Source organism: Bacillus sp. COPE52 (genome assembly GCF_003355115.1).
Classification (GTDB): Bacteria; Bacillota; Bacilli; order Bacillales; family Bacillaceae_G; genus Bacillus_A; species Bacillus_A toyonensis.
Genome location: NZ_CP031292.1, coordinates 4214115 through 4271785, shown reverse-complemented (window position 1 = coordinate 4271785; position 57671 = coordinate 4214115). Strand labels below are relative to the sequence as shown.

The 57671-nt window shown below is 36.2% G+C and carries 59 protein-coding genes, 1 tRNA gene and 2 riboswitches (2 of these 62 cut by a window edge); of the genes, 11 read left to right on the top strand and 49 right to left on the bottom strand.

Annotated features, from left to right (window positions below):
- Positions 1-1513, bottom strand: the 5' portion of a protein-coding gene (locus DPQ31_RS21460; protein WP_000770362.1) for a bifunctional homocysteine S-methyltransferase/methylenetetrahydrofolate reductase. 320 nt of this gene lie to the left of the window's left edge; the window shows 1513 of its 1833 coding nt (coding positions 1-1513); its start codon is at positions 1511-1513; its stop codon lies beyond the left edge, outside the window.
- Between the two features lie 70 nt (positions 1514-1583).
- Positions 1584-1693: riboswitch (SAM riboswitch) on the bottom strand.
- A 202-nt stretch (positions 1694-1895) separates the two neighbouring features.
- Positions 1896-2005, top strand: a riboswitch (SAM riboswitch).
- A gap of 94 nt (positions 2006-2099) precedes the next feature.
- Between DPQ31_RS21460 and metI the strand changes: the two genes are divergently transcribed.
- Complete coding sequence (metI, locus tag DPQ31_RS21455; RefSeq protein WP_208730966.1) at positions 2100-3212, top strand: cystathionine gamma-synthase/O-acetylhomoserine thiolyase; 1113 nt, start codon at positions 2100-2102, stop codon at positions 3210-3212.
- Entirely contained in the window at positions 3209-4372 is a 1164-nt protein-coding gene (metC, locus tag DPQ31_RS21450) for a cystathionine beta-lyase (protein WP_000122267.1), read from the top strand. Before metI ends, metC begins: the two co-directional genes overlap by 4 nt.
- 345 nt (positions 4373-4717) lie before the next feature.
- Here the strand turns inward: metC and DPQ31_RS21445 are convergent, their stop codons facing one another.
- A complete protein-coding gene (locus DPQ31_RS21445; RefSeq protein WP_000521653.1) occupies positions 4718-4867 on the bottom strand; it encodes a hypothetical protein in 150 nt (49 codons plus the stop codon).
- 540 nt (positions 4868-5407) lie between these two features.
- Between DPQ31_RS21445 and DPQ31_RS21440 the strand changes: the two genes are divergently transcribed.
- Together DPQ31_RS21440 and DPQ31_RS21435 are read left to right on the top strand one after the other, a co-directional pair.
- On the top strand, positions 5408-5920 hold the full coding sequence (locus tag DPQ31_RS21440) for a cysteine hydrolase family protein (RefSeq protein WP_098821449.1): 513 nt from the start codon (positions 5408-5410) through the stop codon (positions 5918-5920).
- Between the two features lie 428 nt (positions 5921-6348).
- Positions 6349-6639, top strand: coding sequence for an ArsR/SmtB family transcription factor (locus DPQ31_RS21435; protein ID WP_000894375.1), 291 nt, complete (start codon positions 6349-6351; stop codon positions 6637-6639).
- A gap of 143 nt (positions 6640-6782) precedes the next feature.
- Here DPQ31_RS21435 and DPQ31_RS21430 read toward each other — a convergent pair whose 3' ends face one another.
- Positions 6783-7895, bottom strand: coding sequence for a class I SAM-dependent methyltransferase (locus DPQ31_RS21430; protein WP_070173777.1), 1113 nt, complete (start codon positions 7893-7895; stop codon positions 6783-6785).
- Positions 7896-7904: 9 nt separating this feature from the next.
- Complete coding sequence (locus DPQ31_RS21425) at positions 7905-8534, bottom strand: MBL fold metallo-hydrolase (RefSeq protein ID WP_000872319.1); 630 nt, start codon at positions 8532-8534, stop codon at positions 7905-7907.
- Positions 8535-8704: 170 nt separating this feature from the next.
- On the opposite strand from DPQ31_RS21425, the gene DPQ31_RS21420 reads away from it, so the two are divergent.
- Positions 8705-8878, top strand: coding sequence for a DUF2759 domain-containing protein (locus DPQ31_RS21420; protein WP_000524850.1), 174 nt, complete (start codon positions 8705-8707; stop codon positions 8876-8878).
- An 81-nt stretch (positions 8879-8959) separates the two neighbouring features.
- Here the strand turns inward: DPQ31_RS21420 and glcK are convergent, their stop codons facing one another.
- The 14 genes from glcK to DPQ31_RS21350 all read right to left on the bottom strand — a co-directional run bounded on the left by glcK (position 8960) and on the right by DPQ31_RS21350 (position 23221).
- Positions 8960-9943: a glucokinase gene (glcK, locus tag DPQ31_RS21415; RefSeq protein ID WP_000391710.1), complete on the bottom strand. Its 984-nt coding sequence runs from the start codon at positions 9941-9943 to the stop codon at positions 8960-8962.
- Positions 9944-9962: 19 nt separating this feature from the next.
- On the bottom strand, positions 9963-10163 hold the full coding sequence (locus DPQ31_RS21410; protein WP_000253699.1) for a YqgQ family protein: 201 nt from the start codon (positions 10161-10163) through the stop codon (positions 9963-9965).
- Between the two features lie 103 nt (positions 10164-10266).
- On the bottom strand, positions 10267-10845 hold the full coding sequence (locus DPQ31_RS21405; RefSeq protein ID WP_000656839.1) for a 5-formyltetrahydrofolate cyclo-ligase: 579 nt from the start codon (positions 10843-10845) through the stop codon (positions 10267-10269).
- A 105-nt stretch (positions 10846-10950) separates the two neighbouring features.
- Positions 10951-11100, bottom strand: coding sequence for a 50S ribosomal protein L33 (rpmG, locus tag DPQ31_RS21400; RefSeq protein ID WP_001265616.1), 150 nt, complete (start codon positions 11098-11100; stop codon positions 10951-10953).
- A gap of 69 nt (positions 11101-11169) precedes the next feature.
- A complete protein-coding gene (locus tag DPQ31_RS21395; protein ID WP_199631969.1) occupies positions 11170-13524 on the bottom strand; it encodes a sugar phosphate nucleotidyltransferase in 2355 nt (784 codons plus the stop codon).
- A gap of 370 nt (positions 13525-13894) precedes the next feature.
- Positions 13895-14551: a phosphate signaling complex protein PhoU gene (gene phoU / locus DPQ31_RS21390; protein ID WP_033657342.1), complete on the bottom strand. Its 657-nt coding sequence runs from the start codon at positions 14549-14551 to the stop codon at positions 13895-13897.
- Positions 14552-14722: 171 nt separating this feature from the next.
- Positions 14723-15538 carry a phosphate ABC transporter ATP-binding protein gene (gene pstB / locus DPQ31_RS21385; RefSeq protein ID WP_000226691.1) on the bottom strand — a complete coding sequence of 272 codons (816 nt, stop codon included), beginning with the start codon at positions 15536-15538 and terminating at the stop codon, positions 14723-14725.
- A gap of 28 nt (positions 15539-15566) precedes the next feature.
- The gene (gene pstA, locus DPQ31_RS21380) at positions 15567-16433 is read right to left on the bottom strand and encodes a phosphate ABC transporter permease PstA (protein ID WP_001242538.1); all 867 of its coding nucleotides are present in this window, start codon (positions 16431-16433) and stop codon (positions 15567-15569) included.
- A 1-nt stretch (position 16434) separates the two neighbouring features.
- On the bottom strand, positions 16435-17385 hold the full coding sequence (gene pstC / locus DPQ31_RS21375) for a phosphate ABC transporter permease subunit PstC (RefSeq protein ID WP_208730965.1): 951 nt from the start codon (positions 17383-17385) through the stop codon (positions 16435-16437).
- A gap of 27 nt (positions 17386-17412) precedes the next feature.
- The gene (locus DPQ31_RS21370; protein ID WP_097958083.1) at positions 17413-18330 is read right to left on the bottom strand and encodes a PstS family phosphate ABC transporter substrate-binding protein; all 918 of its coding nucleotides are present in this window, start codon (positions 18328-18330) and stop codon (positions 17413-17415) included.
- A 338-nt stretch (positions 18331-18668) separates the two neighbouring features.
- On the bottom strand, positions 18669-20807 hold the full coding sequence (locus tag DPQ31_RS21365; RefSeq protein WP_000038999.1) for a peptidoglycan D,D-transpeptidase FtsI family protein: 2139 nt from the start codon (positions 20805-20807) through the stop codon (positions 18669-18671).
- A 109-nt stretch (positions 20808-20916) separates the two neighbouring features.
- Complete coding sequence (locus DPQ31_RS21360; protein ID WP_097958085.1) at positions 20917-22194, bottom strand: MFS transporter; 1278 nt, start codon at positions 22192-22194, stop codon at positions 20917-20919.
- Between the two features lie 117 nt (positions 22195-22311).
- A complete protein-coding gene (gene sodA / locus DPQ31_RS21355; protein ID WP_001052031.1) occupies positions 22312-22923 on the bottom strand; it encodes a superoxide dismutase [Mn] in 612 nt (203 codons plus the stop codon).
- A gap of 224 nt (positions 22924-23147) precedes the next feature.
- Positions 23148-23221: transfer RNA gene (locus DPQ31_RS21350), tRNA-Ile, on the bottom strand.
- A gap of 242 nt (positions 23222-23463) precedes the next feature.
- Here DPQ31_RS21350 and yqgB point away from each other — a divergent pair.
- The 3 genes from yqgB to ispG all read left to right on the top strand — a co-directional run bounded on the left by yqgB (position 23464) and on the right by ispG (position 25923).
- Positions 23464-24222, top strand: a complete 759-nt coding sequence (gene yqgB / locus DPQ31_RS21345; RefSeq protein WP_000021677.1) for a protein YqgB — start codon at positions 23464-23466, stop codon at positions 24220-24222.
- A gap of 73 nt (positions 24223-24295) precedes the next feature.
- The gene (locus DPQ31_RS21340) at positions 24296-24649 is read left to right on the top strand and encodes a hypothetical protein (protein WP_208730964.1); all 354 of its coding nucleotides are present in this window, start codon (positions 24296-24298) and stop codon (positions 24647-24649) included.
- Positions 24650-24813: 164 nt separating this feature from the next.
- Positions 24814-25923: a flavodoxin-dependent (E)-4-hydroxy-3-methylbut-2-enyl-diphosphate synthase gene (gene ispG, locus DPQ31_RS21335; RefSeq protein WP_176521069.1), complete on the top strand. Its 1110-nt coding sequence runs from the start codon at positions 24814-24816 to the stop codon at positions 25921-25923.
- 80 nt (positions 25924-26003) lie between these two features.
- Here the strand turns inward: ispG and DPQ31_RS21330 are convergent, their stop codons facing one another.
- The 4 genes from DPQ31_RS21330 to DPQ31_RS21315 all read right to left on the bottom strand — a co-directional run bounded on the left by DPQ31_RS21330 (position 26004) and on the right by DPQ31_RS21315 (position 29092).
- Entirely contained in the window at positions 26004-26417 is a 414-nt protein-coding gene (locus DPQ31_RS21330) for a Fur family transcriptional regulator (protein WP_001054515.1), read from the bottom strand.
- A gap of 13 nt (positions 26418-26430) precedes the next feature.
- Complete coding sequence (locus DPQ31_RS21325; RefSeq protein WP_000613814.1) at positions 26431-27264, bottom strand: metal ABC transporter permease; 834 nt, start codon at positions 27262-27264, stop codon at positions 26431-26433.
- Positions 27264-28034: a metal ABC transporter ATP-binding protein gene (locus DPQ31_RS21320; RefSeq protein WP_001059665.1), complete on the bottom strand. Its 771-nt coding sequence runs from the start codon at positions 28032-28034 to the stop codon at positions 27264-27266. The genes DPQ31_RS21325 and DPQ31_RS21320 overlap by 1 nt, the downstream gene beginning before the upstream one ends.
- 179 nt (positions 28035-28213) lie before the next feature.
- A complete protein-coding gene (locus DPQ31_RS21315) occupies positions 28214-29092 on the bottom strand; it encodes a YitT family protein (RefSeq protein ID WP_000435959.1) in 879 nt (292 codons plus the stop codon).
- A 148-nt stretch (positions 29093-29240) separates the two neighbouring features.
- On the opposite strand from DPQ31_RS21315, the gene DPQ31_RS21310 reads away from it, so the two are divergent.
- Positions 29241-29495 carry a DUF2624 domain-containing protein gene (locus DPQ31_RS21310; protein WP_001048958.1) on the top strand — a complete coding sequence of 85 codons (255 nt, stop codon included), beginning with the start codon at positions 29241-29243 and terminating at the stop codon, positions 29493-29495.
- A 19-nt stretch (positions 29496-29514) separates the two neighbouring features.
- Here the strand turns inward: DPQ31_RS21310 and DPQ31_RS21305 are convergent, their stop codons facing one another.
- Both DPQ31_RS21305 and DPQ31_RS21300 read right to left on the bottom strand, forming a co-directional pair.
- The gene (locus DPQ31_RS21305; protein WP_208730963.1) at positions 29515-30411 is read right to left on the bottom strand and encodes a deoxyribonuclease IV; all 897 of its coding nucleotides are present in this window, start codon (positions 30409-30411) and stop codon (positions 29515-29517) included.
- Positions 30412-30643: 232 nt separating this feature from the next.
- Positions 30644-31954, bottom strand: coding sequence for a DEAD/DEAH box helicase (locus DPQ31_RS21300; protein WP_000194009.1), 1311 nt, complete (start codon positions 31952-31954; stop codon positions 30644-30646).
- A gap of 180 nt (positions 31955-32134) precedes the next feature.
- On the opposite strand from DPQ31_RS21300, the gene vrrA reads away from it, so the two are divergent.
- Together vrrA and DPQ31_RS21290 are read left to right on the top strand one after the other, a co-directional pair.
- The gene (gene vrrA, locus DPQ31_RS21295) at positions 32135-32911 is read left to right on the top strand and encodes a VrrA/YqfQ family protein (RefSeq protein WP_208730962.1); all 777 of its coding nucleotides are present in this window, start codon (positions 32135-32137) and stop codon (positions 32909-32911) included.
- Between the two features lie 89 nt (positions 32912-33000).
- The gene (locus DPQ31_RS21290; RefSeq protein ID WP_000706652.1) at positions 33001-33951 is read left to right on the top strand and encodes a 4-hydroxy-3-methylbut-2-enyl diphosphate reductase; all 951 of its coding nucleotides are present in this window, start codon (positions 33001-33003) and stop codon (positions 33949-33951) included.
- Between the two features lie 40 nt (positions 33952-33991).
- On the opposite strand, the gene DPQ31_RS21285 is transcribed toward DPQ31_RS21290, so the two are convergent.
- The 25 genes from DPQ31_RS21285 to dnaK all read right to left on the bottom strand — a co-directional run.
- The gene (locus DPQ31_RS21285) at positions 33992-35113 is read right to left on the bottom strand and encodes a Nif3-like dinuclear metal center hexameric protein (RefSeq protein WP_087970628.1); all 1122 of its coding nucleotides are present in this window, start codon (positions 35111-35113) and stop codon (positions 33992-33994) included.
- Positions 35110-35817, bottom strand: coding sequence for a tRNA (adenine(22)-N(1))-methyltransferase (locus tag DPQ31_RS21280; RefSeq protein WP_085450590.1), 708 nt, complete (start codon positions 35815-35817; stop codon positions 35110-35112). Before DPQ31_RS21280 ends, DPQ31_RS21285 begins: the two co-directional genes overlap by 4 nt.
- 165 nt (positions 35818-35982) lie before the next feature.
- Positions 35983-36339: a cytochrome c550 gene (cccA, locus tag DPQ31_RS21275; RefSeq protein WP_000828151.1), complete on the bottom strand. Its 357-nt coding sequence runs from the start codon at positions 36337-36339 to the stop codon at positions 35983-35985.
- A 385-nt stretch (positions 36340-36724) separates the two neighbouring features.
- A complete protein-coding gene (gene rpoD, locus DPQ31_RS21270; RefSeq protein WP_000764067.1) occupies positions 36725-37852 on the bottom strand; it encodes an RNA polymerase sigma factor RpoD in 1128 nt (375 codons plus the stop codon).
- Positions 37853-37911: 59 nt separating this feature from the next.
- Positions 37912-39708 (bottom strand): DNA primase, encoded by a 1797-nt coding sequence (gene dnaG / locus DPQ31_RS21265; protein ID WP_000528230.1) that lies wholly within the window; start codon positions 39706-39708, stop codon positions 37912-37914.
- A 253-nt stretch (positions 39709-39961) separates the two neighbouring features.
- Complete coding sequence (locus tag DPQ31_RS21260) at positions 39962-40201, bottom strand: DUF188 domain-containing protein (protein WP_002044942.1); 240 nt, start codon at positions 40199-40201, stop codon at positions 39962-39964.
- A 368-nt stretch (positions 40202-40569) separates the two neighbouring features.
- Positions 40570-41382: a pyruvate, water dikinase regulatory protein gene (locus DPQ31_RS21255; RefSeq protein WP_000368950.1), complete on the bottom strand. Its 813-nt coding sequence runs from the start codon at positions 41380-41382 to the stop codon at positions 40570-40572.
- 29 nt (positions 41383-41411) lie between these two features.
- Complete coding sequence (locus DPQ31_RS21250) at positions 41412-42044, bottom strand: transcriptional regulator CcpN (RefSeq protein ID WP_000583755.1); 633 nt, start codon at positions 42042-42044, stop codon at positions 41412-41414.
- Positions 42045-42151: 107 nt separating this feature from the next.
- The gene (gene recO / locus DPQ31_RS21245; protein ID WP_000487005.1) at positions 42152-42898 is read right to left on the bottom strand and encodes a DNA repair protein RecO; all 747 of its coding nucleotides are present in this window, start codon (positions 42896-42898) and stop codon (positions 42152-42154) included.
- Positions 42899-42931: 33 nt separating this feature from the next.
- Positions 42932-43075: a YqzL family protein gene (locus DPQ31_RS21240; protein WP_000883923.1), complete on the bottom strand. Its 144-nt coding sequence runs from the start codon at positions 43073-43075 to the stop codon at positions 42932-42934.
- 172 nt (positions 43076-43247) lie between these two features.
- Positions 43248-44153, bottom strand: a complete 906-nt coding sequence (gene era / locus DPQ31_RS21235) for a GTPase Era (RefSeq protein WP_001080234.1) — start codon at positions 44151-44153, stop codon at positions 43248-43250.
- Positions 44146-44544: a cytidine deaminase gene (locus DPQ31_RS21230; RefSeq protein WP_001086291.1), complete on the bottom strand. Its 399-nt coding sequence runs from the start codon at positions 44542-44544 to the stop codon at positions 44146-44148. Before DPQ31_RS21230 ends, era begins: the two co-directional genes overlap by 8 nt.
- A gap of 98 nt (positions 44545-44642) precedes the next feature.
- Positions 44643-44996 carry a diacylglycerol kinase family protein gene (locus DPQ31_RS21225; RefSeq protein WP_000715513.1) on the bottom strand — a complete coding sequence of 118 codons (354 nt, stop codon included), beginning with the start codon at positions 44994-44996 and terminating at the stop codon, positions 44643-44645.
- Positions 44993-45463 carry an rRNA maturation RNase YbeY gene (gene ybeY, locus DPQ31_RS21220; protein ID WP_000054674.1) on the bottom strand — a complete coding sequence of 157 codons (471 nt, stop codon included), beginning with the start codon at positions 45461-45463 and terminating at the stop codon, positions 44993-44995. Before ybeY ends, DPQ31_RS21225 begins: the two co-directional genes overlap by 4 nt.
- On the bottom strand, positions 45460-47604 hold the full coding sequence (locus DPQ31_RS21215) for an HD family phosphohydrolase (RefSeq protein ID WP_000091505.1): 2145 nt from the start codon (positions 47602-47604) through the stop codon (positions 45460-45462). The genes ybeY and DPQ31_RS21215 overlap by 4 nt, the downstream gene beginning before the upstream one ends.
- 182 nt (positions 47605-47786) lie before the next feature.
- On the bottom strand, positions 47787-48746 hold the full coding sequence (locus DPQ31_RS21210) for a PhoH family protein (protein WP_000840526.1): 960 nt from the start codon (positions 48744-48746) through the stop codon (positions 47787-47789).
- 3 nt (positions 48747-48749) lie between these two features.
- Positions 48750-49949 carry a sporulation protein YqfD gene (gene yqfD, locus DPQ31_RS21205; RefSeq protein ID WP_097958092.1) on the bottom strand — a complete coding sequence of 400 codons (1200 nt, stop codon included), beginning with the start codon at positions 49947-49949 and terminating at the stop codon, positions 48750-48752.
- 176 nt (positions 49950-50125) lie between these two features.
- Positions 50126-50419 (bottom strand): sporulation protein YqfC, encoded by a 294-nt coding sequence (gene yqfC / locus DPQ31_RS21200; RefSeq protein ID WP_097958094.1) that lies wholly within the window; start codon positions 50417-50419, stop codon positions 50126-50128.
- Positions 50420-50527: 108 nt separating this feature from the next.
- Positions 50528-50971 (bottom strand): GatB/YqeY domain-containing protein, encoded by a 444-nt coding sequence (locus tag DPQ31_RS21195; RefSeq protein ID WP_000054576.1) that lies wholly within the window; start codon positions 50969-50971, stop codon positions 50528-50530.
- Positions 50972-50986: 15 nt separating this feature from the next.
- On the bottom strand, positions 50987-51160 hold the full coding sequence (gene rpsU / locus DPQ31_RS21190) for a 30S ribosomal protein S21 (protein WP_000048061.1): 174 nt from the start codon (positions 51158-51160) through the stop codon (positions 50987-50989).
- A 286-nt stretch (positions 51161-51446) separates the two neighbouring features.
- A complete protein-coding gene (gene mtaB / locus DPQ31_RS21185; protein WP_000108698.1) occupies positions 51447-52799 on the bottom strand; it encodes a tRNA (N(6)-L-threonylcarbamoyladenosine(37)-C(2))-methylthiotransferase MtaB in 1353 nt (450 codons plus the stop codon).
- 6 nt (positions 52800-52805) lie between these two features.
- Positions 52806-53555, bottom strand: a complete 750-nt coding sequence (locus DPQ31_RS21180; protein ID WP_001190139.1) for a 16S rRNA (uracil(1498)-N(3))-methyltransferase — start codon at positions 53553-53555, stop codon at positions 52806-52808.
- Between the two features lie 144 nt (positions 53556-53699).
- Positions 53700-54638: a 50S ribosomal protein L11 methyltransferase gene (gene prmA, locus DPQ31_RS21175; protein WP_000872123.1), complete on the bottom strand. Its 939-nt coding sequence runs from the start codon at positions 54636-54638 to the stop codon at positions 53700-53702.
- A gap of 28 nt (positions 54639-54666) precedes the next feature.
- Positions 54667-55776: a molecular chaperone DnaJ gene (gene dnaJ, locus DPQ31_RS21170; protein ID WP_000043955.1), complete on the bottom strand. Its 1110-nt coding sequence runs from the start codon at positions 55774-55776 to the stop codon at positions 54667-54669.
- A 204-nt stretch (positions 55777-55980) separates the two neighbouring features.
- Positions 55981-57671: the 3' portion of a chaperone protein DnaK gene (gene dnaK / locus DPQ31_RS21165; RefSeq protein WP_199631972.1), read on the bottom strand. 136 nt of this gene lie beyond the right edge of the window; the window shows 1691 of its 1827 coding nt (coding positions 137-1827); its start codon lies off the right edge, out of view; the stop codon is at positions 55981-55983.

The window sequence follows — 57671 nt, the reverse complement described above, 5'->3', positions numbered from 1 at the left end:
CTTCTTCTATTAAAGCAACATCATATATCGGCTGTGTTAAGAAATATTCAGCCCCAGCATCTATTTTTCGTTCCATTCGCTTTACCGCTGCTTTTAAATGCCTTACGTGAGGATTAAAAGCACCTCCGACTGAAAACCTTGTTGCCGGTCCAATGGATTTCCCTAAAATGGAACGTCCATCGTTCATTTCTTTAATCATTTTAATTAACTCTATAGAGGACAGATCATATACAGAAGTTGCTCCCGGAAAATCACCAACGCGCGCTGGATCACCAGTTAAAGCTAATACTTCCTCCATACCTAACGCTGATAAACCTAGTAAATGAGATTGTAGTCCAATGACGTTATGGTCTCTACACGTTAAATGTGTCAATACTGGAATATCGTGCTTCGTTAATAATGCGCCCATTGCCATATTCGAAACACGAGGCGATGCTAATGAATTATCTGCTAGAGTAATAGCGTCTGCTCCCGCTCTTTTTAACGCTCTTGCTCCTTCAAAAAACCGCTGTGTATCTAACGTTTTCGGCGGATCTAATTCCACTACAACTGTCGTTTGTTTTTTTGCCTTTTCCGCAAGAGTAACCTGTGCCTTCGAACGCTTCTCGTGTGTATGAACTACTTTCGGTCTTTGAATCGTGTCTTTTTCTATTACAGGTGTAACATTCGCAACAGCGCGCTTCATACTTTGAATATGTTCTGGAGTCGTACCACAACAACCACCCAATAACCGAATACCTTGCTCAATAAATTTCGGTGTCATCGCTTCGAAATAAGCTGGGCTTCCCTCATATACGTAACGTCCCTCCACATAATTTGGGAGACCTGCATTTGGGTATGCTGATAAATAGCCATTCTGCGGAATCGATATCATTTTGAAAGCTTCCGTCATATGAAGTGGTCCTAGTTGACAGTTCAATCCAACAACATTTGCACCGTAATCTATAAGCTGCTTTAATATTTCATTGACATCATTTCCATTTTGAGTCGTACCTGCTTCATGTAACGCTACTTGAGCAACAATCGGAATATTCGTTTGCTTACGCAATACTTTAACGGCATGAAGTAATTCAAATTCATCGTAAAAAGTTTCTAATAGTAATCCATCAACCTGTTCTTCTAGTAAAGCACCTGCCTGTTCAAGTAGCATAAATTCTCGCTCCATATCAGTCGTTGTGACAGCTCCGATATGTTTCATACCACCGATTGTTCCTAAAATTGCATTTCTGTTTGTAACAGATGCTTTCGCAAGCTTCACTGCCGCTTTATTAATTTGAACAACTTGATTTTCTAAGCCATACATACGTAATTTCGCCTCATTTGCTCCATACGTATTTGTTTGAATCACATCTGCACCAGCAGCTACATATTGTTTATGAATCGATATAATTAGGTCTGGATCAGATACATTCAATTCTTCAAAACTACTTTGCAAACCATGTGAATGTAATAACGTTCCAACCGCACCATCACCTATTACAATTCCTTTTGATAATAAATCTAGTAATTTCACGAATCTCCCTCATTTCTATCAATATAAAAACCCCCTCTTCACTTTGAAGAGGGGGACATAATTGTTCCGCCTCTTATTATGCAAAACATGCGTTTTGCAGGTATTAGCACCGTTTCAAACATTTCGTTTGAAGGTTGCCGGGTTTCACAGGGCCTTTCCCTCCACCGCTCTCAATAAGAGTTGTCTTTATTATTTTATTTATGTAGCTAAAAGGAAATGCGTTCCCCTTTTAACAATGTTTGTTAATTTTTTATAAATTTAGCATGCACAAATATAAAAGTCAATGACACTTGCGGAAAAATAAAAATTATTTAAAATAAAGTTGCAATTCAATTAACTTTTGTTGTAAAGTTAAAAACATAATAAAAATTTCATACGAACATTCTTATCTAGAGAGGTAGAGGGACTGGCCCTATGACGCCTCAGCAACCATTAACATTTGTTAATAAGGTGCTAATTCCAGCAAATTGTGAAAGATTTGACAGATGAGAAGAAGACTCTATTCAATCCGAAAGCCTTCTTCTTAGAAGGCTTTTTTTATTTTATATTCAACTACTGGTTCAATTTAAAAAGGAGGAATTTTTACATGTCAACTATCGAAACAAAACTAGCACAAATCGGAAATCGTAGCGAAACTACAACAGGAACTGTTAATCCACCCGTTTATTTCTCAACCGCTTATCGTCACGAAGGACTTGGTAAATCTACCGGCTTTGACTATTCACGAACTGGAAATCCAACTCGTGGTCTTTTAGAACAGGCAATCGCAGACTTAGAATATGGCCAACAAGGTTATGCCTGTAGTTCAGGTATGGCAGCTGTTCTCCTCGTCCTTTCATTATTCCGTTCTGGAGATGAACTTATTGTATCCGAAGATTTATACGGGGGAACGTATCGCTTATTTTCCGAACACGAAAAAAAGTGGAATGTTCGATGTAGATACGTAAATACACAATCTATTAAACAAATTGAGCAAGCTATCACAACTGAAACGAAGGCTATTTTCATAGAAACTCCGACTAATCCATTAATGCAAGTTACTGATCTTGCCGCTGTCGCAACTGTAGCGAAAAGACACAGACTACTTCTTATCGTAGACAATACATTCTACACGCCTTATATACAGCAGCCATTAACAGAAGGTGCTGACATCGTACTTCATAGTGCAACGAAATATTTAGGTGGGCATAATGATGTATTAAGCGGACTTGTCGTTGCAAAAGGAAAGGAACTTTGTGAGGAAATCGCTCATTATCATAATGCCTCCGGTGCTGTCTTAAGCCCATTTGACTCATGGCTATTAATTCGTGGTATGAAAACTTTAGCGCTTCGCATGAAACAACATGAAGAAAATGCGAAAGCAGTTGTTGCTTATTTAAATGATGAGGATGGTGTGACAGATGTCTTTTATCCAGGGAGAGGCGGTATGATTTCATTCCGACTTAAAGATGAAGCTTGGATTAATCCATTCTTACAATCTTTATCCTTAATCACATTTGCCGAAAGTCTTGGTGGTGTAGAAAGTTTAATGACTTATCCAGCAACGCAAACACATGCTGATATTCCAGAAGAAATCAGAACGGCGAACGGTGTATGTAATCGTCTTCTTCGATTCTCCGTCGGCATTGAAAACAGTAATGATTTAATTCAAGACTTAAATCAAGCCATTAAACTTGTAAAAGAAGGTGTGAGAATATGAGTTATTCTATAGATACACTCTTACTACACAACCAATATAAACACGATGCACAAACAGGAGCTGTTAACGTTCCCATTTATAACACATCAACATTTCACCAGTTTGATGTAGATACTTTTGGCAAATACGACTATAGCCGATCTGGAAATCCAACTCGTGAAGCTCTGGAAGATATCATTGCTTTATTAGAAGGCGGAACAAAAGGATTCGCCTTTGCCTCAGGCATTGCAGCGATTTCTACTGCTTTTCTCCTTCTTTCACAAGGCGATCACGTTCTCATTTCAGAAGACGTATACGGAGGCACTTATCGAATTATAACTGAAGTACTCTCCCGTTACGGTGTTTCACATACATTTGTTGATATGACCAATTTAGAAGAAATAAAGCAAAATATTAAATCGAATACGAAACTCTTTTATGTAGAAACACCATCTAACCCACTTTTAAAAGTAACAGATATTCGCGAGGTTTCTAAACTCGCAAAATCTATTGGTGCTCTTACATTTGTTGATAATACTTTTTTGACACCATTATTCCAGAAGCCACTTGATCTTGGCGCCGATGTCGTTCTTCATAGTGCTACAAAATTTATTGCTGGTCACAGTGATGTTACTGCCGGATTAGCGGTCGTAAAAGATGCCGAACTCGCTCAAAAGCTTGGATTTTTACAAAATGCATTTGGCGCTATTTTAGGACCTCAAGATTGTTCTCTCGTACTTCGCGGTCTAAAAACATTACATGTACGTCTTGAGCACTCAGCTGCAAATGCCAATAAAATTGCACACTATTTACAAGAGCATGCTAAAGTACAAAATGTCTATTATCCGGGATTACAAACACATCTGGGATTTAATATTCAACAATCTCAAGCAACGTCAGCTGGAGCGGTCTTATCATTTACTTTGCAGTCAGAAGATGCACTCCGCCAATTTTTATCAAAAGTAAAATTACCTGTTTTTGCAGTGAGTTTAGGAGCTGTCGAATCGATTCTTTCCTACCCAGCTAAAATGTCCCACGCCGCACTGTCGCAAAAAGCTCGTGATGAAAGAGGTATCTCTAATTCATTACTTCGCTTATCAGTCGGTCTTGAAAATGTTAACGATTTAATATCCGATTTTGAAAATGCCCTCTCTTATGTAGAAGAACCTGTAAATGCGTAGAGAGAAAAGAAGATATGAGATTAAGTTTTCATATCTTCTTTTTAGTGTTTTTTCTTTTTGTACTCAAATTTTTTGTCTTCTTCAACCATCCTCCTCGTTAGTCTAATGAGGGGTAGCGTCAGGAAAATGCGGATTTACAACGCTAAGGAAATATCACTTATTAAAAAAAGCCGATTCCCCTCTCAAGGAATCGACTTTTTTATTTATTCTTAATGAACTAACGCATGCGTTAGTTCATTAAGAAAGATGTTTGAAAAAATAGCCTGTATATATTTGAACGATGAATAACTTACCTATTTCCTTTTGTTTACACCGAATACAAAACAATCAGACAAACAAAACATATTATTTATCTGTTTGTTTTTGCTTCTTTTTCAAATACTCCGCACGCAATTTTTCAAGTTGCTGCTTTTTATCAAATTTGGCAGGCGTCTGTTTTTCATGAAACTTTGCCACAGCTACCTGACTTTTGTAATCCAATTGATATTTGCCCACTTTGTTCACCTACTTTTCTTGTCTTTACAGAGAATCTATTCAACAAATATAATATACCTTATTTTACTGAAGCAAATTTTATTACTTTAGTAGTTTTTCTACTTACATCTATCTTAATCCAAATATCCCTTTATCTAACTAACCTGCCCCGTTAGTTTAAGTAGGAAACTTCACAATCTCAATAGAGTAAAACCTATCGGTACATAATCCAATCACCTTTCAATTAGACCTCATAATGTCTCATAAGACTTGTATCAAAATACTTATCGTTGTAAATGCGTATTTTCTTGACTCTACCCCAATTATAATAAAACAACTTTATTGTTTTTTAAAGAATTTTATTGTAAATGAAACTACTTTATTATCTCTGTACAAAAATTTAATCATTGGGGGTTTTGTTCATTCCCACTCATTATTAGCCTTCACCAATCGGGCGTTTACGGGCAGCCCGCCTCCCACAAATAGTGGGATAAAAGCACATCACTTATTTACAAATAATGGTTTTATCGATATATTAAGAAATAAAAGGAGGTAAAAATAATGGATACTTGTTCTGATATTTTAATCGTTATCGATTTACAAAATGGGGTATGTTATAGCGGAGAGCATTTATTTGATTTAAAAAACTTGCTTACAAAAGTAAATAAAAGAATTTCTTCATACAGAAAATCAAATAAACCAATCATTTTTGTTCAACATTGTGATGATGATTTAGTACCCGAAAAAGAACTTTGGGCTATTCATACTGATCTAGATGTTCAAGACCAAGATTTCTTTGTGAGAAAAACACATGCAAATTCATTTTATAAAACAAACTTAAAAGAAATTTTAGATCAATTATCTGTACATCGTATTGAATTTTGTGGCGCCCAAACAGAGTACTGTATGGATGCTACGATTAAATTTGCTCACGGACTAGGGTACGAAAACTTTATGGCACCTAAAATAACTTCTACATTAAACAATCCATTTATGTCCGCAAAAGAGACAATTGACTTTTATGAGAATATATGGAATCACAGATTTTTAAAGTTGCTAAAAGATGAGCTCTAGCATAAATGACGAATGACTTGATCATTCTAAGATTAATCAGCTACACTCAAGTGTCTCATTATCCTCATAAAAAAGCTGATTACATCGGGCTTCTTTTAACCTGTTTTATATTCTATATATAGCATTATAATTCCTTTGTCATATTATTTTAAAAATTTTGTATATTCATTTGAAAGAATAAGAAAATCATGATAAAATTGTGTTACAAATATATCTATATCTTTCAATTTTTAAAACGCATCAAAATTTTCGCCCAAAAGCGTCATTTTACAAAACTGTGCTAATTTATCCATTTTATTTACATCAGGGTCTCTTTTCTTACAATTTCTTTACTTTAGGAAATTTTTTCTGCAACAACTGTTTTCTTTTCTTTAATTTTTTGGTATGTATAGTATGGTATAACAGCTCACACGGAGGTGGAAAAGAACATGTTAGAAACCTTTCAAAAAGAAATAGAACTTTATGAAAGCAATGCAGAATTATTGAAAGTACTTGCTCACCCAGTTCGTTTATGTATCGTAAAAGGATTAATCGAGCGTGGTCCAAGCAACGTTTCTACAATGTACACTGGCTTAAACATGCCACAGTCTACAATTTCACAGCATTTAGCAAAATTAAAAAGTGCTAAAATCGTTTCTAGTGAAAGAAAAGGATTAGAAATTTACTACAAAGTAGAAAACGAAACAATTATTCAACTCGTTCGCGTATTATTAGGTTAGGGACTAATAAACAGAGAAAAAGAACGTATTCTATATTTTTCATCTCATATCTTTAATATAAATATATATCATGAGAGGAAATATATAATACTACATACGTCGTATTAAAAAACAAGACACAGAAATATGCTGTGTCTTGTTTTTTATATTGTTAAATACCGATTCAGATGTAAATTCTGTATGTCTTTCGTATGTATAACAACATCAAAGGCATTCCCTAATCCTCCGTTCAAAATCATAGAACGAATTGCTCGATTTTGTTTTTGAGTTTCAGAAAAAGGATTCGTATCTTGATGACTCGTAAGCTGTTCTAATATTCCTGCAGCTAACAAAAACTCAGATTGCTTCTTATGCCATACTGCACTCATTCCCTGAAGGTTAAAAATCTCCTTTAACTCATCCCAATGAATATGAGTAGTAAGATCCATTTCCCCTGGATACGCTAAAGGATTACGTATTAACTTATGCTTATAATACCCACGTAAACTTCCTTCTCGATGCGCAGGGTACGTCCATTCTGCTTTTGTGTATCCATAGTCAACTGTAATACATATACCTTTTTGAAACCATTTTGCAATTCCTTTTATATAATCTTCCATCGCAATTGGCACCTCAAAACGCTGCCCTTCTGCAATATGAATGTTATATTTCAGTAAGTAGCGACCGATTCTTTTATCTAACGGTCTACATACTTCAGCAAGGTTCCCTTCCTCTGTATACGTAATACGTACTTCATACAACATTCCATTTCTCTTCTCAATTACTTCAACAGGAAATGCATCAAATAACTCATTCGAAAAAAGAATTCCTTCGAATGACTCTCCCATTTTACTATAAGATGTATAATACGATACATTAGAAAATGAGCACAGATTCTCTTGTTGTAATTTTCTATGAAAAGGGCTCACTTCAATCATTGAATAGTTTAAATCAATAAAGGTTTCCGGAGATAATTGCTTCCATTCTTGTAAAACATCATAGGCAAACTTTCCTGTTCCCCCGCCAATCTCACAAATATTTGGAGCGACTTCATCATTCTCAACAAGACGAATAAAAAACTTAGCAAATGTTTTTGCAAAAGCAGAGGATACATTGCTACTTGTAAAAAAATCGCCTTGTCTTCCAATCTTTTCACGGTCCTTCATATAATAGCCATGCCCTTCCGCATACAATACGAGGTTCATATACGTACTATATGAAATCGAATAATCTTTCTCTTTCCCCATCCATTCTCTTAAAATGAGCTCCATCCCCATAATGACTCCTTATTGTAAAAATGGATTATTTTCTTTTTCAAAACCGATACTTGTTTCTGGACCATGTCCACATAGCACCGCTGTTTCATCTGGCAATACGAATAATTTCTCTTCAATACTTCCAATTAATTCAGCAAAACTTCCACCAGGTAAATCAGTTCTTCCAATACTCATTTGGAATAATACATCTCCTGAGAACACTGCATTCGCCTCTTTACTATAATAAGAAATACTTCCTGGAGAGTGTCCTGGCGTCTCAAAAATTTCAAAATTAAATGAACCGACTGTTAATGTACCTTCTGCATCAATAATATGATCCGCTGGCTTAGCTGTAATACTACGGTTCATCATAAAAATTTGAGAGCCATTTACAGTTCCATCTCCTAACCAATCTGCTTCTTCTTTATGTACGTATACAGGAATATGGAAAGCGTCTCTTACCGCATCAACAGCACCAATATGATCAAAGTGGGCATGCGTTAATAAAACCGCCAGTGGTTTTAATTGTTCTTCTTGTAAATATGTAACGAGCTTCTCTCCTTCATGACCAGGATCAAAGATAATACACTCATTTTGATCATTCGTTAAAATATAAGCATTTGTTTGTAATGGTCCTAACGGCATTTGTGTCCATTTCATATGAAAATCTCCTCCAGTTATTAAACTTACTTTTAATGATACAACATTTCTTTCTCTTAGGAAAAGAAAGGATGCTATCTCGACAATCATTTTTAAAACATGTACAATGTAAAAGAGTAAATATTCTAAAAACTCATATTTAAGAATAGGTAGACAGAGGAGGATATTGTATGGGCCTTGTTATTATTTTTACGCTTGTCACTCTGTTAGCTGTTTTTGCTACGCTTAGAACACTTCGCGAAAAGAACTTTTTCGCAGGCGGCTTTGCAATTGCGACTGTACTCGTTTTCGGATGGTTTACGATCATGACTGTTCTATATAACGGGTATCCGCCAGCAGCTTAATTCACTTACATGTTATTCTTCATCAAGATTTTACGCAAAAAGAGGAAGGGTTTCCCCCTTCCTCTTTTCACATTTCACAACTTATATCATCTTCGCTTCGTATTTGTGCTTTTTTACAAGCCAAGCTCCTCCAATAACACCTGCATCATTACCAAGTGTTGCAATGGCTAACTTCGTACTCTTTACAGCACGTGAGAAAGCATATTGCTCGAAATAACTTTGAATTGGTTCTAATAGTGCATCTCCAGCTTTAGACACGCCTCCACCAATAACAATTTTCTCTGGGTTCAACGTACTAGAAAGATTCGCTACAGCTAATCCTAAATAAGAAGCTACTTTTTCTACTACTTCATTTGCTAGTTCATCACCTTGTCCGTGCGCTTCAAAAACATCTTTTGATGTAATACGTCCTTCTTCTGCTAACATAGAACGTAACATGCTTTCTTTATCAGTCTCTTGTATTTTCTGCATAGCAACACGCACAATACCCGTTGCAGAAGCTACTGTTTCTAAACAACCAGATTTTCCGCAATTACATGGGAAAGCATTTTCTGTAACGACTGTAATATGTCCAATCTCACCAGCAGCACCACTTACACCGTGTACAATCTCACCATTGGCGATTACACCACCACCGACACCAGTGCCAAGCGTCATACAAATTAAATCTTTTGCTCCTTCGCCAGCACCTTTCCACATTTCGCCAAGCGCTGCTAAGTTTGCATCGTTATCAATTACAACAGGTAACCCTGTTTCTACTTCTAGTAAATCTTTTAATGGATAGTTTTTCCACCCTAAATTAACCGCTTCATAAATCATTCCAGATGCTACATGCACAGGACCAGGAGCTCCCATACCAATACCAATTAACTTGCTTTTTAATTCGCCTAACTCTTCTAATTTTTTATCAATTGCCTTCGCTACGTCAAGTGTAATATGTTTTCCTTGCTCATTTGTATTCGTAGGGATTTCCCACTTATGTAAAATTTCACCGTATACATTAATAAATGCTAATTTAATCGTTGTACCACCAAGGTCAACACCAACTAACCATTTCTCTTCCATGTTGCTTACCTACCTTTATCTAATTCTTATTTAGCTCTTTTTGAATTTCTTGCTTCAATAAAAATAAAGCTGTTTGATAGTCTTGTGGATCGATTAGCTGTGACTGATTTAATTCACGTAGCTCATCTTGCATTAATTGCAAATCTGCAATTCGATCACCCGTATAAATAATCGTACCAAATTTCTTTAGCAATTGCTGAATATCATAAATAGATACCATTTCATCACCCTCTATGCTCACTTACTATAAAAAATTATAATAAGAAAACGTTCACATATTTTATTATAATCAAGAAGAAAAAGTCTCGTCAATTTTTATTTGTCTATACAAGCCCATTTATAACCATTGTTCCTTTTTCTGTAATAATTTTTTCTACATTTTTATCAAATGGTTCCACTGGAATTTGTTTTACCATTTGAAAATCATAAGCTAATGATAGCGTTTTCCCTTTATAATGCACGAGATAACGATCATAATAGCCCCCACCGTATCCAATCCGTTCTCCTCGCTCTGTATAAGCTACGCCTGGTACGATTTGAAGGTTAATTTCATCCGCATTCACTTCTTCAGTAAGCGATGGAATCGGTTCACGCAAATGCATATACACTGTTTCTAATTGATCAAAATTACTAATTTGCCGGAAGGACATTGTTCTTGTTCCTTTATTACACTTCGGAACTACAACTTTCTTTCCTTCTTCCCAAGCTTTTTCGATAATAGGATATGTATTCACTTCATTTTCCATTGAAAGAGTGATTCCAATTGTTTCAGCTTCAACCCACTCTTTTTGCGCATACAACGAAACTGCGATTTGCTCTGATAAAGTTGTATACTGTTCTTCCGATAAAGAATTCATGTGTTCTATTATTTTTTTACGTAAACGTATTTTCTCTTCTTTCACACATCTTCCCCCCCTACAGTGACACTTTACTCTATGATGATAGTGTATCACTTTTAATATAGGAATCGAATAAAAAAAGAAACAGTAGGAAAATATTCCTACTGCTTACTTTGTTTCACGGTGTAACGTAGACTTCTTGTCACGCTTGCAATACTTTTTAAGCTCGATACGCTCAGCGTTGTTACGTTTATTTTTCTTTGAGATATAGTTACGATCTCCGCATTCTGTACATGCTAGAGTAATATTCACACGCATTCTTATTTCCCTCCAGTACTAATAACTTAAATCAGACTATACCATAATACCACTTTTAAAATAAAAATTCTACACCTTTTGATATTGTCTAATTTTTTCTATAAGATTTTTCATATTTTCCCTTGCTATCACTGGATTTCTAGCATGTGAATACACCAAAAATTTTGGTTGTTTTGTATCAGAAACGATATAAGACCACTCTTTTTCGGTATATTTGAACTGCACTCCTTCAAATATACCTTCTTCCTTTCTTTCCATATCGGCCAATAATTTCCTCATCACTTTCCCTTTTTCGTTCCATGAACACACAACTTCATCATAAAGTAAATAAAGCGGCGGTGATTGCTCTACTATGCTAAGAAACGCCTTTTCTTGCAGTGCTATTAACTCGAATAACTTTCCAATTCGATATAAAATATCTCGTTTCCACTTTACTTGAAACGCCTTTTTTTCATCATGTATATAAAATAGAAGGTAACATTCTCCTAATTTCAAAGACATTGGGTAAATATTCCCTTTTGATTCCAGTAATAAGTCAGGAAGATCTATTTCTTCAAAATCTGTACCTTGGTAAATATTACTATGATTATCATATAACTCGAAATAATTTCCTTGCTCAGAAAACATAAGCGCCATATTCGCTTTACTTGATTTCATCAAAGCTTTCACATGATCTTTTTGTTCGCCCGCATAAATCCATGTAACTGTGCACCCAAGCCTTTGAAGAAAGAGCATAAGTAAATGTTGTAACATATCATTTCTCTTATTAATAAGAAGATGAAACTTTTGTTTTTGTATTTGTTCAATATCAATGCATTCTAATACAGCTTCTATATAGTCATTTAAAGAAACGTGGACTGGCGTATTTTGTCCCATTTCTTTCTCACATACGTAATAAAACGACTCGGACATATATACTTGTTCTATTGCTTTTTGCTGCTTATACGTTAACAGCATCCCATCCTTACCATACAGCTTTATAACAACTTCTTTTTCATTTTCCACTTGAACGAAAACCCCACCTGCACATTGCAAATTATGAATGCTATACTGAAAAAGTGACTCGTTCATCTCTTTACATTCCATCGTATGAATCCCGATACCATGAATAGCATGTAAAAATAAATTTTTATAAGAAGTTGTTTCTATATGTTCTTGACTCCCAATTAGTATGCTTTCCCCTTTTCCGAAAAGAGATCCATACGCCATCGCCACTTTTACAATAAATTGCGGAGTAATCTCAACATTCCCTCTCCCTACAATACGGCTTTTTTGTAACCAGCCAGCGCTTTTTTCACTTTCTTGAACACCAGCCGATCCTACTATCGAATGACTATCAATGGCCTTATAAGGCCATAATTTTCCTTTTTGCTTAATGACCGTACTCTTCCCTATATGACAATGATCCGCTACAATACTTTTTTGAAACAACGTAACGTCATCTTCAACCATTGTATGCTCTCCTATTGTCGTTTCTAATAGCTCACAATACTCCCCAATGTGAGCATTTGCAAAAACAATACTTTTTTGAAGATGAGAGTAACTTGAAACAATACTATTTTTCCCGATAATAGAGTACGGCTCAATTACAGCCCCCGCACCAATCTTTGCTCCTTCTCCAATAAAAGATGGGCCATGAATTTTCGTCCCTTTTCCAATCGTCACACCTTCTCCCATCCATACCATCGGTAACACTTCCGTATAAGGAATAGGTACTTGCAATTTTTTCGTTAACAAATCAAATTGTGCTTGTCGATATTGATCAAATGTACCGATATCTAACCAATAACCTTCTGACAAATATGCAAATAACGCGTTCTTATTTGCTAATAATGGAAACACATCTTGACTGAAATCAAAAAATTCTCGGGGTGGTATGTAAGAAAAGATTTCTGGCTCCATAATATAAATCCCTGTATTCACAATATTGGAGATTACCTCATTCCAGCTTGGTTTTTCTATATATCGTGTAACCTCTTGCTCTTTGTTCATTACAACCAAACCGAATGAGAGTGGGTTTTCTACTTCCTTTACAAACATAGTTACCATTCTTTTCTTTTGTTCATGAAACGCAATTCCTTCTGATAATTGAAAATCAGTTAATGCATCTCCACTTATAACAACAAATGTTTCATCTAAAAAGTTTTCCGCTTGTTTAATACTTCCTGCCGTTCCAAGTGGAGGGGAGTCTTCAAAATAGTACAAGTTAACTCCCCATTTACTACCATCGCCAAAATATTGCTTAATGGCCGCACTCATATATTGAACTGTAATTGCAATTTCACGAATACCATGCTGACGTAACAATTCAATATTGTATTCCAAAACTGGTTTTTCTAATAATGGCAACATCGGCTTTGGAGTATTACATGTTAATGGTCTAAGGCGTCTTCCTTTTCCTCCAGCTAAAATAACCCCCTTCATATACTTCAGCCTCCACTTATATAATGTTCAATAAATCCATACACCATATGTATATTCTCTATCCCACATGAACTAGCAATATAAGCTTGATTGTTTCAACAAATCATTGTGCTATGGAAAATCTCTTCTTATAATCTTCTTCCATATAAAATGAAACTTTAATAAGAAGGGTTATTTTTATCACCCTCAAACAACAAAGAAAGCGCTTACTATTAACTTAGTAAAAAAGCACTGAATAAAAACCAATAATACTAATTTTCCCATTATATTATGATACATCTTATCATCATAAACTAAAGGAAACAATGAGCTTTTTTTGTCATGTTTTGACTAAAAAAAGCAGGTGATTTCTCATCACCTACTTTCCTTCCTATTCATTCAATAAATAATGCTTTCCTTTTACTAAATAAAATACATTCTCAGCAATATTTGTAACATGATCTGCTACACGCTCAATATATCTTGCAACAAAGGATAATTGTGTAATTTGTGTAATAGCCTCTGGTTGTTCAGGGATCGAGGATATAAATTCACGAATTGCCTTCCCATATATTTCATCAACTGAATCATCCATCTCAGCAATTTGTTTAGCAAAAGTTAAATTTTCTTGTTCGTATGCTTCCAATGCTAAATTTAGCATCTTATGAGCAATCGCAAACATTTCATCAAGATTTTGCAAACTAACTGTTACTTCTTTTTCTCCAAGACGAATTGTGGATTTCGCAATATTAACAGCATGGTCTGCAATACGCTCTAAATCTGTCGCTGTTTTAATTGAAATAAAAATTCTTCTTAAATCACTTGCTACAGGCTGTTGCTTCGTAATAAGCATAAGAGCAAGATCGTTTATTTCCTCTTCTAAATTATCCATGCGGTAATCACCATCAATGACCTCTAACGCTTTCTCTACATCTCTTGTATGCAGACCTTCCATAGCAATTAATAAAGCTTCCTTTGCTAATTCACCAAGCTCAATTACCTTTTGCTGTAACGTTTTTAAATCACACTGAAACTGTTCTCTTACCATCGTTTCTTCCCCCTCAATATTATGTGCCATTTTATATAAATCTCCTATCTAACCTCTTATACTTGCCATAAGCAGTAAGATAGGAGAAGTTTTAATTCTCTATTAAAATGAGGTAAAAATAAGAAATGCCCTCTGTTAAGAGGGCATTTTCTCTTAGCCTTGCTAGCGATATCAACCGAATCGTCCTGTGATATAGTCTTCTGTACGCTTATCTGAAGGGGTTGTGAATAATTTATTTGTATCTGTATACTCCACAACTTCCCCACTTAAGAAGAAAGCTGTTTTATCTGAAATACGCGCTGCTTGTTGCATGTTATGCGTTACAATTACAATACTAAAGTCTTTCTTTAACTCTTGAATTAATTCTTCTACTTTTAACGTCGAAATTGGATCTAACGCCGATGTTGGTTCATCCATTAAAATAACGTCTGGTTCAATCGCTAAGCAACGTGCAATACATAAGCGTTGTTGCTGTCCACCAGATAAACCGTATGCGTTATCATGCAAACGATCTTTTAATTCATCCCAAATTGCTGCCCCGCGTAAACTTTTTTCAACAATTTCGTCCAACGTTTTTTTATCACGAACACCGTGGATTTTCGGTCCATATGCTACATTTTCATAAATAGATTTTGGAAATGGATTTGGCTTTTGGAACACCATTCCTACATGTGTGCGTAATTCTTCAACTGGATACGATTTATCAAATATATTACGTTCTCTATATTCAATCACGCCTGTAGTTCGAACGATCGGTACTAACTCTACCATACGATTTAATGTTTTTAAGTACGTTGATTTACCGCAACCACTTGGTCCAATAATTGCTGTAACTTCATTCTCATGAATACTTAAGTTAATATCCTTTAAAGCATGGTCTTCTCCATACCATAAATTTAGGTTTTTCGTATCAAATACTACTTTTTTTGGAGCAGTCTGGATTTTCTCTTCGTTTTTCACCTGTACATTTACTACTGTTGCTACCATTTGAATTCCCCTTTCATCCACTTCCAACTTATTTTCGATTCCGTAACCATAAGACAAATATATTGATAAAGAGTAACAGACCTAGCAAAACAATCATCCCAGCTGCTGCTACATACTGAAATTCTTCTTGTGGTCTACTCATCCAATTAAAAATTTGAATTGGTAAAACTGTAAATCTATCAAACATACTAAATGGAACATAATTTGCAAACGCTAATGCTCCGATTACTAACAACGGTGCCGCTTCTCCAATTGCTCTTGATACCGCTAACGTACAACCCGTTATAATTCCTGGGAAAGCTACCGGCAATACAATTTGATACATCGTTTGCCACTTCGTAGCACCTAATCCGTAAGAAGCCTCTAATAATGAACTTGGTACAGATCGTATCGCTTCTTGACTAGCTACAACAACTGTCGGTAAGACGAGCAAACTCATCGTCAGCGCCGCTGCAACAATACTCTCGCCTAAATGAAGAGCATATACAAAAATAGTTAAGCCAAGTAATCCAAATACAACGGAAGGTACTCCTGCTAACGTTTGATTATTAATTTCTATTACCTTTTTAAATATAGATTCCTTCGCATATTGCTCTAAATAAAGGGCAGTCCCGACTCCAAATATAAACGAGACCGGTATAACAATACTCATAAATAATATTGTCCCCGACAAAGCTGCAGCAATCCCGGCTTCTTTCGGATTACGTGAAGCGAAGTTTGTAAAGAAATCTATTGAAAGATAGCTTAACCCTTTTTCAAAAATTTGAAAAAGCAAAATAAGCAAAATTACGATTGAAAACAAAATTGCTATATAAAATAACAATTTGTAAATTCGATCTTTAAAAAAACGTGATGCCATATTTTCTTGTATTTTTTTATGATTCAACATTCGCATATTATGTCACCCTCCTAAAACGGCGCACAATATACTGCGAAATGATGTTCATTATAAAAGTAAACAAGAATAACGTTGCGCCTACGGCATACATACTGTAATAAGCAATCGTTCCATGCGGAGCATCGCCTAAACTCACTTGCACAATATAGGCTGTTAACGTTTGAATAGAGTGCGTCGGATCCAGCGATACATTCGGTGTGGATCCCGCTGCAATTACAACTATCATTGTTTCACCGATTGCCCTAGAAGCCGCTAATATAATCGCTGCCATAATTCCTGTAAAAGCTGCGGGAAACACTACTTGTTTTACCATCTCAAACCGAGTCGCACCGAGCGCTAACGAGGCTTCTTTCGTTCCTTTCGCCACAGCTCTCATCGAGTCTTCAGATAAAGATGCAACTGTAGGTATCATCATAAATCCAATCACGATTCCTGGACTAATTGCATTAAAAAACTGTAAATCCGGTATCATTCGTTGTAAAAGTGGCGTGACAACTGTTAATGCAAAAAAACCATATACAATTGTCGGGATACCTGCTAATAGTTCTAACATCGGCTTTAATATTTTTCGCGCACCGTTTGAAGCGTATTCGCTCAAAAATACAGCACACGCTAAACCGATAGGAATTGCTACAAACATGGCGATTGCTGTTACAAGGACTGTTCCACATATAAGTGGTAATATACCGAATTTAGGATCTTCAAAAAACGGTAACCATTCTTTCTCCGTCAAAAAGGAGTATAATGATATTTTTTGAAAAAACATCATTGTTTCATTTGCCAACGTAAAAACAATTCCAATTGTCGTCACAATAGACACACTAGCAATTATTTTTAATAATAATGGAACTATTTGATTGATTCGCTGCGTTTTTTTTCTTTGTTTTGTATTTCTTTCAATCAAATGTTGTACAGAAAATGTAATTTGACTTTTGTCATTATGAGCCAAAGATGAAAACCCCTTTCCACCCTGACATTACCTTTTGATTTCTGTTAACATTCGCAGCTGTTCATTATATTTTTCTTTTCGTAATTTTACATATCCAACCTCTTCAGCGAGGTTACCAACATGTTTGATTATAAACTCAACATAATTTGCTACATTTATTTTTTGTCGGATAGATGCATCATTCACATAAGTAAATAACGATCTAGATAACGGCTTATAATCACCTGATTGAATAGTCTCTTTCGTCGGAAATACACCGTTCACTTTTATCGCTTTCACCCTATCTCGATTGGCCATATAATAAGCATATCCTACAAAAGCAATGGCATTTTTATCATGCATTACTCCTTGCATAATAACTTGATCATCTTCAGACAAAGAGACTTTTTTTACAATGCGACGATTTTGTAAGATGACATTTTGAAAATAATCATAAGTACCAGAGTCTACACCTGGTGCATAAAACTTCACTTGTGCACGTGGCCATGTTGAATGAACTTGCGACCATCGCTTCTCTCTTCCATCTTCACTCCATAAGAGACGTAACTCGTCTACTGTCATATTGTCTACCCAAGTATTGTGACGATTTACAACAATCGTAAGACCGTCATAAGCAACCTCAAAGGGTGTAAACTGAATGGAGTTATTCTTCATTTCATTTTCTTCCACTTGTTTCATTACTCTCGAAGCATTATTTATATCCACTTCTCCTTTACTGAAACGATTAAATCCTCCTCCAGTTCCAGAAACACTAATAGAAATTTTCACGTTTGGATGCTCCTTTGTATATTCCTCCGCTACTGCTTCTATAATAGGAAAAACCGTTGAGGATCCATCAACTCTCACTTCTCCCATTTCGTTCACAGCAAATGCAGTAGATATGCCAAAACAAAGGAACCATGTCGATAATATAAAAACTTTAATCGATGCACTCATCCATTTCACGTGTTCTTCCTCCTAGAAGTAACCGGAAATAACAGGATTACAGATATAAGAATACTGCTAAACTATTAATTCGGTTTTAATTGTTTGTAAAAGTTTTGTAAAGTTCCACAGGAATCAACATAAGATAAAACTTTAATCAGTAGCCGCTATTCATTTCCACTGATAATTAATTAGTCCATAAGACAGTTATCCCCCTATACACAATATAAAATTATCATTTGTGAGACCGCGTGCTTTTTCCAATATTTTATACTTGTCCACATTTATTACACGATATGCATAAACCATAAAAAAAAGCACACTATCTTTTCAGATAGTGTGCTTTTTTTACAACTTTTTTATTCCTCATCTTGATCTTCTTTTTCATTTTTATTATCTTTTGCATCTTTTGGAGCTTCACCATTTATTTCTTGGTTTTTCAAATCAAAGTAAGCATCCATAATTTCACGACTAATATATCCATTAATACCAGTCTTATCATCATGTACCCACGGAACAACAACAGAAAATGCTACTTCAGGGTCTTCAAGTGGCGCATAACCTACTAATGTTAAGTTATAAACTTGAACACGCTCACCTTTTGCATTTCTACCAATCTCTTTATCTCCGCCATACACAGTTTGGGCTGTACCGGTTTTCCCTGCAGCTTTATATTTTGCACCTGTAAAGTATTTTGTAGCTGTACCACCCGAATCGTTAAATACTTGTCTAAATCCTTCTTGAACACGTTTAATTTGTGATTCAGGCATATCAATACGATTTAGCACTTTCGGTTCCATCGAATGAACAACTTTTCCAACTTCCTCCGGTTTCACTGCCGGTTGACGAATCTCTTTCACAACTTGCGGCTGCATACGATATCCACCATTGGCAATTGTTGAAATATACTGAGCTAATTGAAGTGGTGTATACGTATCATATTGACCGATTGCATAATCAAGTAAAAACCCTGGGATATTGTCTGTTCTACCCATCTGACCAGCAGATTCATTCGGTAAATCAATTCCTGTTTTTACACCTAATCCAAACTGCCCGAAATAGTAACGCATCGTATCAAATGATTTTTGTTTTATATCTAACGTACCACCTCTCACATATGGAACATTAGCAATATTCATCGCTGTTTTAAACATATATACGTTAGAAGACATTTTTAACGCTGTAAGATCATTAATATATCCCATTGTTTTCCAAGATGATTTCGTCGGTGTACCTTTTAATTTGATTGGTTCATCTAACTGTACCGATCCTGGTTGAATTGCACCTGTTTGATACCCTGTCAGAATCGTTGCACCTTTTACTGTTGAACCTACAGGATACGAGCTTGTCATCGTACCTAAAGCGAAATCTTTCACATCAGTTTTTCCTTCATCATTCGTAACAAGCTGTTTTCCAGCCATAGATAACACTTCACCGTTTTTCGGATTCGTCATAACAACGAAAGCACGATCTAAAAGAGGTTCCGCTCCTTTAAATCTCATTAAGTTTTTCGCAAGAATATCTTCCACACGCTTTTGTAATTCCATATCAATTGTTAAGTTCAGGTCATTACCGCTTTGTCCTTGCGATACATTAATCGTTTCCAAAATATTACCATTTTTATCTGTAATATTTTTCACTTCTGCTTTCGTACCGTGCAGGCTATCTTCATATTGCTGTTCAAGATAACTTTTCCCTACTCGGTCATTTCGATTATAATCACGAACAAGATAGTAATCTAGTCTTTCTCTCGGTAAACCTTCATCCGCCGTCGACACCCCACCAAGAACACTTCGGAATAAATCATCATACGTATATTTTCGATCCCAATCAACATTCGTATCTACACCTGGTAATGTTGCTAGGCTCTCGCTAATAATCGCATATTCTTTTTCTGTAGCATCTTTTTTAATAACTTGAGGTGTCATTGCATATCCGCCGTCCATCTTACTTTTAATCGCTAGTATTTCTAAATCTTTTGCGGATAATTGATTAATCTCTTCTTCTGTCACACGACTTCGTTGACGCTCGTCTAATTCTTTATCGTCAATTTTGTTATCTTTCAATTCTTGACGATCTTTACTCGTAATTTTTGTTTTCGCTTCCTCTTTATGCATCGCAATCCAATAATCTTTTTTATCTCGATCTGTTAATTTATCTGTCGGTACTTCAATCAACTCTGCTAATTTTTTCGCTGTTTCTAAGCGATCTTCTGCAGTTGATCCTTTCATTTTTGTAAATGTAATAGTACGAACAGCTGTATTATCTACTACAGGTCGCCCGTAGCGGTCAAAGATTTTCCCGCGCGGTACAGGATTACTTATCGTTGAATTCTCTTTCTTCTCTACTTCATTCTTATATTCCTCACCACGAACAATTTGTACATATCCGAGCCTTACAATAACCGCGGAGAACATTAAAAATACGCAAAAAAACAGCACGTTTAATCGAAAAGGAACGTGAGTTTTTTTCTTTTGTTGTTTCTGCTTCTTGCTCATACAAACCCCCTCTACCAACAGCTATGTAATGTGAAAGGGACACCTTCATACAGGTGTCCTCACTGCTGTCTTACATCTTTTTCTATTTTAGCATAAAACAAACGATAAGTTAACCTTCTGGTTCAGTTTGATTCTGAGTAGTTTCTTGCGCTACAACGCTGGTTTTCCCCACATTTCCCTCATCATATTTGACATTTTTAACTGCAAAATAAATAAGAAAATGTCCAGCACCTAAAATACATAGTAAGAAAGGTAAACTTTTTTCAGGCGGAAAGAATAACACAGCACATAAAAAACTTAAAACCGAACAAATCCTTCCAGCATTTAACCATAATTCCCGGACAACTACATACTCTACACGCCACTCTCTCGCATTTTTCGCTCTACCAATTACGTCATATGTCATTGACCCGTACGGAACGAGTAAAATAGGGTATGCGATCGCGATACATGCTGCATAAATAAGTAATTTTGTGTATGTAACATTGAATATAACTAAAAATACGACCGCATATAAAATAATGCCTCCAAGCAAAATCGCTTTTTTTCGCCACTCTTTCTTTAACATACGAGCAACTAAGTAGTAACATACAAATGATACAGCGGAGTTGACTAAGCTATATTTCCCTAATGCGAGCTCACTATCGGTTGCTAAGTACACATATACTGAAATAACAAAAATAAATGTTCCCTCTCTCAACCCTTGGAAAAAATGAGCACGTGTAATTCTCCCCCAATTTTTATCAATCCGTCGCTCTTTCAATACTTTTGTAATTTCATAACGCCCTTCACATTCTCTCTTAGATAAAAAAAAGCTTAAAACGACAGCAATTGCAAATAGCACTAATGAAAGAAAGAATATGACAGTATAACCACTCCATTTTGCCATACGTGAAATTGTGTATCCTGCCGCTATCGGTCCAATCATTCCAGAGAAGGATGTAAGAAGTCCAAGAAACCCATTAAAGAAATCCCTTGTTTCTGGTTCTGTAATCTCAAATGTCAATAAGTTAAACGCGAGCCAATAAAAACCATATCCGACTCCTAAAAGAGCCCCCATTAATAAAATATAGTGAGAAGCGCTTTTTCCCGCTACTAAAACAACGATAAAAAAAATTGCTAACGTGCCTACGCCTATTCGTAACAAGATTGAGCGGTCAATACGTTTCGCTAATTTCCCACCTATAAGAAATGTGAGAGGCTGCAATACAACGCTGGCCAAATTATACAAGCCAAGATTCACATAATTTTGTGTTTGTTTCCATAAATAAATATTAACAAACGTATTCGATAAAGAAATTGCGAGCGTGTATAAACCTCCAATAAGGAGCAATAACACTAAATCCCGATTCACTTCAACGTCACCAATTATATGTTTCCACTTCATACACAACTCTCCTTTACTTCATGTTCTAGTCTTCCAAAGACAAGCCCAATTATGTAAAAGGAAAGCATAGAAAAAAGCTAGGAGCATTCTCCTAGCTTTTTTCTATAATTATTATAATTATTTTGCTTCTTGGTAACGTTTTTCAGCAGCGTTCCAATCTACAACGTTCCAGAATGCACCGATGTAGTCTGGACGACGGTTTTGGTAATTTAAGTAGTAAGCATGCTCCCAAACATCTAAACCGATAACTGGAGTTTTACCTTCAGTTAGAGGAGAATCTTGGTTTGGCGTGCTTGTTACTTCTAACTCACCATTGTTTACTACTAACCAAGCCCAACCAGAACCGAAGCGAGTTGCGCCAGCTTTTGCGAATTCTTCTTTGAATGCATCGAAGCTACCGAATTTCGCTTCAATCGCAGTTGCAAGTTCGCCTACTGGTTGTCCCCCGCCGTTTGGAGAAAGAATTGTCCAGAAGAATGTATGGTTAGCATGTCCACCACCATTGTTACGTACTGCTGTACGGATTGCTTCTGGTACTTCGTTTAAGTTTGCAACTAATTCTTCAACGCTTTTGTCAGCTAGTTCTGCATGACCTTCTAAAGCAGCGTTTAAGTTTGTAATGTACGTGTTGTGATGTTTTGTATGATGGATGTTCATTGTTTCTTTGTCAAAGTGAGGCTCTAAAGCATCATACGCATAAGGTAAGTTTGGTAATTCGTGTTTTGCCATTGTTATATTCCTCCCAGTTTATGTATTGCCACCATATGTGTGACATACAACTTCATTCTACCCTAATTGCCATAGGGTGCAAACAAATAAATCACATTGTCTTGCTATCATTAAAGTAGCAAAATTCCCACTTCTTTTCAATTAAAATGCTCATATATTCCGTAAAAAAAGCTTCCTTCTACAAGGAAGCTTCCTGCTGACATAATAAACATGTGAAATGGGTATGGACCCTGTAGGACTCGAACCTACGACCGGACGGTTATGAGCCGTCTGCTCTAACCAGCTGAGCTAAGGGTCCATAATTATGTATGTAATAACATATTAAACAATTGAATTCCTATCGGATATATCCTTTAAGAAATGTAAGATAAATTTACCATATAAAAAAGAAAAGTGTCAATTGTATTTTTCTCATTTAAAAGAAGAAAATTATTAAAAAGAAATTTAGTTATCTCCACTATATGTAAATATAATATATCTTGAGATTCTCTAGATTCCTACGTTACAATGACTTTATACATACATAAAGGAAGTGAATCTATGTCCATTTTTAAACAGCTAGCAAAAAGCGTATATTCGCCTAAAGATATTGCGCTTTTCCGTTTTCAAAAAATCGGTAAAACCATTTTGTATATTATGCTTCTTTGCTTAATCACTACTATTCCAAGAACTTTCTTGTACGGTAGCGTTATTCAAGACGGTGTTAATATGGTAAATAAAGTAATCGAAAAAGATTTACCTGATTTTAAAATTGAAAATGGCGAACTAACAGCAGATATTGATCAACCTATCGAAAAAGAAGATGGCAATGCCCTTTTCGTATTTGATCCAAATTCAACAGACTTAGAAAAATATCAAAATAAAACGGGTTTATTTGTTTTAAAAGATAAAGTAGTCTCCATGGGAAATGGTCAAACACAAACGTATTCCTATAACGACTTATTAGGTGCATCTCTTGAGAAAAAAGATTTACAAGACTTTATTTCTCTATTCGATAGTATCTATCCAATTTTATTATTTGTTATCGGATTTTTAGTGTACCTATTCCAATTATTCATTACTTTTGTAGGCGTGACTTTACTTGCGTTCATCGGTTCTGCTATGAGCGGACAACGTAAATTATCCTACAAACAAGTTTGGACATTAACTGCTTACAGTTACACAATTCCAACAATCTTCTTTATGATTATGGATTTATTTAAAATCGTCGTACCTGGTTCAACATTCATTTATATCGCAGTTGTTTTAATTGTTCTATACTTAACACTTAAAGAAGTTCCACAACCGAAAGAAAAATAAGAACGATAAAAAATGCCTAAATAGGCATTTTTTTTTTGGACAAGCATATATTCCTAGCAAAGGAGTGAAGAATATGAAGAGATTAGGTATATTCTTATTCGTGCTTGTTCTCGGTTATATATTTTATTACGATATAAAAATCGGTACTTTACCGATGTTAAGTTCATACAAAAAAACAACAGCTGCTCAAACTATAAAAAAAGAAGAAACAACTACAAAACAAAGCAAAAAGGAAGAAACAGATGTTACTTATAAAGCAATTGAAGTAAAAACTGGTGAGACCGTTCTTTCGATTACAGAACAAATTAATAAGAAAAAAATCCCTTCTATTGAAAAGATAATTGATGACTTTAAACAATTAAATAAAAGTACATCTGCTACAAAAATTCAAATTGGAAAGACTTATAAATTCCCGTTATATCAATAAGCGATCACTTAATCCTTGTCAATTACATAAAGGCGCTGATACAATAGTAAAAGTGAAACCGAGCACTTCGGTTTCTATAGCCCTATATCACGTATACTATCATTGATATGAGGGACTAAATAAGAAACTTCTTTTATAAGGAGAGCGATCTATTCGTGAATGAAATGACTCATCGTACAAAAACACGTCCAGTTAAAGTCGGTAATTTAACAATTGGCGGTAATAATGAATTAATTATACAAAGTATGACAACAACAAAAACACATGATGTTGAAGCAACAGTTGCTGAAATTAAACGTTTAGAAGAAGCTGGTTGTCAGGTTGTTCGTGTTGCCGTTCCAGATGAACGCGCAGCAAATGCTATTGCTGATATTAAAAAACAAATCAACATTCCACTTGTTGCTGATATTCATTTTGATTATCGCCTTGCTTTAAAAGCAATTGAAGGTGGCATTGATAAAGTACGTATCAATCCAGGTAACATTGGTCGTCGCCATAAAGTAGAAGCTGTTGTAAATGCAGCAAAAGAGCGCGGCATTCCAATCCGTATCGGTGTAAACGCTGGTTCATTAGAGCGTCACATTTTAGAAAAGTACGGATACCCAACTGCAGATGGCATGGTTGAGAGCGCACTACATCACATTAAAATTTTAGAGGACTTAGATTTCCACGATATTATCGTATCTATGAAAGCCTCTGATGTTAATTTAGCAATTGAAGCATATGAAAAAGCTGCTCGCGCTTTTGATTATCCATTACATTTAGGTATTACAGAATCTGGCACATTGTTTGCTGGAACTGTAAAAAGTGCCGCTGGTCTTGGAGCAATTTTAAGTAAAGGCATCGGAAACACACTTCGTATTTCATTAAGTGCTGATCCAGTTGAAGAAGTAAAAGTTGCACGTGAACTATTAAAGTCATTCGGTCTTGCATCTAATGCAGCAACACTTATCTCTTGTCCAACTTGCGGTCGTATTGAAATTGATTTAATTAGCATCGCTAACGAAGTGGAAGAATATATTTCTACACTGCAAGTACCAATTAAAGTTGCAGTACTTGGTTGCGCTGTAAACGGCCCTGGTGAAGCTCGTGAAGCTGATATCGGTATTGCCGGTGCACGTGGAGAAGGATTATTATTCCGTAAAGGGCAAGTTGTTCGTAAAGTACCAGAAGAAACAATGGTAGAAGAACTGAAAAAAGAAATCGATGTAATTGCTGCTGAAATGGCTGCTGAAAGAGATAAAGATAAAGAAAAAGAAACACAAGAACAATAAAAAGAAGGTTGCCCACAATATTTGTGAGCAACCTTCTTTTTTATGCAAAAAAGCTCGTCAGTTATATAACCGACGAGTTTTTATTTTGCACATTTTGGACAACGGCCGTATATTTCAAATTTATGCCCTGTTACTTCATAACCGTTAAAATCTTTATTCATAAAATCCATTGGACAGGAAGTAATCTCTTTCGTTCCCCCGCAATCTAAACAAATAAAATGATGATGATGTTCCATAATGGAACATGTAAAACGAAAATGTTTTTCACCATTTAATTCTGTTTGTTCTAAAACGCCGATTTCAGCAAAAACCGTTAAGTTACGATAAATCGTATCAAAACTAAGACCTGGATAATCATCCTTCATATGCTCTAAAACATCTTTTGCTGTTAAATAACGATTGTGAGCTGCAAATAATCTGAGCATCTCTTCCCTTTTCCCAGTATGTTTGTATCCTTTTTCTTTCATTAGGCGTAAAGCTTCTGTTAGATTCATACCTATCCCTACTTTATGCAGTTTTTTTCTTCTTCCATAAAATCGCACCGATTAAAATAAGAACTGCTATCATAACAATTGTACCACCTGGTGCTAGATCAAGTTGATACGAAGCAAACATTCCACCAATTACTGCAATTTCACCAAATAAAATGGAAAAGAAAATTGTTTGTTTAAATCCTTTAGCAATACGAATACTTGCTGCAACTGGTAACGTCATTAATGAGGATACGAGAAGAACACCTACTACACGCATTGATACTGCAATGACAAGAGCAACTAATATAATGAAGATAAAGTGAATCCATTTTGCCCTTAGACCAGTTGATACTGCGTATTCCTCATCAAATGATAATAAAAACAGCTCTTTATATAATAAAATAATTGTCGCAATAACAACAATTGCTACAATCCCAATAATAATTAAATCCGTACTCGTTACAGCACTTACACTACCAAATAAATAACTAAATAAGTCTGTGTTAAATCCATTTGCAAGTGAAATGAAAATAACTCCAATTCCCATTCCTGCTGAAAGAATAATCGGAATTGCTAATTCTTGATAATGCTTATATACAGTTCGTAACTTTTCAATTAGTAACGCTCCCCCAATCGAGAAAATCATCCCCATATATAGGGGATTTAAAAAGCCACCTGTAAAAATTGTTTTTTCAAGTAGTAAACTTGCTGCAATACCTGATAACGTCACGTGACTTAATGCATCTGCAATAAGAGATAAACGACGAATAACAACAAACACACCGATAAGCGGTGCAACAAGTCCAATTAAAATACCTGCATATAAAGAATTACGTAAAAAGTCATATTGTAAAAAATCTTGTATCATTATATCCTCCCGTGATGCTCATGCTCGTGTTTTAAACGATGGACATGATGTCCATATAAGACGGACATTTCTGCATCTTCTAACTCTCGGAACTCCTTTACATTCCCATGAAAATGTAAATGTTGGTTTAGACATGCAACATGTGTTACTTTCTCGGTAACAGCCCCCATATCATGAGTAACAAGAATCAATGTAATCCCAAGCCTTTTGTTTAAATCCTCTAATATCTCATAAAAACTTTCCACATTTTTCACATCAATCCCAACAGTAGGCTCGTCCAAAATAAGTAATTCAGGATCACTAACGAGCGCACGAGCAATAAATACACGTTGTTGTTGTCCACCAGAAAGCTCTCCAATATTGCGACCTTGAAATTCACTCATCCCTACATCAGCAATCGCCTTTTCTACCTTCGCCTTGTCGTCTTTCGTGAAAAAGCGAAAAAGACCTTTTTTCGAAACGAGCCCCATTGACACAACTTCAAAAACAGTTGCTGGAAAACCAGAGTTGAAACTATTTGCCTTTTGGGATACATAGCCAAGTTTGTTCCATTCTTTAAACTTCTTGCTATCAACACCAAACAAGCGAATACTCCCTTGTTTAGGCTTTAAAACGCCTAATAAACATTTTAGTAAAGTGGATTTCCCAGAACCATTTGGCCCAACTAAACCTAAAAAAGCTCCCTTCGGAACTTGCAAATTAATATTTTCTAACACATTTCGATCTTCATATCGAAACGTTAATCCTTCTATTTCCAATATATTATTCATAGCATCTCACCTATTTTAATTCAGAATGATTCCGATTTATATCTATTTGAATTATAGTACAGCTTATTATAGTTGTAAACCAATCTGCCTAAATTATATCTATTTTTTCAAGAAACCTTACTATTATAACAAAAAGCAGAGAAAAATTCTCTGCTTTCGAAAAATATTCCAAGTAACTTTTAGTGGATAGCTGATTTAAACTTACCACCATTTGTTTCTTGTGTACTCATAATCGTAACAAACGCATTTTCATCAATTTCATGCACAATTGATTTTAACTTCGTCACTTCCAAACGCGTTACAACTGCATAAATAACTTCTTTTTCTTTATCCGTGTAACCACCTTTGGCTACAAGCTTTGTAGTTCCACGACCGAGACGATGCAAAATGGCATTTGATACTTCCTCATACTGATCTGATACAATTAAAACTGCTTTCGTTTCATCTAAACCTTGAATTACCGTATCAATTGTTTTGAATGCAATATAGTACGTCATAACAGAATACATAGCTTGTTCGACACCAAATACAAATGCTGCCCATGCAAAAACAAATAAGTTCACAAACATTACGAATTCACCAACAGAAAACGGTAATTTCTTCGTTAATAAAATCCCCATAATTTCTGTTCCGTCCATTGATCCGCCATGACGAATAACAAGTCCTACACCAAGCCCCAAAATAAGGCCACCAAAAACTGTTGCTAAAATGGGCTCAGTTGTAAATGGTGGAACAGCATGTAATGTCGATTCAATAAATGCTAAAGCTACAATCCCAAATGCTGAGGATAACATAAATGTTTTTCCGATTTGCTTATACCCAGAGTACATAAACGGAATGTTGAGGATAACAACTAAAGTAGAAAAACTTAACCACCAAATATTAGGAGTAAGATAATCTAATATAAGAGAAATACCAATAATTCCACCATCAATAATTTTATTTGGCATTAAGAATAATTCAATCGCTACCGCCGCGCACGCTGCCCCAAAAATAATCATTACTAAACGATAAATGAGATGGATAACGCTTTCTTTTCGATGTTGCTTTTGTTCCATAAGTCCTCCTTATATTCTTTTCTGTAGTTTTGTCCTTACATTATAACATACGCTTCTTTTCCTCATGAAAAAAGAAACTCTATAAGAATATGTACAAGCTACGCACTCATATATTTCGATAGAAGAACGTATGAAGGAGGATAACTCGATGAATCTCATTAAACAAATTGTGAATAAAAAATTAAATCATATTTCTACAAAAGAGTTATTGAAATATAGTAAAGAATATGAAGTTTCAATTACAACTGCACAAGCTGATCAAATTGTTTTACTTATGAAAGGAAAGAATATTAACATTTATGATAATAATGAGCGACTAGAACTCTTAAAACAAATCGCAAAAGTAACTTCCCCTGCTACTGCGCAACAAGTAAACACTTTATTTCAGCAACTACTAAAATAAGGAGGGGATACCCCCCTCCTTATTGCGCTTTAATTTTTTCAAGAATCCCCTCATAAAAAGTACCGTTTTTCAGCATTTCGATTTCTAATTTATATGGTGGCTTCTTATCTTTTTTATCTTCACCTACATATGGTGTTTCAAGAATTTTTGGCACGTTCATTAACTGCGGATGATGTACAATATGATGCAATGCTTTATAACCGATATGACCAAAACCGATATTTTCGTGACGGTCCTTTCCGGCCCCACGCACATTTTTACTATCATTAATATGAAGCACTTGTAATCGATCTACACCAACAATCTTGTCAAATTCGTTCAATACACCGTCAAAATCATTTACAATATCATAACCCGCATCATGCGTATGACACGTATCAAAACATACAGATAGCTTTTCATTATATTTTACACCATCAATAATCTTTGCAATTTCCTCAAAGCTACGACCACACTCTGTTCCTTTTCCAGCCATCGTCTCTAGCGCAATGTTAACCGTCTGTTCAGGCGTTATTACTTCATTAAGCCCTTTAATAATTTGTTGAATACCTGCATCTGCTCCAGCACCAACGTGCGCTCCTGGGTGAAGAACAATTTGTTTCGCAACACCTAATGCCGCTGTTCTTTCAATTTCCATGCGCAGGAAGTCTACACCTAATTGGAATGTTTCTGGCTTCGTCGTATTACCAACGTTAATAATATATGGTGCATGGACGATAATTTCCTCAATACCATTCAGTTCCATATGTTTACGTCCTGCTTCTATGTTCAATTCTTCAATTGGTTTTCTTCGTGTATTTTGCGGTGCACCTGTATAAATCATAAACGTCGTTGCACCGTATGAAACAGCCTCTTCACTTGCTGCTAATAACATTTTCTTACCACTCATTGAGACATGAGATCCAATCTTTAACATACAATCACCTCTTCAATATACAATAGTTATAATGATAGCATAATTTGTAGAAATATGTAGTGAATTGTTTGTTCACAAAAAACGCACTACGCAAATTTATATGACTATTTAAACAGACTATACTCTTCATTTAAATGAACTGGATTAAGTGAAGCTTTAATCCATATTTTTCTACCCATATTGATTACGACTCTCACAAATAGCTGGATAAAAAAAAGATAAGGGAAATCCCTTATCTTTTTTTATTGCTATATTTTTTCTTCACTTTGTCACGTTCTGTTGCAAGTTTTCGCTTATAGTTTGGTTTTACTTTTTTCGGCTTTTTAACAACTTTTGTTGCCATAACATCTAGTCCATCATTTGGTTTTTTACGACTCTTACGACGACGACGGTCACCTAAATCCGCCCACTCATCTCCGCGTAAATCTACATGCTTAAATTCGATATGACGTTGTTTTTCCAAACTATCTAACGCTTCTTCATTTGCTGGATCATAAATTGTCACTGCAATCCCTGAATGACCCGCACGTGCAGTTCTTCCAACGCGGTGAACGAAGAAATCTAAATCTGATGGAAGTTCATAGTTAATAACATGGCTAATTCCTTCAATATCAATACCGCGTGCCGCTAAATCTGTTGCGACAATGTATTGGAACTCTAAATCACGAACTTGTTTCATCATTTTTTTACGATCACGTGGTGATAAATCACCGTGTATACGCCCTACTTTTAACCCACGTTCAGCTAATCCATCGGCTACTTCATCAGCCTTCTTCTTCGTGTTTGTAAACACAATTGCTAAGTACGGTTTAAATTGAAGTAGCATATTTTTCACTAATTCAATTTTATTACGGTGTCTTGAAGGCACAAGGTAATGCTCAATATTTCCTGCTGCAACTTGTTTCGGATTAATATGAATATGTTCTGGATTCTCCATATATTTCTTCAAAAATGGTTTTAATTTTTGAGGAATTGTTGCAGAGAAAACTAGCATTTGCAAGTTTTTAGGCATACGTGCTGCAATTTTATCTACATCTTGAATGAATCCCATATCAAGCATTAAATCCGCTTCATCGACAATAATAGTATCCGCTTTATAAACAAATAGCGCCTTTTCTTCTACTAAGTCTTTAATACGTCCTGGTGTTCCAACTACAATATGTGGTTGTTTTTTCAACTTTTCAATCGATCGTTGTTTATCAGTTCCACCAATTAAACAACGTGCTGTAATCATTTGATCTTCTGCACAGAACTTTGTTAATTTCACGATTTCTTCGTAAATTTGTTGTGCTAACTCACGAGTAGGAGCTGTAATAACAAGCTGTACTTCTTCACGACTTGGATTAATTCTGTTTAATGTAGGAAGTAAGTATGCATGTGTTTTCCCAGAACCTGTTTGGGATTGTCCAATTACACTTACACCTTTTTTCACGACCGGGAAAATTTTCTGTTGAATTCCTGTCGGCTCTGTAAAGCGTAGTTCACGAATTGCATCTATTAAAAATGGTTTAAAATCATACTGTGTAAAAGTTTGTTGTGTCATAAGTTACACCTTCTTTCTAAATTTCTACTGCGCGCACAAATCAGTCAAGTCTACATTATATCGAAATCTACAAGTAAAATCCATCTTTAGTTTAGGTTTTTACTTCAAAAACTAACCTTCTTCACTCTTATTGCATATTGTATGTGTATATACCTAACTGAAGAAAGGAGGATTTCTCACATGTTTCCAAAATCTCCCGTAAGGCAAATGTATCCGAATCCAGGCCAACAACCTTATACACCATACCCCATTCCACAACTACCACCGATGGCACAAAAAAAGAAAGGGTTCCTTGCTAAACTCTTTAAAAAACACGATCCAACCGAACCTTTCATGCAAATGGTTCCGCCTTATCGACAAATAGAAGGACAGCCGCCAATGATGCACCAACAACAGCCACCCCAATATCAACAGCAATATCAACAGCAATACCAACAACAATACCAACAACAATACCAACAACAATACCAACAACAATACCAACAACAATACCCGCATCAATACTCACAGCAATATCAACCATACATGCAGCAGTATCCAGAGCAAATGATTCCCCCTCAAATGTATGAATCAAACGAAACGCGCGGCGGTGCAGCCACTACAGCAGCATCTAGCAGCGGCATCGGCAGTTTTTTTTCGAATTTAATTTCGAATCCAACTAATATGATAAACAATATCGAAAAAGTATCACAAGTCGTTCAATCTGTAAGCCCTGTCGTCGAACAGTACGGTCCCATTATGCGTAACCTACCAAGCATTGTTAAAATCCTCACCTCTGGAAAAAGTACGGAAGAAGATCAAACTGAAGATCTAACAGAAAAGGTTGAGGTAGCAACTCCCCCTCCTCCACAAAAAAAAAGAAAAAGAAAAAAAATAGTGATTGAGCCAGCCATAGAAACAGAAGTACGAGAGGAGCCTGTTCAAAAAATAGCAACAAAACCCAAACTATATGTGTAACAATCCTTTGTTTTCTATCCTCTCCTCCTTTATAATGTAAAGGACTATGCACAAAAGTATCCCTTGTTTAGAAGGAGAGGATTACTCATATGAAAATTGTTAAAATTTCCCCTCGTGGTTATTGCTACGGTGTTGTCGATGCAATGGTAATTGCACGTAACGCTGCATTAGATAAATCATTACCGAGACCTATTTATATTTTAGGTATGATTGTTCACAATAAACATGTTACAGACGCTTTTGAAGAAGATGGAATCATTACGTTAGACGGACCAAGTCGCTTAGATATTTTAGATCAAATCGATTCTGGTACTGTTATATTTACTGCTCACGGTGTTTCTCCTGAAGTTAAACAACGTGCAAAAGAAAAAGGTTTAACGACAATCGATGCAACTTGTCCAGATGTTACAAAAACACATGACCTTATTGAAGCAAAAAAAGCTGAAGGATATCATGTCATTTATATCGGCAAAAAAAACCATCCAGAACCAGAAGGCGCGGTTGGTATTGCACCTGATATCGTTCACCTTATCGAAAGAGCGGATGATTTAGAAACATTAGAAATCCCAACGGATAAAATTTTAGTTACGAATCAAACAACGATGAGTCAATGGGATGTTCAACATTTAATGGAGGACATTCAGAAAAAATTTCCAACAGCAGAATTCCATAAGGAAATTTGTTTAGCAACTCAAGTTCGTCAAGAAGCTGTAGCTAAACAAGCGGATGTTGCAGATTTAACAATCGTTGTTGGTGATCCAAAAAGTAACAATTCGAATCGCTTAGCGCAAGTATCACAAGAAATTGCTGGTACGAAAGCTTACCGTGTTGCGGATGTAAGTGAAATTCAATTAGAATGGCTACAAGGTGTAGAAAACGTAGCTGTTACAGCAGGTGCTTCTACTCCAACACCAATTACAAAAGAGGTTATCGCTTTCTTAGATCAATATGACCCAATGAATCCGGCTACGTGGGAAAGAATTCGAAAAGTACCACTTCAAAAAATCTTACCTCGTGTAAAAGTGAAAAAAGAACAATAATAAAAACCGTTGCCTACATGAGCAACGGTTTTTATTTTTCTTATACAAATGTGAATGGATCTGTATGTAACTGCGAAGCATGAATTTGTACATTGAATTTTTTCGCATCTACTTTTTCTTGCAGTTGCTTTTGCACACCTTGCTTCATTACCTTTTCAACGTTATGTCCTGGATCAACTATATTTAAACCGAGCATCATCGCATCATGAGCGACATGATAATACATGTCACCTGTTACATATACATCTGCCCCTTTAAATTTCGCTTGGTTTATATATTTATTACCGTCCCCACCAAGTACAGCAACTTTACGCACTTTATCACCTAACTTGCCGACAACTCTTGCGCCCTTCACGTCTAATGATTGTTTCACATGTTCAGCAAACTGTCCAAGTGTCATTTCTTCTTGTAAATAGCCTATTTTTCCAAGCCCTAACGTTTCACCTTTATTATCAAGAGGATATACATCATATGCCACTTCTTCGTATGGATGAGCTGCCAACATCTCTTTCATAACTTTTCTTTGTAGTGAAGCTGGAATTATCGTTTCGATACGTACCTCTTCCACACGTTCTAACCGCCCAGTTTCCCCGATATAAGGATTTGTTCCCTCCTGAGGTACAAACGTGCCTGCTCCCTCACTACTGAACGTACAGTGGCTATAATTGCCGATATGACCCGCACCTGCGTCTCCTAATGCTTTACGAACCTCTTCTGCATGAGTTACTGGCACAAACACAACAATTTTTTTCATTTCTTCTGCGTATGTTGGAGCTAATACTTCTGTATTTTGTAATCCTAACGCATCAGCGAGTAAATCGTTTACTCCACCTTTAGCGACGTCTACATTTGTATGAGCGGCATAAATGGCAATATCATTCTTAATACACTTTTCAATAATTTTCCCATACGCTTTCTCTGTATGAATCGCTTTTAACGGATTAAAAATTAAAGGGTGATGCGCAATAATGACATTCGCACCTAATTGAATTGCTTCATCTACAACCTCCTCCGTTACATCTAAAGCGATCAATACGTGCTGCACAGGTTTATTAAGCGCCCCAATCTGCAGGCCAATCTTATCCCCTTCCATCGCTAAATGCTTCGGGTACATACTTTCAAATAAAGAAATAACCTCATGGCCATTTGGAATTTTACTCATGATAAAATCTCCCCTATCATTTTCATTTTCGCTTCTACTTCTACACGTTTCGCTTTTGTTTCTTCAGAATCTGCTGCACGTTCTAATTGTTTTAAGATATTTTGGAAGTTTTTCAATTCTCCTTCCCACTTTTCAACAAAAGCCTCACCTTTTTCTTTTATTAAAAATGGACCCATAAATAATTCAGCTTGTTTATTATCCGAGTAAGGTGCTGCAATATTTCCTCGTTCCCCAACTAAAATTTCGTAAATTTTCCCGTCTTCTTTTACGATTTTCTCACGGATAAGCTCCCAGCCATTTTCAATAAACCATTCACGAATGTGATGTGCTGCAATGTTCGGCTGTAAAATTAAACGTGTTACACCTTCTAACTTTTCTTTACCACTTTCTAAAATGTCACGAATTAGTGCTCCACCCATACCAGCAACTGTAATTACATCTACTTCCCCTGGTGTAATTACTTCTAATCCATTCCCTTTACGAACATCTACTTTATCTTGTAAGCCACTTTCAGCTACAGTTGCTTGCGCAGAACGAAACGGCCCATCTACAACTTCTCCTGCAACTGCTTTTGTAGCAATATTATTTATAATTGTATAACACGGTAAATACGCATGATCCGATCCAATATCAGCTACTGTAGATCCTACTGGAATCTCGCGCACAACTTCTTCTAATCGTTTTGAAAGCTTTACTTCATTCATGTATTTCCATTACTCCTTCTCTTGTCAGTCTGTCTCCATGATAATGAATTTATAGTAGTTGTTGCAAGCCCATAACAACAATTCCATTCTCTATTACTCAGCGTATTTTAGAAAGTATAGAAAAACAAGCCTTTTGCAAAAGCAAAAGGCTTGTTTTATGGAACCTTATTTTTTCTTAGATAGCCAATCAGCTACTTTAGCCGCTTGATCAGCTGGAACTAAATTTGGCGGCATATTTCCTTTTCCTTTCGAAAGAATTTCTTTAATTTCATCCTTTGAAAGTTTTCCACCAATTTTTTGTAAATTAGGCCCTACCGCCCCTTGTAACTGATCGCCATGGCAGCTCGTACAGCTTTGCTTCACAATATCCTCTGGCTTTGATGCTGTTTGCGCTGGCTTCCCGCCATTTTTTGTATCAGCTAACTCTTTAGATTTATTTAGCCCCTGAAATGAAAATACAAACATAACGATAATACCTAATGCTGCAATAAGAGCGAACGGAATCAGCGGATTACGTTTCATATCTCTTCTCCCCCCTCTATACCCCTAAATAGTTAGATGATTCAGTCATTTCCATTGTACTTGAAAACGCTCTATCCGAAAAGAGTAAACTATCACTTGTTGAAAATATTCCATAAATTCAGTTTATTGTTTTTTATTGTTATATCGCTTATTATTTCGATAATTATTAACGTTTCTCATCATATTTTTCGCTTTTCTACATATTTTTTTGTATAGAATAAACAAAATTAATCGAAAAATCGAAAAATGAGCATTTGCAAATCAAAAGACAATTCTGTAAAATAAATTACAAGAAATTGTAATCGTTGCCGATAGCTAAATTTTAACAAAAATTAACAAAATAAAAAAGTTTACTTCACAAAAGTGAAGTAAACTTAAAGTTAGCCTATTCTAAGAAATCCTTAAGACGCTTACTACGACTTGGATGTCTTAATTTGCGAAGTGCTTTCGCTTCAATTTGACGGATACGTTCTCTCGTTACGCCGAATACTTTCCCAACTTCTTCAAGCGTACGAGTTCGTCCATCATCTAAACCGAAACGAAGACGTAGAACATTTTCTTCACGATCTGTTAGTGTATCTAACACATCTTCTAATTGTTCTTTTAGCAATTCATACGCTGCATGGTCCGCAGGCGATGTTGCTTCTTGGTCTTCAATAAAGTCACCTAAATGGGAGTCGTCTTCTTCACCAATTGGTGTTTCAAGAGAAACTGGCTCCTGTGCAATTTTTAAGATTTCGCGTACTTTTTCTGGCGCAAGATCCATTTCTTCACCAATCTCTTCAGGAGATGGTTCGCGTCCTAAATCTTGTAACAATTGACGTTGTACACGAATTAACTTATTAATCGTTTCAACCATATGAACTGGAATACGAATTGTTCGCGCTTGGTCTGCAATCGCACGTGTAATTGCTTGGCGAATCCACCAAGTTGCATACGTACTAAATTTGAAACCTTTACGATAATCGAACTTTTCAACCGCTTTAATTAGACCCATATTTCCTTCTTGGATTAAGTCTAAGAAAAGCATACCACGGCCCACGTAACGCTTTGCAATACTTACTACAAGACGTAAGTTCGCTTCCGCAAGACGGCGTTTTGCTTCTTCATCGCCTTCTTCAATACGCGTCGCAAGTCGAATTTCTTCTTCAGCGGATAGTAAGTCAACGCGACCAATTTCTTTTAAGTACATACGAACAGGATCATTGATTTTCACACCTGGTGGCACACTTAAATCATTAAGGTCGAATTCTTCTTCCGTTTTTGTAATTTGGCGATTATTAGGACCTTCTTCGTTGTCGTTATCGCCAACTAAGTCAATCCCTTGTTCACCTAAATATTCATAGTATTCATCCATTTGATCGGATTCAATTTCAAATCCATTCATGCGTTCTGCGATCTCTTCATATGTAAGAACGCCACGTTTTTTTCCGACCTCAGTGAGTTGTTCTTTCACTTGCTCAAGGGTCATTTCAGTTTCAATTTGTTTAGAACGAGCTGGTTTGTCAGCCATCTGTTCCCCTCCTTACGCGAGATACAAACATTCATTATACTAAATCTTTACCAAAAAAGCTATTTTCTCGCTTTTTGATTTTGTAAATATGCTACATAATATTTAGCAGCCTCTACAGGATCTGTTTTTTCCATCTGTTTTACTTTAAAGATGATTTCCATCTTTACAAGTTTTTCCTTATGACGTCTAAGCGTCTCTAAATGGCCTTGTAACACTTCTTCTGTGTATTCTGGATTAATAAATTCATCCGTCGAAATATCAGTGATAATGTTTTTCAACTTTTCATCAGAGAGCCAACTTAAAAATGTTCCGACTGAAGGTTCATTTCCCTTTTCATAATATGCGTATAGTTCATATAAAATCCCTTTATGTTCTTCTGTATGAAAATCTTCTATATGGGATTCCATGCGAACGGCTACTTCTGCACTTTGCAACATATGATAAATAATTTCTCTTTCTGCCCTTTCAAAACCTGTTAACTTCGGTTTTGTTTGAACAACTTGAGACGGCTTAGAAACCTGCTTTATTTGTTTTTGCTGTACCTTTTGTTCTTTGCGATATTGGTGCAATTGATTCAAAAGTGTTTCCATTGAATAAGAAAACTCTTGCGATAACGACTTCAAATATGATTCTGCCTGCATCGCGTCTTGTAACAACGACAACTCTTTTAAAACACTTTTCACATATTCTTCTTTGCCAGACTCATCTTGCAAATTTTTCCCTAAACGCAAATAATTTATTTTAAAACCAACAAAACTTATACTTGATTTCACAAGATTTTCAAAAGCGGTTGTCCCATATTGTTGCACATATTCATCAGGATCAAGCTTATCTGGCAAGGATGTGACTTTCACTTGGCAACCAACTTTTAACAGTAATTGCCCTGCTTTCATCGTCGCTTCTCGTCCTGCTTTATCACCATCATAGCAAAGAACAACAGTTTCAACGTTACGTCGCAGAAGTTTTGCTTGTTCTTCAGTTAAAGCTGTTCCCATTGTCGCAACAGCTTCTTCCACACCACTCTTTACCGCAGCTAGTACATCGGCATACCCTTCAAAAAGGACTACTTGCCCACGCTTTCTAATAAACGGCCTTGCTTGGTGGAAGTTATACAACAATTTACTTTTGTGAAAAATCGGTGTTTCAGGGCTATTTAAATATTTCGGAGTGTCATCTCCTAAAGCCCTTCCACTAAACGCTATCACCTTACCTTGTAACGTATGGATTGGAAACATAACTCTTCCACGGAAGCGATCATAATGACTACCATCCTTCTCACTTCTTATTAGAAGACCGGCTTGTTCCATACTAGACAGCGATAAACCTCTTTTTTGTAAAATTTTCGTTGCAGCATCCCAAGCAAGTGATGCATAACCAATTTCAAACTTCTCAATCATCTCTTTCGTAATACCACGGTTTAATAAATATGAAAGTGCTTCATTTCCCTCTTCCGTATTTACTAATAAATGATGATAATACTTTTTCAAAAGTTCGTGAGCCTGTTGCATGATGACAGTGTCATCAGATATGTCTTCTTGTTGTACTTGCCCTGATGTATACTCTGCAACCGCAATTCCATTTCTTTCACCTAACTTTTGAACAGCCTCGGTAAAAGCAAGTCCTTCCATTTTCATTAGAAAGGAAAATACATTTCCACCTTCTCCACATCCGAAGCAATGAAAAATTTGCTTATCAGATGAAACAGAGAATGAAGGAGAATTCTCACCATGAAATGGACAAAGGCCGAAATAGTTACGTCCCTGCTTTCTAAGTTGAACGTATTCACCAATCACTTCTACAATATCGGATGACGTCCGAATCTGTTCAACAACTTCTTCGGGAATTCTGTTGCCCATAACTCCATCTCCGTGTCGTATTTTGTATTCGATATAAATTAAAAAATTCCTTTATAATTCGACAATATTTTTTCTAAACTTGTTAGAAAGTATTGTCGATCACATTGTGTAAACGACTTCGGACCTCTTATATAGGCCCTTTGTCTGCGTAACTTCGCAGATACATACTACTATATAAAATTGTATTCATATGCTCATCTATTACAAATGCACCTCTTGAAGACAATACATATACACCTTTTTTACAAGAAGACTAGCAAGCCTCATATACTGTATGATCATGAGATCTGTTACCTTTGCAAGTTGATATATATAAATCAACTTCATCTTGTCCAGAATCTACATAAATCCAATTGCCTTGCTGTTTTCTTGAACGATGAGTATACGATGCGACAAACACAATTTCGACATGAAATTCAGTTCCAACTTGCACAATCTCATCCTTCACGGGATATGCATCTGCATCAACTAATACGTTATTGATGTTTTGCATATTTCTGTATTCTACATCCCTTCTGTGAATCCTTCCATAATGTGCGTTTTCTTGTATAGATTTTGTCGATTTAATGTAATTACATGTCTTTTTTGTAAATCCTATCCCTAGTTTATTCTGAAAAATTAAAGTCTAAACGTAAAATATAGGTTTTTATCACAATTTTTTATTATAATATATTTTCTTCAACTACGCTACATATCCCTTTATTTTTTCATCTTCTACTTTAGGATAACTAAACCATGCTTTTCACATAATAAAAAAACAGAAGAATATAAGTATAACCACTCCGCTATAATCTATTACTAATCCAACAAGTATCGTATTTCATATGAGCGAAAAAAGCACATTCACCTTCGGTAAATGTGCTAAAACATTTTTTGGTTTTGCACTGCATTCACAATAATATTTGCTGTTTCTTCAATCGCTTTATTCGATACATCAATTACTTGACAATTTATTTTACTAATTACCGCTTCAAAGTGATCAATCTCTTCTTGAATACGATTAATATTGGCATATGTTGCGCCGTCACTTAATCCAAGTGATTTTAATCGTTCTTTTCGAATATGATTTAACTTATCCGGTGTAATTTTCAAACCGAAACATTTCTCTTTTGCCACTTGATATAATTCCTCAGGTGGATCCACTTCTGGTACAAGCGGCACATTGGCAACTTTCAACCGTTTGTTATGAGCTAAGTATTGAGAAAGTGGTGTTTTTGATGTACGTGAAATTCCAATTAACACGATATCCGCTTTTAAAATACCTCGTGCATCTCTACCATCATCGTACTTTACAGCAAACTCAATTGCTTCAATCTTTTTAAAGTACTCTTCATCTAATCTACGAACAACACCCGGCTCATATCTCGGCACTTGCCCTGTAATTTCTTCAATTTGATCGATAAGAGGTCCGATAATATCGTATGCCTCTACCCCTTCTTTTGCAGCCTCTTTCACTAAATACTGGCGCATTTCCGGCTTTACTAACGTAAAACAAATAAGCGCTTGATTACTCTTAGCAATCGAAATCACTTCTTTTAATGTCCCTGTATCTTCTACATACGGTACACGTCTAATATCAGGAGCAAATGGGAATTGCCCCATTGCTGCTCGAACAACTAAATCAGCCGTTTCTCCTACAGAGTCAGATACGACATATACGATTTTATTATCCATTACATTACCTCACTTTAAACAAATTACACTTATTCGTTATTTACTAGGTTTACAAACGCACGTGTAATATTTGTTTTTGTAATTCGTCCAATTACTTCTAAACCTTGCTTCGTATCTTTCACAACCGGCATCGCATCAATCTGTCTTTCTATTAATTCCATCGCAATATCATATAAAGAATCTTCTCTACGACACATGGCAATGTTTGGCATCCTTGTCATGATAATATTAACCGGAAGAGAGGTTAAATCCTGCTTCCCTAAGCTAGCTCTTAATAGATCTTTTCGAGACACAACACCAACTAATAGTGTAGATTGATCTACAACAAACAATGTACCAACATCCTCTAAAAACATCGTACAAATTGCATCGTATACTGATACATTTTTATCAATTACAGCCGGTCTAGATTGATAATCTTGCACTTTAATTTTCTTAACAGCTTCAGATAATAGCTGCCCCCCAGTTTTCCCCGTATAAAAATAACCTACGCGTGGACGCGCTTCTAAATAACCAGCCATCGTTAAAATTGCTAAGTCTGGTCTTAGCGTTGCACGTGTTAAACCCAATTGCGCAGCAATTGACTCCCCTGTAATAGGACCGTGATCTTTTACAATCTGAATGATATGTTCTTGCCGTTTATTCAGCTCTATGATAATCACCACCTTTAATGCACAACGAAAAAAGTTATACTATCTCTTAAATATTATATACTAAATATGCTATTCGAAAAAGAAAGTATGTAAAAAGGACCGTATACGGCCCCAAATTATATTTGAAACTTATCAAGTTGCTCTAGGAAACGTCTTGATTTCAAATAAATTCCGCAATATTCATCATAATATGTATTCAATACTAAGCGCATTTGTTTTTTTGTGCTATCCTTCACTGATACATTGCCGAGCCTATGTAAATCGAAATGGAAGAAAAGACGTAACAATTTATGTACAGCTTCTCCCACCGGTATACGATACGGATCTTGCTCCGCATGACGTGAGCACAGAAAACCGCCTTCCCTGACAGAGAAGGCGACAAAATCTGTTTCTTGATGACAAATCGCACATGTATCAAAATACGGGCGCATCCCTAATACCGGAAGCATTTTCGTTTGATAAATTAATGATAATACTTCTGGATCAACACCCTCACACATATAATGCAACGTTTGATATAACATTTCAAATAAGTACGGATTATGTTTTTTATCTTCTGTTGCTTTATCAGTTAACTCAACAACAAATGATGCATAAGCAGTTAAAAATATATCCTCGCGAATTTCTTTCATAGTTGAAATAATCTCGCCTTGTTGCAAAGTTCCAAGCCCAGATCCCACTTGAATAAGAAAATGCCCATGTGTCATAAGTTGCGAAACAGATGCTAACCGACTTTTCGGTTTTTTCGCTCCTCTTGCCATTGCACTTATCTTACCGAATTCTCTTGAGAATATTGTAACAATCTTATTCGTTTCTCCGTAATCTGTCGTACGGATAACGATGCCCTCAACTTTTTGAAACATGTTCGTCACCATCCAAGGTTTGAACAAAACGGGTCAAGAAATTGGAGAGTCTAGATGCGCTAGCTCCTCATCATGTTGATCCATCTCATCGTTTACGTCTTTTTCCATCTCTTTTAAAAGCAAATACGTTTCAATGCTTCCTGTTTTGGAGAAAAACTTCCAGGTAAAATCTAGCATAAGAATCCACCTTTCTCAATAAGCGTAGCCTATAAACCAATTTCCTTTGTTATTAAATTGACCCATTTTGTCCATTTTCATGTGAGAAAAATTTTTCCTAATTTATTAAAGTTTACAAAAACCAATAATCAGCGGATGAGCAAACATCCACTGATTACAGCCTTACTTTATTTTAGTACTCGTCTTCGCGGAAACCAAGATCACGAAGCTGAGACATCTTATTGCGCCAATCTTTTTGTACTTTTACCCATACCTCTAAAAATACTTTAGAACCAAGAAGTGCTTCAATATCAAAACGAGCTCGTTTCCCGACTTCTTTTAACATCTTCCCTTGTTTCCCAATAATAATTCCTTTTTGTGACGCACGTTCAACAACAATCGTTGCATTTATATAAACTGCACCGCCCTCACGCTTCTGAATTGCATCAATAACAACCGCTACAGAATGTGGCACTTCTTCACGTGTTAAATGTAGTACTTTTTCACGAATAAGCTCTGCAATAATAAATCGCTCCGGATGATCCGTTACTTGATTATCTGGGTAGTATTGCGGTCCTTCTGGTAAATATTTTTTAATTGCTCCAATTAACGCTTCTACATTATTACCGTCTAATGCAGAAATTGGTACAATTTCTGCAAACTCATGTAGTTTACGATATTGATCAATTAACTCTAATAATTGCTCTGGATGAACTTGGTCAATTTTATTAATTACCAAAAATACCGGTTGTTTCGTTTCTTGTAATTTCTCAATAATGAATTCCTCACCACGACCAAATCCTTCAGTTGCATTGACCATAAACAGAACAATATCAACTTCTTTCAATGTCGTTTGAGCCATCTTCACCATGAAGTCACCTAGTTTATGTTTCGGTTTATGTATTCCTGGTGTATCAATGAAAATTACTTGTGAATCATTTTCTGTATACACGCCTTGAATTTTATTACGAGTCGTTTGTGGCTTGTCACTCATAATGGCAATTTTTTGGCCGATAATACGATTTAAAAATGTAGATTTCCCAACATTCGGTCTGCCAATAATAGAGACAAAACCTGATTTATAACCTTTTCTATTCATGTAAATCCTCCGCTAAAAATGCTCCTGGTAACAATTCTCCGACTGTCGTCTCTTGAACGTCACCATGTAAATTTGATAGGTATACTTTCGTATCCTGTTTACATAATTCTACCATAACTTGTCGACATGCTCCACAAGGAGGTACTGGGCGTTTTGTATCTGCTACAACCGCAATAGCTACAAACTCTTTATCCCCTTCAGAAACTGCCTTAAATAAAGCAGTTCTTTCTGCACAGTTGCATAAGCCATATGATGCATTCTCAACATTACAGCCACGATATACTTTTCCATCGTGCGTTAATAATGCTGCACCTACTTGAAATTTTGAATATGGTACGTACGCTTGTTTACGCGCTTCGATTGCTTCTTGAATTAATTGTTTACTATTCATATCCCGCATCCTTCCTGTTCACAGCTGTGAATAGATACACTCTCTCACTAAAGGCCTTTATAGCACCTCCAAGGCTTAATAAAAGCTTCGGAATGCAACTATACCACATACGGTACAAAGATAATAGCACCAATTATAACGGCTATAACTGCAAAGAGTAAAACCGCTCCTGCTGCGACATCCTTTGCAATTTTCGCAAATGGATGTATATCAGCAGTCACTAAGTCTACTGTTTTTTCCACAGCCGTATTTACCATCTCTAAACCCATTACAATCCCTATCACAATAAGTAATACCACCCACTCTATTTTCGTAATATGGAAATAAAAGCCGCAGCATATAACAATGACTGCGGCTAAATAATGAATTCTCATATTTCTTTCATGACGAAGACAAAAGAATATACCAGCTATAGCATATCCAAAACTATCTAAAAGTTTTCCTTTTTTCATCGTCCTAATCCAAATGCTTCTAAAATTTCTTTTTGTCTTCCAAACATTTCTTTTTCATCTTCTTCTGTCATGTGATCATAACCAAGCAAATGTAAAAAGCCATGTAACGCTAAAAACCCAAGTTCCCTATCAAAAGAGTGTCCATATTCTTCAGCTTGCTCTTTCGCTCTTGGAATAGAAATAATAAGATCTCCTAACATACGCGGCATCTCCGCACCGACAATTTCCATTTCACCTTCTCCCATTTCTTCCATAGCGAAAGAAATAACATCCGTAGGCTGATCCTTATCTCGGTAATCACGGTTTATTTCACGAATACGTTCATTATCTACAAACGTAACCGATAATTCTGCCCCTTCTTCTATGTTTTCCATTTGAGCCGCTTTCTCTACCAGCTCTCGAATCAAACTTATATAATCGTCTTTCACTTCTTCTGTTTCATCAATAAAATCAATTAATAAACTCATTCTTTCTCCTTCTCTTCCGGTAGTTCCGGATATGTAATACGCGAATGGAAAATACCATTTAACGTCTCGCATAACGTTTTTCCAACGATTTGTAGCTCTTTAAATGTCAAATCACATTCACTAAATTGTCCATCTTGCAAACGATCTTTAATAATACTTTGCACTAAATTATTAATTTGATCTGGCGTTGGATGATTCATAGAACGCACCGCGGCCTCTACACTATCAGCAATACCAACAATCGCCGACTCTTTAGAAGTTGCTTTGGATCCTGGATAACGGAACATCTCTTCTGTATATTTTTCTTTATCTTCTTTAATCGCCTTATAGTAAAAATATTTAAGTAACGTTGTACCATGATGTTGTCCAGCAATATCAATAATTTCTTGCGGAATATGGTACTCTTCTAGCATCCTCACCCCGTCCGTTACATGAGCGATAATAATATCTTTACTCGTTACAGGGGCGAGTTTATCATGTGGGTTTTCAATCCCCATCTGATTTTCAATAAAGAACTGTGGTTGTACCGTTTTTCCTACATCATGATAATACGCCCCTACACGGGCTAATACACCATTTGCCCCGACTGCTTCACAAGCAGCTTCAGAAAGATTCGCTACCATTACACTATGGTGATATGTCCCTGGCGCTTCTAGCAAAATCTTACGCAAAAGCGGATGATTTGGACTTGATAGTTCCATAAGCTTCATACTTGATACAATGCCAAGTCCACTCTCTAAATATGGTAAAATCCCCATAGCTAACACCGAAGAGATAATCCCTGAAACAGAAGCCATCAATAATTGTGTACCAATTTCAAGAGGCGAAAAATTCCCATTACGCAACAATAATAACGCTGCCAATACGACCACATTTAACACAGAAACGAGTATACCCGCTTGTAAAATCATCGTACGACGATTTTTTTCTCTCAAGAAAATACTAACTGATAGTGAACTTAGTAACACATAGATCCCCACACTATAATTCAGGGTGCTCGTTACTCCTTCATTAAACATAATGCTTCCGCATACAGAAAAAATCATGCTTGTTAAAAAAACAAATCGATCACCAATCATTAGTTTTACAAGTATTGTTCCCATTGCAACTGGAACGACATACGCGATCCCTGCATATTCAAGCTTTTGGAACAAACTAATGATTTTCATTAAAACGATCGTGATCGACAAAATGGTAATGTACGCTAAAATATACGGTCTATCTTCCCTTTTCCGTTGTAAAAATACTTCAAACTGCTTATGCATAAAGTACAATAGCACACCAATGAGTACCGCTAATCCAACATAGGGTTGAAAACTGTTCCCTTTTTCTAACAGACCAACTAATTTCAACTGATTGTACATATCACTTGAAATCGTTTCACCTTCTCTAACAAGGACTTGCCCTTGAAGAATATAAACAGGTGGAACTAAATCTTCTTCCGCTTTTCTCTTCTCTTTTGTTAAGGTCGGATCATAAAAATAGTTTGCAGAAATCGCATATTTCCCTAACGCCTTAATAGATTCCTTTAAACCATTATCAACATTAACACTATTCATCTCACTTACATATCGTTCCTTCGCATCCTTCAATTCGTCCATTTTAATATGCTCAGTCATGATACTATTAATAGCTGTAACTGCTGCATCTTTTGCTAATACTAATTGGTTCGAATCTGCATTAATTAAGTTTAGTAAGTTTAAATCAGATAATTCTTTCGTTAAATCAGTAGGCAATTTTTTTTTCAACTTGTCCACTTTTTCAGCATCAGTAATCTTTTTTTGCTCATCCGGCCCAACCGCTTTAATCTCTTGTATCACTTCATCTACTTTAGCAAAGACGTCATTCACAATATCCACTTTATTTTGTTTATACTCACTTTTATATGTATATTGATCTTCAACTTTTGTAGCGGCTTCTTTTTTCTTTTTGTCCGTTGTAACTTTATCTTCAATTTTAATAGGAGAATGGATTGTTTTTTTCGCAATAGAATATGTTGTAACATCTAATTGCTCTGGTTTTACATTATTCATAAGTGCAAAAAACAGCACTGCTCCTAATAAAACGTAAGAAATCCAACTTAGTTTTTTCGAATGTTGTAAATTACGAAACCACTTAGAAATTTCTTGAGATCTTGACATGATTTCAATACCTTCTCCTCTCCAGAAATAAAGTGAAACTATTTATAGCTTTCGTTTCTTCTAACAAGCGACACTTTTAGAATCATACGTCATTTATCGCTTATACTCTTCTTTCATGATAGTAAAAAAATTGCTATTCGCCAACCTTATCATACAAAAAGAAATGATCCTGACAAATAGGATCATTCCATTTTATCATACGCCTCAATAATACGTTGCACTAACGGATGTCTCACAACGTCGCTTTGCTCTAATGTAATGAACGAAAGTCCTGATACACCAGATAAAACATTTGTAGCAATAGAAAGACCTGATTTTGCCCCTTTTGGCAAATCTACCTGCGAAGGATCCCCTGTTATAACCATTTTAGAACTAAAACCTAATCTTGTTAAAAACATTTTTATTTGGACACCAGTTGTATTTTGCGCTTCATCTAAAATAACAAATGAATCATCAAGCGTACGCCCTCTCATATAAGCAAGAGGCGCGATTTCAATTACACCTCGCTCCATCATACGCTGCGTATATTCTTGTCCAAGAATATCGTGCAGTGCATCATACAATGGACGTAAATATGGATCTACCTTCTCTTTTAAATCCCCTGGTAAAAAACCTAAACTCTCTCCAGCTTCTACAGCAGGCCTTGTTAGAATAATTTTCTTTACATACCCTTGTTTTAACGCTCTTACAGCCATTACTACAGCTAAGTACGTTTTTCCAGTTCCAGCAGGTCCTATCCCAAATACAATATCATTCTTCTTCATCGCATGAATATATCGTCTTTGTCCCATTGTTTTTACACGAATAGATTTACCCTTTGCCGTTTTAAAAATTTCTTCTTCATATAACTCTTCAAATTGAGCAATTTTCCCTTGTTGTGCGAGCTGAATTGCATACGCAACATCTCTTTCTGTAATGGATACACTTTTACGAATAACAACAAGTAATTGCTGTAAGATTTTTTCTACGAGTGTCACATTTTCATCTGCCCCAGACACATGAACTGTTTCACCTCTAGTTACGATAGATACATTAAGTTCTCGTTCCATTACTTTTAAATGAGCATCATTGACTCCAAAAAGAGCGATTGCTTCGTTAGTATTTTCCAATTGTTGGTTCATTTCTACTAATTGTTCTGCCATTACTCAGTCTCCTTGAATATCGGATTCGGATATCGGTTGTGACTCTGCAATATTTTCAATTACAGTATAATGCAATGTAACTTTTAGTTGATCCGCCTCAACCTCTTTACTCAAAATCTTATCACTTACAATCATAGCATGTTCATCCAATTTTTTCTTTAGTTCTTTTTCAGCCATCTCTTTCGCTACTTTCAATGCCTGTTTTTCTGTGTATTCTCGATTCGCTTCTTCCTCTTCTCGTACAATATCTTTTTCATATGCAATCGGTAATGTAAAACCAAATAATTTCACATCATGTTTTACATGTTCAGTACGAGAGCGTTTATACTTATCATGTTGAAATCCCCATATTTTTATTTTTGCACTCCCAAACTTAAGAAAGTATTCATTATACGCATTACCAGTATACACTTGAAATTGTGTTTTCAGCGGCACACTCACCTCGGATGTATACCAAGTTTCTCCATATACAATACCTTTCGCCGAAACAACTGACGGGTTTTCCTCATTACCATATATACCTGATACAAGAAGTTGTCCTTTTTCAACATGGTCATTTTTCATAACGACTGGTTTTCCAACCTCTACAAACGTTTTTGTAATAATTGCTTCTTTTTTTGCCACTAAATTTTGTGGATGCTGTTCCTTTTCTTTTTTCGGCTCGTTTTTTTCCACAATTTTAAAATGATAGGTGGTCCCTCTTACTTCCAGCCCCGCCCAAGTAATCGCATTAATATTGTCCGTCAAATGGCGTTGCACATCTTCTACACTAGGCATTTGAAACTGTAGTTTTCCTTTCTTAATACCCATTTTATCCAATTCTTTCATCAATATATATTCTGTTTCAGGTTTCGCTCCTGTAATCTCAATTTTCCAAACCATATTTGACATTGCAATCATACCAAAAAAGAAAATTAAAAAACCGATTAAAAACCCACTATTTTTAATTAAACGCTTATTCCAAAAAGGAAAACCGTAGCGTCCAATGAAATATAATTTGCATTCATTTTTTCTATAAATTGGTTTTAATCTTTTCACATCGCGTAACAACATACAAAAAACTAACGTTTCATCAGCAATCTTCTTAACATCCCAAACTAATAATTTTCTACGTACGCATTCATTAACGAACCGTTCCGCTCCTCTACCTTCAATTCGTACTTTTACATATCCAAGCCACTTTATAAACCATTTATTTTTCATCTACTACCTCCACTACCTTTCCCAAAAGTAGACATACTACTTTTCACTTTAATTAGCAAAATAGCTCGTACGAAAATGATATAAAGAGTTTTACTGCCCATAAATAGCGAGATAACTGAATAGTAAGGTCGAATCACGAGAATAAAGAAGAAAAACTTCACATACGGAAGTTTCCCTCACTCTTTTTGCTTTTCACTTTCTAAAAACATCACTTGCTCAATGATCCCTTCAAGCAAAAGCTCCTCTGGAAGGATTGTTTTAATAACGAAGGATTGCCCCTTAATTAATAATTGACCATGTTTTAGCAACAATCTTACTTCTTTATCTGAAAACACTAATAAACCTTGATGATTTTCTATATAGATATGCACTTGCCCAACAAGCGTGATCCGAGGTAGATCCATTAGCACATCCACTGGCAGGTCTATTTGCTTCGTTAACCAACTCTTCATTTGTTCTAATTTTTTCATCTTAAAAGACCTCCTCTCATCCCATATGTATGAAAAAAGAGCTTGTAATATCACGTCCAAACTGAAAAAAAGCATAAAAAAACGTCTCATACGAAATGAGACGTTTTTTTATGCTAATAGCTGGATAACCAGCTTATTCACAAGTGATCCGTCTGTTTTACCTTTTACTTTCGGCATAACAGCAGTCATCACCTTACCCATATCTGCTTTTGATGTCGCACCAACTTCAGAAATAACTTGCTTGATTACATCAATCAGGTCTTCTTCAGTTAATTGCTCCGGCAAATATGCGCTTAAAATCTGAATTTCACTTTGCAGTTTATCAACAAGGTCTTCACGACCAGCTTTTTTAAATTCAAGGAGGGAGTCCTTATACTGTTTTACTTCACGAGCTAAAACTGTTAATTCCTCTTCTTCAGTAAGAGTATGTTGCAGTTTAATACCTTCATTTTGTAAAGCAGCCTTAACCATACGAATAACGGTTAATTTTTCTTTTTGTTTATTCTTCATCGCTTGTTTCATATCATCGTTTAAACGACCGAGAAGACTCATAACTTACACCCTCTCTTAGAATTTACGCTTTCTTGCCGCTTCAGATTTCTTCTTACGTTTTACACTTGGTTTTTCATAAAACTCGCGCTTTCTTGCTTCAGCAAGTGTACCAGTTTTAGAAACCGATCTTTTAAAACGGCGAAGTGCATCCTCCAAAGACTCGTTTTTACGAACGACTGTTTTTGACATTCTCTTTCCCTCCCTCCGAAACATCACACTTACATACTAACTTCAGCATGCAAAAAGAAACACTTCTTCAGCATGTCTTTTACGATTATAATACATTTTATCACTTCAGGTCAACTATTTGACAGAATAAAAGAGGAATAGATGCTCTTCCTTTTTTAAAGCTATGCAAATAGCTATCATCCTTTTCCACTGAAAACAACTATATTTTTATCATTGCACCTTTTCAACACTTAACTTTTCCATGAAAAAAGAAAGCATGCAAACCGTTTCCGTTTGCATGCTTTTTTTACGCGCTCGCTGATTCTTTTTTCACATCATCTTCAATAACACGAACAAATTGCGCTTCGTTATATGGATAACCAGCTTTCGTAATTTTCACTTTCACTAGCTTACCAATTAATTCTTCTGACCCTTCAAAGACAATTTTCAAATAGTTATCTGTATAACCTACATATAACCCTTCACGATCGCCATCTTTAAATTGCTCTTCCGGGATAATTTCAAGTACTTCTCCTTCAAACTGTGAAGCATACTCTTTCGCTAATTGATTAGATAGTTCAATTAGACGGTGAACACGATCATTCTTCACATCTTCAGGAACTTGATCTTCCATACGCGCTGCAGGTGTTCCCGTACGTTTTGAATAAGGGAATACGTGTAACTCAGAGAAGCGATTCTCTTTAATGAAGTTGTACGTTTCCATAAATTCTTCTTCTGTTTCACCTGGGAAGCCAACAATTACGTCTGATGTAATCGCAAGACCTGGTAACGCTTCTTTCAAACGATCTAAACGCTCTTGGAAAAATTCCATTGTATACTTACGACGCATACGTTTTAATACAGTATTAGATCCTGATTGCAACGGAATGTGCAAGTGGCGTACAACTACTTCAGATTTGTCTAACACTTCAATTACTTCATCTGAAATTTGACTCGCTTCAATAGAAGAAATACGAAGACGTTTTAATCCACCTACTTCTGCTTCCATATCACGAAGTAATCCAGCTAAGTTATAATCTTTAATATCTTCACCGTATCCACCTGTATGAATACCAGTTAATACGATTTCTTTATAGCCTGCATCCACTAATTGCTGCGCTTGTTTAATAACTTCTTTTCCATCACGAGAACGCATTAAACCACGCGCCCAAGGAATAATACAGAACGTACAGAAGTTATTACAACCTTCTTGTATTTTTAATGAAGCACGTGTACGATCCGTGAAATATGGTACATCAAGTTCTTCGTATACACGTGTTTTCATAATGTTACGGACAGCATTAATTGGTTGACGCTCTTTACGGAATTCTTCGATGTATCCTAACATCTTTTCACGATCTTGTGTACCAACTACAATATCTACACCTGGAATTGCCATAATTTCAGCTGGAGATGTTTGCGCATAACATCCCGTTACACAAATAACCGCATCTGGATTTTGACGCACAGCACGTCTAATTACTTGACGGCTTTTTTTATCTCCAGTATTTGTTACTGTACATGTATTAATAACATATACATCAGATTTCTTTTCATATTCAGTTCTTTCATAACCACCTTGTTTAAACAATTGCCAAATAGCTTCTGTTTCATAGTGGTTTACTTTACAACCTAACGTGTGGAACGCAACAGTTGACATTGATCATCACCCCATCAATTCAAAATGATAAGAAGCAGCACTTAACGCATAAAGCGGTGCCGTTTCCGTTCTTAAAATCCTTGGTCCTAAACTACATAGTACAAATTTATGTTCACGAAGCGCCGTAATCTCTTCCTCAGCTAAACCGCCTTCTGGGCCAAATACAATTAATAGCTTTTGACCTGGTTTCATTGTCGTTAAAGCTTTCGCAAAATTAGATTTCTCGCCTTGTTTTGCTTCTTCTTCATACGCAACAAGACAAACATCATACTCACCACTCATTGAAAGCAATTGCTTAAACGATGCTGGAGCATGTACTTCTGGAACTTCACTTCTATGCGATTGTTCCGCAGCTTCTTTCACAATTTTTCTTAAACGCTCAACTTTTTTATCAGCTTTTTTCGCATCCCATTTTACGATAGAGCGAGATGCTTGAAATGGTAAAAATGCGGCTGCCCCAAGCTCGGTTCCTTTTTGAAAAATTAACTCTAGCTTGTCTCCTTTTGGCAGTCCACTTGCAATCGTCACGAACACAGGAAGTTCACTTGATGCCTCTACCCATTCTACAATAGCTGTCTCAACAAATTCACTGGTAATTTCATCAATTGAACATACTGCTGTTTTTCCGTTTACACAGCAATAAATGTGATCACCAGCTGACATACGCATTACTCTCGCAATGTGATGTACATCATCACCTACAATGCGAATCTTTGCTTCACTTACATGTTTTTCTTCTACAAAATAACGTTGCATATAATCACCTTAGTAGAGTTTCGTTCCTTTCGTAAGTCAACACTTACGAAAAGAACGAAACGTTATCATTTTTCATATAACAAACGGCAAGTCCCTCACCTTATAGTGAGAGACTCCCCTTTTCATTATAAACTAAAATCTATATTACGCATTTCGTGCAATAATTGCCACCCAATCATCCATTCGTAATACTTCTTCAATTGTAAATCCAGCTTTTTCTAACGCCTCAGAAATTACTTTTTCTTTCGCTGCAATAATACCAGATGTAATGAATAATCCACCTGATTTTACAACTCGTGCTGCATCTTCAGGGAATAGAAGAATAATTTCTGCTAATAAATTCGCTACGATTAAATCAACAGGTCCTTCAATACCTTCTAAAAGACTATTTTGTCCAACAGATACGATATCATCTGTTTTATTTAAACGTACATTCATTTCCGCACTTTCCACTGCAACTGGATCTAAATCGTATGCTTGAACAGAAGACGCACCTAATTTTGCCGCTGCAATACTAAGTACACCTGAACCCGTCCCTACATCAATGACAGTATCACCTGATTGAACTGTTTTTTCTAAAGCACGAATACACATCGTTGTTGTTGGATGAGTTCCTGTACCAAACGCCATACCCGGGTCTAATTCAATGATTTTTTCATCCAGAGAAGATGGTGTGTATTCTTCCCATGTCGGTACGATTGTGAATGTATCAGAAATTTGTACTGGATGGTAATACTTTTTCCAAGCAGTAGCCCAATCTTCTTCATTGACTTCGTTAATGGTAATATTTCCAGTACCAATTTCAATGTCGTAAGATGGAAGCACATCAATAGATGATTTTACACCCGCAATCGTTTCCTGTAAAGAATCCGTTTGTGGGAAATATGCTTTTACTAATACACCCTCTGCCGGGTATTCATCTGGGTTCAATGCATAAATTTCACCATATTGTTGCTCGCGCTCTTTCGTCAACTCTGCTGGATCCTCAATTGCAACTCCACTAGCACCAGCTTCATGTAAAATATGAGAGACAGCTTCTACTGCTTCTTCTGTTGTATGAATACTAACTTCTGACCATTTCACAATTTACCAACTCCATTTTTTATTTCCATTATTCCCCTTTGAAAGCACGTTTAAGCTTTCCGAATAAACTATCATCCTGCTCTTCTTGCCCTGCAAATTCACGTAATAAATCTTTTTGATGTGAATTTAATTTTGTTGGTACAACAACACGAACGACTACATATTGATCTCCTTGACCGTATCCACGTACGTTTGGAGCACCTTTTCCTTTTAAGCGGAATTCTGTTCCTGTTTGTGTTCCTGCTGGAATTTTCAGCTTCACTTTCCCATGAACAGTAGGAACTTCTACTTCAGCACCAAGTGCCATTTGCGCAAATGTTAATGGCATTTCGCAAATAATATGATCACCTTCACGCTCGAAGAATTCATGATTTCTTACATGAACAACTACATATAAATCTCCTGCCGGTCCACCATTTACGCCCGCTTCACCTTTTCCAGATACACGAATTTGTTGGCCATTATCAATACCAGCTGGAATCTTAACGTTAATTTTTTTACGCTTACGTACTTTACCTGAACCGTGACATGTCGTACATTTTTCTTTAATCATTTGACCAGTTCCTGAACAATGACCACAAGCTTGACGGTTTACAATACGACCAAACGGTGTATTTTGTTCTACACTTACTTGACCTGATCCTGAACAATGTTTACATGTTTCTTTTGAAGTTCCTGGTTTTGCCCCGCTACCTTTACAAGTATCACATGGATCTTCTACTGGAATTTCAACGTTTAACTCTTTACCAAAAATAGCTTCTTCAAAGTCTAAAGTGACTTGATATTGTAAGTCAGCACCTTGGCGCGGAGCATTTGGATCACGACGTCTGCCGCCACCGCCGCCGCCAAAGAACGAACTAAAGATATCTTCAAAACCAAAGCCACCGCCGAAGTCTCCTCCGCCACCGAAGCCTTGATTTGCACCAGCATGACCAAATTGATCGTACTGCGCACGCTTTTGATCATCGCTCAACACTTCGTATGCCTCTTGTACTTCTTTAAACTTTTCAATTGCATTTTCTTCTTTACTTACGTCTGGATGGTATTTTTTAGCCAAACGACGATACGCTTTTTTAATTTCATCTTTTGAAGCACCCTGGCTAAGTCCAAGGACCTCATAATAGTCTCGTTTACTCATAAATTTGCAACCCCCGAATCTTTCACATAAACGTAATTTTAACACCGAAAGAAAGTGCTTTGCAACAAAGTTTCCTCACTTACAGTATGCAAGCTAAAAAACTTAAGATCCTCACACATTTCTCCTCATTTATGAAAAAAGCCAAAGCCAAGGCACGCTTGACTTTGACTTTTTGTCATCTTACTTATTATGTTTGTACTTAAATTACTTGTCTTCTTTTACTTCTTCAAATTCAGCGTCTACTACATTATCTTTTTTCGCGCCAGCGTCTTGTGCTCCTTCTGCTTGCCCTGCAGCTGCTTGAGCTTGCTCGTATAATTTAACGCTTAATTGTTGTACGATTTCTTGTAAAGCATCTTTTTTCGCACGGATTTCATCAAGATCGTTTTTCTCAATTGCCGCTTGCAACGCTTCTTTCGCTTCTGTCGCTTTTGCAACCTCAGCCGCATCTACTTTACCTTCTAAATCTTTTACAACTTTATCTGTTTGGAATACAAGTTGGTCAGCTTCATTACGAAGTTCAACTTCTTCCTTACGTTTTTGGTCAGCGTCAGCATTTGCTTCTGCTTCTTGTACCATACGATCTACTTCTTCATCAGAAAGACCTGAAGATGATTGAATTGTAATAGCTTGCTCTTTGCTTGTTCCTAAGTCTTTTGCACGTACGTTAACGATACCGTTCGCATCAATATCGAATGTTACTTCGATTTGTGGAATACCACGTGGTGCTGGTGGAAGATCCGTTAATTGGAAACGACCTAATGTTTTGTTGTCAGCTGACATTGGACGCTCACCTTGTAGTACATGAATGTCTACTGCCGGTTGGTTATCAGCAGCTGTTGAGAATACTTGTGACTTACTTGTTGGAATTGTAGTGTTACGCTCGATTAATTTCGTGAACACACCACCCATAGTTTCAATACCTAAAGAAAGTGGAGTTACGTCTAATAATAGTACGCCTTCTACATCACCAGTAAGTACGCCACCTTGAACCGCAGCACCTAATGCTACAACTTCATCAGGGTTTACGCCTTTGTATGGCTCTTTACCAGTTTCACGTTTAATAGCTTCTTGAACGGCTGGGATACGAGTAGATCCACCAACAAGGATAACTTTATCTAATTCACTTGGAGCAAAGCCAGCGTCTTTTAATGCACGACGAGTCGGCTCTAATGTTCTTTCAACAAGACCTGCTGAAAGCTCTTCGAATTTTGCTCTTGTTAACGTTAATTCTAAGTGTAATGGGCCAGCAGCTCCAGCACTAATGAATGGTAATGAAATTTGTGTTTGTGTTACACCTGAAAGATCTTTTTTCGCTTTTTCAGCTGCATCTTTCAAACGTTGAAGTGCCATTTTATCTTGGCTTAAATCAATGTTATTTTCTTTTTTGAATTCAGCTACTAAGTGATCGATGATAACTTGGTCAAAGTCATCTCCACCAAGGCGGTTGTCACCAGCAGTTGAAATAACTTCGAATGTGCCGTCTGCTAACTCAAGGATAGATACGTCAAATGTACCGCCACCTAAGTCATATACTAAGATTTTTTGCTCTTCATCTTGTTTTTCTAAACCGTAAGCAAGTGCTGCTGCTGTTGGTTCGTTAATGATACGCTCAACTTCTAAACCAGCGATACGACCAGCATCTTTCGTTGCTTGACGCTCTGCATCGTTGAAGTATGCAGGTACTGTAATAACAGCTTTCGTTACTGTTTCACCTAAGTATGCTTCAGCAGAAGCTTTTAAGTTTTGTAAAATGATTGCAGAAATTTCTTGAGGTGTAAAATCTTTACCTTCAACTTCTACTTTGTAGTCTGTACCCATATGACGTTTAACAGACATGATTGTATTTGGGTTTGTAATTGCTTGGCGCTTCGCAACTTCCCCAACTTGACGCT

Bases quoted from the DNA above. Each gene is read 5' to 3' on its own strand.
- metI (WP_208730966.1), top strand. From the start codon at position 2,100: ATGTCAACTATCGAAACAAAACTAGCACAAATCGGAAATCGTAGCGAA.
- metC (WP_000122267.1), top strand. From the start codon at position 3,209: ATGAGTTATTCTATAGATACACTCTTACTACACAACCAATATAAACAC.
- DPQ31_RS21440 (WP_098821449.1), top strand. From the start codon at position 5,408: ATGGATACTTGTTCTGATATTTTAATCGTTATCGATTTACAAAATGGG.
- DPQ31_RS21435 (WP_000894375.1), top strand. From the start codon at position 6,349: ATGTTAGAAACCTTTCAAAAAGAAATAGAACTTTATGAAAGCAATGCA.
- DPQ31_RS21430 (WP_070173777.1), bottom strand. From the start codon at position 7,895: ATGGGGATGGAGCTCATTTTAAGAGAATGGATGGGGAAAGAGAAAGAT.
- DPQ31_RS21425 (WP_000872319.1), bottom strand. From the start codon at position 8,534: ATGAAATGGACACAAATGCCGTTAGGACCATTACAAACAAATGCTTAT.
- DPQ31_RS21420 (WP_000524850.1), top strand. From the start codon at position 8,705: ATGGGCCTTGTTATTATTTTTACGCTTGTCACTCTGTTAGCTGTTTTT.
- glcK (WP_000391710.1), bottom strand. From the start codon at position 9,943: ATGGAAGAGAAATGGTTAGTTGGTGTTGACCTTGGTGGTACAACGATT.
- DPQ31_RS21410 (WP_000253699.1), bottom strand. From the start codon at position 10,163: ATGGTATCTATTTATGATATTCAGCAATTGCTAAAGAAATTTGGTACG.
- rpmG (WP_001265616.1), bottom strand. From the start codon at position 11,100: ATGCGTGTGAATATTACTCTAGCATGTACAGAATGCGGAGATCGTAAC.
- DPQ31_RS21395 (WP_199631969.1), bottom strand. From the start codon at position 13,524: ATGAAGGGGGTTATTTTAGCTGGAGGAAAAGGAAGACGCCTTAGACCA.
- phoU (WP_033657342.1), bottom strand. From the start codon at position 14,551: ATGGTAAGAGAACAGTTTCAGTGTGATTTAAAAACGTTACAGCAAAAG.
- pstB (WP_000226691.1), bottom strand. From the start codon at position 15,538: ATGGTAGCAACAGTAGTAAATGTACAGGTGAAAAACGAAGAGAAAATC.
- pstA (WP_001242538.1), bottom strand. From the start codon at position 16,433: ATGCGAATGTTGAATCATAAAAAAATACAAGAAAATATGGCATCACGT.
- DPQ31_RS21365 (WP_000038999.1), bottom strand. From the start codon at position 20,807: ATGAGCAAGAAGCAGAAACAACAAAAGAAAAAAACTCACGTTCCTTTT.
- DPQ31_RS21360 (WP_097958085.1), bottom strand. From the start codon at position 22,194: ATGAAGTGGAAACATATAATTGGTGACGTTGAAGTGAATCGGGATTTA.
- sodA (WP_001052031.1), bottom strand. From the start codon at position 22,923: ATGGCAAAACACGAATTACCAAACTTACCTTATGCGTATGATGCTTTA.
- yqgB (WP_000021677.1), top strand. From the start codon at position 23,464: ATGTCCATTTTTAAACAGCTAGCAAAAAGCGTATATTCGCCTAAAGAT.
- DPQ31_RS21340 (WP_208730964.1), top strand. From the start codon at position 24,296: ATGAAGAGATTAGGTATATTCTTATTCGTGCTTGTTCTCGGTTATATA.
- ispG (WP_176521069.1), top strand. From the start codon at position 24,814: ATGACTCATCGTACAAAAACACGTCCAGTTAAAGTCGGTAATTTAACA.
- DPQ31_RS21330 (WP_001054515.1), bottom strand. From the start codon at position 26,417: ATGAATCTAACAGAAGCTTTACGCCTAATGAAAGAAAAAGGATACAAA.
- DPQ31_RS21325 (WP_000613814.1), bottom strand. From the start codon at position 27,264: ATGATACAAGATTTTTTACAATATGACTTTTTACGTAATTCTTTATAT.
- DPQ31_RS21320 (WP_001059665.1), bottom strand. From the start codon at position 28,034: ATGAATAATATATTGGAAATAGAAGGATTAACGTTTCGATATGAAGAT.
- DPQ31_RS21315 (WP_000435959.1), bottom strand. From the start codon at position 29,092: ATGGAACAAAAGCAACATCGAAAAGAAAGCGTTATCCATCTCATTTAT.
- DPQ31_RS21310 (WP_001048958.1), top strand. From the start codon at position 29,241: ATGAATCTCATTAAACAAATTGTGAATAAAAAATTAAATCATATTTCT.
- DPQ31_RS21305 (WP_208730963.1), bottom strand. From the start codon at position 30,411: ATGTTAAAGATTGGATCTCATGTCTCAATGAGTGGTAAGAAAATGTTA.
- DPQ31_RS21300 (WP_000194009.1), bottom strand. From the start codon at position 31,954: ATGACACAACAAACTTTTACACAGTATGATTTTAAACCATTTTTAATA.
- vrrA (WP_208730962.1), top strand. From the start codon at position 32,135: ATGTTTCCAAAATCTCCCGTAAGGCAAATGTATCCGAATCCAGGCCAA.
- DPQ31_RS21290 (WP_000706652.1), top strand. From the start codon at position 33,001: ATGAAAATTGTTAAAATTTCCCCTCGTGGTTATTGCTACGGTGTTGTC.
- DPQ31_RS21285 (WP_087970628.1), bottom strand. From the start codon at position 35,113: ATGAGTAAAATTCCAAATGGCCATGAGGTTATTTCTTTATTTGAAAGT.
- DPQ31_RS21280 (WP_085450590.1), bottom strand. From the start codon at position 35,817: ATGAATGAAGTAAAGCTTTCAAAACGATTAGAAGAAGTTGTGCGCGAG.
- cccA (WP_000828151.1), bottom strand. From the start codon at position 36,339: ATGAAACGTAATCCGCTGATTCCGTTCGCTCTTATTGCAGCATTAGGT.
- rpoD (WP_000764067.1), bottom strand. From the start codon at position 37,852: ATGGCTGACAAACCAGCTCGTTCTAAACAAATTGAAACTGAAATGACC.
- dnaG (WP_000528230.1), bottom strand. From the start codon at position 39,708: ATGGGCAACAGAATTCCCGAAGAAGTTGTTGAACAGATTCGGACGTCA.
- DPQ31_RS21260 (WP_002044942.1), bottom strand. From the start codon at position 40,201: ATGCAAAACATCAATAACGTATTAGTTGATGCAGATGCATATCCCGTG.
- DPQ31_RS21255 (WP_000368950.1), bottom strand. From the start codon at position 41,382: ATGGATAATAAAATCGTATATGTCGTATCTGACTCTGTAGGAGAAACG.
- recO (WP_000487005.1), bottom strand. From the start codon at position 42,898: ATGTTTCAAAAAGTTGAGGGCATCGTTATCCGTACGACAGATTACGGA.
- DPQ31_RS21240 (WP_000883923.1), bottom strand. From the start codon at position 43,075: ATGCTAGATTTTACCTGGAAGTTTTTCTCCAAAACAGGAAGCATTGAA.
- era (WP_001080234.1), bottom strand. From the start codon at position 44,153: ATGAATAGAAAAGGTTATAAATCAGGTTTTGTCTCTATTATTGGCAGA.
- DPQ31_RS21230 (WP_001086291.1), bottom strand. From the start codon at position 44,544: ATGAATAGTAAACAATTAATTCAAGAAGCAATCGAAGCGCGTAAACAA.
- DPQ31_RS21225 (WP_000715513.1), bottom strand. From the start codon at position 44,996: ATGAAAAAAGGAAAACTTTTAGATAGTTTTGGATATGCTATAGCTGGT.
- ybeY (WP_000054674.1), bottom strand. From the start codon at position 45,463: ATGAGTTTATTAATTGATTTTATTGATGAAACAGAAGAAGTGAAAGAC.
- DPQ31_RS21215 (WP_000091505.1), bottom strand. From the start codon at position 47,604: ATGTCAAGATCTCAAGAAATTTCTAAGTGGTTTCGTAATTTACAACAT.
- DPQ31_RS21210 (WP_000840526.1), bottom strand. From the start codon at position 48,746: ATGGCAGAACAATTAGTAGAAATGAACCAACAATTGGAAAATACTAAC.
- yqfD (WP_097958092.1), bottom strand. From the start codon at position 49,949: ATGAAAAATAAATGGTTTATAAAGTGGCTTGGATATGTAAAAGTACGA.
- yqfC (WP_097958094.1), bottom strand. From the start codon at position 50,419: ATGAAAAAATTAGAACAAATGAAGAGTTGGTTAACGAAGCAAATAGAC.
- DPQ31_RS21195 (WP_000054576.1), bottom strand. From the start codon at position 50,971: ATGAGTCTTCTCGGTCGTTTAAACGATGATATGAAACAAGCGATGAAG.
- rpsU (WP_000048061.1), bottom strand. From the start codon at position 51,160: ATGTCAAAAACAGTCGTTCGTAAAAACGAGTCTTTGGAGGATGCACTT.
- mtaB (WP_000108698.1), bottom strand. From the start codon at position 52,799: ATGTCAACTGTTGCGTTCCACACGTTAGGTTGTAAAGTAAACCACTAT.
- DPQ31_RS21180 (WP_001190139.1), bottom strand. From the start codon at position 53,555: ATGCAACGTTATTTTGTAGAAGAAAAACATGTAAGTGAAGCAAAGATT.
- dnaJ (WP_000043955.1), bottom strand. From the start codon at position 55,776: ATGAGTAAACGAGACTATTATGAGGTCCTTGGACTTAGCCAGGGTGCT.